The 56,225-nt window shown below is 66.9% G+C and carries 52 protein-coding genes (1 of these 52 running past the window's edge); 28 read left to right on the forward strand and 24 right to left on the reverse strand.

What is annotated here, in order from left to right:
* Positions 1–59: 59 nt before the first annotated feature.
* The gene (locus PMI02_RS21695; protein ID WP_238539137.1) at positions 60–470 is read right to left on the reverse strand and encodes a nuclear transport factor 2 family protein; all 411 of its coding nucleotides are present in this window, start codon (positions 468–470) and stop codon (positions 60–62) included.
* 145 nt (positions 471–615) lie between these two features.
* Between PMI02_RS21695 and PMI02_RS21700 the strand changes: the two genes are divergently transcribed.
* Positions 616–966 carry a Rieske (2Fe-2S) protein gene (locus tag PMI02_RS21700; protein WP_007686999.1) on the forward strand — a complete coding sequence of 117 codons (351 nt, stop codon included), beginning with the start codon at positions 616–618 and terminating at the stop codon, positions 964–966.
* Between the two features lie 75 nt (positions 967–1,041).
* A complete protein-coding gene (locus tag PMI02_RS21705) occupies positions 1,042–1,470 on the forward strand; it encodes a nuclear transport factor 2 family protein (protein ID WP_007687000.1) in 429 nt (142 codons plus the stop codon).
* Between the two features lie 46 nt (positions 1,471–1,516).
* Here PMI02_RS21705 and PMI02_RS21710 read toward each other — a convergent pair whose 3' ends face one another.
* Complete coding sequence (locus tag PMI02_RS21710) at positions 1,517–3,568, reverse strand: M13 family metallopeptidase (RefSeq protein ID WP_007687002.1); 2,052 nt, start codon at positions 3,566–3,568, stop codon at positions 1,517–1,519.
* 179 nt (positions 3,569–3,747) lie between these two features.
* The gene (locus PMI02_RS21715) at positions 3,748–6,222 is read right to left on the reverse strand and encodes a TonB-dependent receptor (RefSeq protein ID WP_007687004.1); all 2,475 of its coding nucleotides are present in this window, start codon (positions 6,220–6,222) and stop codon (positions 3,748–3,750) included.
* 146 nt (positions 6,223–6,368) lie between these two features.
* Between PMI02_RS21715 and PMI02_RS21720 the strand changes: the two genes are divergently transcribed.
* Positions 6,369–7,376: an NADP-dependent oxidoreductase gene (locus PMI02_RS21720; RefSeq protein ID WP_007687006.1), complete on the forward strand. Its 1,008-nt coding sequence runs from the start codon at positions 6,369–6,371 to the stop codon at positions 7,374–7,376.
* Between the two features lie 3 nt (positions 7,377–7,379).
* Here PMI02_RS21720 and PMI02_RS21725 read toward each other — a convergent pair whose 3' ends face one another.
* The 4 genes from PMI02_RS21725 to PMI02_RS21740 form a co-directional block, all read right to left on the reverse strand.
* Positions 7,380–7,721, reverse strand: coding sequence for a hypothetical protein (locus tag PMI02_RS21725; RefSeq protein WP_007687008.1), 342 nt, complete (start codon positions 7,719–7,721; stop codon positions 7,380–7,382).
* Between the two features lie 50 nt (positions 7,722–7,771).
* Positions 7,772–8,125: an EthD domain-containing protein gene (locus PMI02_RS21730; RefSeq protein WP_007687011.1), complete on the reverse strand. Its 354-nt coding sequence runs from the start codon at positions 8,123–8,125 to the stop codon at positions 7,772–7,774.
* Positions 8,122–8,916 carry a sugar phosphate isomerase/epimerase gene (locus PMI02_RS21735; RefSeq protein ID WP_007687013.1) on the reverse strand — a complete coding sequence of 265 codons (795 nt, stop codon included), beginning with the start codon at positions 8,914–8,916 and terminating at the stop codon, positions 8,122–8,124. The genes PMI02_RS21730 and PMI02_RS21735 overlap by 4 nt, the downstream gene beginning before the upstream one ends.
* A gap of 160 nt (positions 8,917–9,076) precedes the next feature.
* The gene (locus PMI02_RS21740; protein WP_007687016.1) at positions 9,077–10,255 is read right to left on the reverse strand and encodes an aromatic ring-hydroxylating dioxygenase subunit alpha; all 1,179 of its coding nucleotides are present in this window, start codon (positions 10,253–10,255) and stop codon (positions 9,077–9,079) included.
* 154 nt (positions 10,256–10,409) lie between these two features.
* Between PMI02_RS21740 and PMI02_RS21745 the strand changes: the two genes are divergently transcribed.
* Complete coding sequence (locus tag PMI02_RS21745) at positions 10,410–12,047, forward strand: AMP-binding protein (RefSeq protein WP_007687018.1); 1,638 nt, start codon at positions 10,410–10,412, stop codon at positions 12,045–12,047.
* Positions 12,048–12,273: 226 nt separating this feature from the next.
* Here the strand turns inward: PMI02_RS21745 and PMI02_RS21750 are convergent, their stop codons facing one another.
* Positions 12,274–13,080, reverse strand: a complete 807-nt coding sequence (locus PMI02_RS21750; RefSeq protein WP_007687020.1) for an SDR family NAD(P)-dependent oxidoreductase — start codon at positions 13,078–13,080, stop codon at positions 12,274–12,276.
* 146 nt (positions 13,081–13,226) lie between these two features.
* Between PMI02_RS21750 and PMI02_RS21755 the strand changes: the two genes are divergently transcribed.
* On the forward strand, positions 13,227–13,988 hold the full coding sequence (locus PMI02_RS21755) for an SDR family NAD(P)-dependent oxidoreductase (protein WP_007687022.1): 762 nt from the start codon (positions 13,227–13,229) through the stop codon (positions 13,986–13,988).
* Between the two features lie 66 nt (positions 13,989–14,054).
* On the opposite strand, the gene PMI02_RS21760 is transcribed toward PMI02_RS21755, so the two are convergent.
* Positions 14,055–15,068 (reverse strand): NADP-dependent oxidoreductase, encoded by a 1,014-nt coding sequence (locus PMI02_RS21760; protein WP_007687023.1) that lies wholly within the window; start codon positions 15,066–15,068, stop codon positions 14,055–14,057.
* A 150-nt stretch (positions 15,069–15,218) separates the two neighbouring features.
* Here PMI02_RS21760 and PMI02_RS21765 point away from each other — a divergent pair, with 150 nt between their 5' ends.
* The 4 genes from PMI02_RS21765 to PMI02_RS21780 all read left to right on the forward strand — a co-directional run bounded on the left by PMI02_RS21765 (position 15,219) and on the right by PMI02_RS21780 (position 20,456).
* A complete protein-coding gene (locus PMI02_RS21765) occupies positions 15,219–17,510 on the forward strand; it encodes a TonB-dependent receptor (RefSeq protein WP_007687025.1) in 2,292 nt (763 codons plus the stop codon).
* Positions 17,511–17,601: 91 nt separating this feature from the next.
* Positions 17,602–18,366 carry an SDR family NAD(P)-dependent oxidoreductase gene (locus PMI02_RS21770; protein WP_007687026.1) on the forward strand — a complete coding sequence of 255 codons (765 nt, stop codon included), beginning with the start codon at positions 17,602–17,604 and terminating at the stop codon, positions 18,364–18,366.
* A gap of 548 nt (positions 18,367–18,914) precedes the next feature.
* The gene (locus PMI02_RS21775) at positions 18,915–19,820 is read left to right on the forward strand and encodes a PAS domain-containing protein (protein ID WP_007687028.1); all 906 of its coding nucleotides are present in this window, start codon (positions 18,915–18,917) and stop codon (positions 19,818–19,820) included.
* A gap of 252 nt (positions 19,821–20,072) precedes the next feature.
* Positions 20,073–20,456: a response regulator gene (locus tag PMI02_RS21780; RefSeq protein WP_007687029.1), complete on the forward strand. Its 384-nt coding sequence runs from the start codon at positions 20,073–20,075 to the stop codon at positions 20,454–20,456.
* A gap of 498 nt (positions 20,457–20,954) precedes the next feature.
* On the opposite strand, the gene PMI02_RS21785 is transcribed toward PMI02_RS21780, so the two are convergent.
* Genes PMI02_RS21785 through PMI02_RS21805 form a run of 5 tightly spaced genes read right to left on the reverse strand, consistent with a single transcriptional unit; the run spans position 20,955 to position 25,600 of the window.
* Positions 20,955–21,458, reverse strand: coding sequence for a VOC family protein (locus PMI02_RS21785; protein WP_007687030.1), 504 nt, complete (start codon positions 21,456–21,458; stop codon positions 20,955–20,957).
* Between the two features lie 23 nt (positions 21,459–21,481).
* Positions 21,482–23,149 (reverse strand): FAD-dependent oxidoreductase, encoded by a 1,668-nt coding sequence (locus PMI02_RS21790; RefSeq protein WP_007687031.1) that lies wholly within the window; start codon positions 23,147–23,149, stop codon positions 21,482–21,484.
* 36 nt (positions 23,150–23,185) lie between these two features.
* Positions 23,186–23,965, reverse strand: a complete 780-nt coding sequence (locus PMI02_RS21795) for an SDR family NAD(P)-dependent oxidoreductase (protein WP_007687032.1) — start codon at positions 23,963–23,965, stop codon at positions 23,186–23,188.
* A 43-nt stretch (positions 23,966–24,008) separates the two neighbouring features.
* Complete coding sequence (locus tag PMI02_RS21800) at positions 24,009–24,824, reverse strand: SDR family oxidoreductase (RefSeq protein ID WP_007687036.1); 816 nt, start codon at positions 24,822–24,824, stop codon at positions 24,009–24,011.
* Positions 24,821–25,600: an SDR family NAD(P)-dependent oxidoreductase gene (locus PMI02_RS21805; protein WP_007687037.1), complete on the reverse strand. Its 780-nt coding sequence runs from the start codon at positions 25,598–25,600 to the stop codon at positions 24,821–24,823. Before PMI02_RS21805 ends, PMI02_RS21800 begins: the two co-directional genes overlap by 4 nt.
* Positions 25,601–25,742: 142 nt before the next feature.
* Between PMI02_RS21805 and PMI02_RS21810 the strand changes: the two genes are divergently transcribed.
* Together PMI02_RS21810 and PMI02_RS21815 are read left to right on the forward strand one after the other, a co-directional pair.
* On the forward strand, positions 25,743–27,191 hold the full coding sequence (locus tag PMI02_RS21810) for an SRPBCC family protein (protein WP_007687039.1): 1,449 nt from the start codon (positions 25,743–25,745) through the stop codon (positions 27,189–27,191).
* A gap of 4 nt (positions 27,192–27,195) precedes the next feature.
* Positions 27,196–27,978, forward strand: a complete 783-nt coding sequence (locus PMI02_RS21815) for a ThuA domain-containing protein (RefSeq protein ID WP_007687041.1) — start codon at positions 27,196–27,198, stop codon at positions 27,976–27,978.
* A 70-nt stretch (positions 27,979–28,048) separates the two neighbouring features.
* Here the strand turns inward: PMI02_RS21815 and PMI02_RS21820 are convergent, their stop codons facing one another.
* A complete protein-coding gene (locus tag PMI02_RS21820) occupies positions 28,049–29,170 on the reverse strand; it encodes an acyl-CoA dehydrogenase family protein (protein WP_007687043.1) in 1,122 nt (373 codons plus the stop codon).
* Positions 29,171–29,336: 166 nt separating this feature from the next.
* Here PMI02_RS21820 and PMI02_RS21825 point away from each other — a divergent pair, with 166 nt between their 5' ends.
* Positions 29,337–30,110, forward strand: coding sequence for a helix-turn-helix transcriptional regulator (locus PMI02_RS21825; RefSeq protein ID WP_007687046.1), 774 nt, complete (start codon positions 29,337–29,339; stop codon positions 30,108–30,110).
* Between the two features lie 313 nt (positions 30,111–30,423).
* Positions 30,424–30,876, forward strand: a complete 453-nt coding sequence (locus PMI02_RS21830) for a GNAT family N-acetyltransferase (RefSeq protein ID WP_007687048.1) — start codon at positions 30,424–30,426, stop codon at positions 30,874–30,876.
* A 31-nt stretch (positions 30,877–30,907) separates the two neighbouring features.
* Here the strand turns inward: PMI02_RS21830 and PMI02_RS27420 are convergent, their stop codons facing one another.
* Positions 30,908–31,096, reverse strand: coding sequence for a hypothetical protein (locus PMI02_RS27420; protein WP_157222646.1), 189 nt, complete (start codon positions 31,094–31,096; stop codon positions 30,908–30,910).
* Between the two features lie 17 nt (positions 31,097–31,113).
* Between PMI02_RS27420 and PMI02_RS21835 the strand changes: the two genes are divergently transcribed.
* On the forward strand, positions 31,114–31,452 hold the full coding sequence (locus PMI02_RS21835) for a hypothetical protein (protein WP_007687050.1): 339 nt from the start codon (positions 31,114–31,116) through the stop codon (positions 31,450–31,452).
* 37 nt (positions 31,453–31,489) lie between these two features.
* Here the strand turns inward: PMI02_RS21835 and PMI02_RS21840 are convergent, their stop codons facing one another.
* Entirely contained in the window at positions 31,490–31,975 is a 486-nt protein-coding gene (locus PMI02_RS21840) for a hypothetical protein (protein ID WP_007687051.1), read from the reverse strand.
* Positions 31,976–32,202: 227 nt separating this feature from the next.
* Positions 32,203–33,834, reverse strand: a complete 1,632-nt coding sequence (locus PMI02_RS21845; protein ID WP_007687052.1) for a GMC family oxidoreductase — start codon at positions 33,832–33,834, stop codon at positions 32,203–32,205.
* A gap of 135 nt (positions 33,835–33,969) precedes the next feature.
* Here PMI02_RS21845 and PMI02_RS21850 point away from each other — a divergent pair, with 135 nt between their 5' ends.
* The 12 genes from PMI02_RS21850 (at position 33,970) to PMI02_RS21905 (ending at position 45,555) form a co-directional block, all read left to right on the forward strand.
* The gene (locus PMI02_RS21850) at positions 33,970–34,365 is read left to right on the forward strand and encodes a Zn-ribbon domain-containing OB-fold protein (RefSeq protein ID WP_007687053.1); all 396 of its coding nucleotides are present in this window, start codon (positions 33,970–33,972) and stop codon (positions 34,363–34,365) included.
* On the forward strand, positions 34,362–35,525 hold the full coding sequence (locus PMI02_RS21855; RefSeq protein WP_007687054.1) for a thiolase family protein: 1,164 nt from the start codon (positions 34,362–34,364) through the stop codon (positions 35,523–35,525). The genes PMI02_RS21850 and PMI02_RS21855 overlap by 4 nt, the downstream gene beginning before the upstream one ends.
* 5 nt (positions 35,526–35,530) lie before the next feature.
* Entirely contained in the window at positions 35,531–36,739 is a 1,209-nt protein-coding gene (locus PMI02_RS21860) for an acyl-CoA dehydrogenase family protein (protein WP_007687055.1), read from the forward strand.
* A gap of 34 nt (positions 36,740–36,773) precedes the next feature.
* Positions 36,774–37,763 carry a thiamine pyrophosphate-dependent dehydrogenase E1 component subunit alpha gene (locus tag PMI02_RS21865; protein WP_007687061.1) on the forward strand — a complete coding sequence of 330 codons (990 nt, stop codon included), beginning with the start codon at positions 36,774–36,776 and terminating at the stop codon, positions 37,761–37,763.
* Between the two features lie 17 nt (positions 37,764–37,780).
* Positions 37,781–38,794, forward strand: coding sequence for an alpha-ketoacid dehydrogenase subunit beta (locus tag PMI02_RS21870; RefSeq protein WP_007687064.1), 1,014 nt, complete (start codon positions 37,781–37,783; stop codon positions 38,792–38,794).
* A 13-nt stretch (positions 38,795–38,807) separates the two neighbouring features.
* Positions 38,808–40,250: a 2-oxo acid dehydrogenase subunit E2 gene (locus PMI02_RS21875; RefSeq protein WP_007687066.1), complete on the forward strand. Its 1,443-nt coding sequence runs from the start codon at positions 38,808–38,810 to the stop codon at positions 40,248–40,250.
* Between the two features lie 14 nt (positions 40,251–40,264).
* Positions 40,265–40,828, forward strand: a complete 564-nt coding sequence (locus PMI02_RS21880; RefSeq protein ID WP_007687068.1) for a VOC family protein — start codon at positions 40,265–40,267, stop codon at positions 40,826–40,828.
* Positions 40,828–42,045: an acyl-CoA dehydrogenase family protein gene (locus PMI02_RS21885; protein WP_086000133.1), complete on the forward strand. Its 1,218-nt coding sequence runs from the start codon at positions 40,828–40,830 to the stop codon at positions 42,043–42,045. The genes PMI02_RS21880 and PMI02_RS21885 overlap by 1 nt, the downstream gene beginning before the upstream one ends.
* Entirely contained in the window at positions 42,042–43,115 is a 1,074-nt protein-coding gene (locus PMI02_RS21890; protein WP_007687074.1) for a phosphotransferase, read from the forward strand. Before PMI02_RS21885 ends, PMI02_RS21890 begins: the two co-directional genes overlap by 4 nt.
* A 93-nt stretch (positions 43,116–43,208) precedes the next feature.
* Positions 43,209–43,553 (forward strand): DNA-directed RNA polymerase subunit omega, encoded by a 345-nt coding sequence (rpoZ, locus tag PMI02_RS21895; RefSeq protein WP_007687077.1) that lies wholly within the window; start codon positions 43,209–43,211, stop codon positions 43,551–43,553.
* 134 nt (positions 43,554–43,687) lie between these two features.
* Positions 43,688–44,446, forward strand: a complete 759-nt coding sequence (locus tag PMI02_RS21900) for a ParA family protein (protein WP_007687079.1) — start codon at positions 43,688–43,690, stop codon at positions 44,444–44,446.
* 62 nt (positions 44,447–44,508) lie between these two features.
* Positions 44,509–45,555 carry a DUF3667 domain-containing protein gene (locus PMI02_RS21905; protein ID WP_007687081.1) on the forward strand — a complete coding sequence of 349 codons (1,047 nt, stop codon included), beginning with the start codon at positions 44,509–44,511 and terminating at the stop codon, positions 45,553–45,555.
* Positions 45,556–45,644: 89 nt separating this feature from the next.
* On the opposite strand, the gene ftsH is transcribed toward PMI02_RS21905, so the two are convergent.
* From ftsH to PMI02_RS21925, 4 genes are all read right to left on the reverse strand, one after another.
* Positions 45,645–47,576, reverse strand: a complete 1,932-nt coding sequence (gene ftsH / locus PMI02_RS21910; protein ID WP_007687082.1) for an ATP-dependent zinc metalloprotease FtsH — start codon at positions 47,574–47,576, stop codon at positions 45,645–45,647.
* Between the two features lie 134 nt (positions 47,577–47,710).
* Complete coding sequence (locus tag PMI02_RS21915; RefSeq protein WP_007687085.1) at positions 47,711–48,760, reverse strand: sensor histidine kinase; 1,050 nt, start codon at positions 48,758–48,760, stop codon at positions 47,711–47,713.
* 121 nt (positions 48,761–48,881) lie between these two features.
* Positions 48,882–50,957, reverse strand: a complete 2,076-nt coding sequence (locus PMI02_RS21920; RefSeq protein ID WP_007687087.1) for a hydantoinase/oxoprolinase family protein — start codon at positions 50,955–50,957, stop codon at positions 48,882–48,884.
* A gap of 156 nt (positions 50,958–51,113) precedes the next feature.
* Entirely contained in the window at positions 51,114–52,934 is a 1,821-nt protein-coding gene (locus tag PMI02_RS21925; protein WP_007687089.1) for a hydantoinase B/oxoprolinase family protein, read from the reverse strand.
* A gap of 143 nt (positions 52,935–53,077) precedes the next feature.
* Here PMI02_RS21925 and PMI02_RS21930 point away from each other — a divergent pair, with 143 nt between their 5' ends.
* Both PMI02_RS21930 and PMI02_RS21935 read left to right on the forward strand, forming a co-directional pair.
* Positions 53,078–54,250, forward strand: coding sequence for an aminotransferase (locus PMI02_RS21930; protein ID WP_007687091.1), 1,173 nt, complete (start codon positions 53,078–53,080; stop codon positions 54,248–54,250).
* A complete protein-coding gene (locus PMI02_RS21935; RefSeq protein ID WP_007687093.1) occupies positions 54,247–54,777 on the forward strand; it encodes a GNAT family N-acetyltransferase in 531 nt (176 codons plus the stop codon). The genes PMI02_RS21930 and PMI02_RS21935 overlap by 4 nt, the downstream gene beginning before the upstream one ends.
* Here the strand turns inward: PMI02_RS21935 and PMI02_RS21940 are convergent.
* Together PMI02_RS21940 and PMI02_RS21945 are read right to left on the reverse strand one after the other, a co-directional pair.
* Complete coding sequence (locus tag PMI02_RS21940) at positions 54,774–55,790, reverse strand: type II secretion system F family protein (RefSeq protein WP_007687100.1); 1,017 nt, start codon at positions 55,788–55,790, stop codon at positions 54,774–54,776. The genes PMI02_RS21935 and PMI02_RS21940 overlap by 4 nt on opposite strands.
* Positions 55,791–55,809: 19 nt before the next feature.
* Positions 55,810–56,225, reverse strand: partial view of a type II secretion system F family protein gene (locus PMI02_RS21945; RefSeq protein WP_007687103.1) — the end only. Its footprint extends 556 nt past the window's final position; only the last 416 of its 972 coding nucleotides appear in the window; its start codon lies beyond the right edge, outside the window; the stop codon is at positions 55,810–55,812.

The following is a 56,225-nucleotide window of genomic DNA, read 5'->3' on the forward strand; positions in this document are numbered from 1 at the left end:
GGGTAAAACGCGTTCAGGCTGCCCGTGAAGGTGGCCCCAGAAGGACGCAGCGGTCGCCGTCAGGCCATCGCCGCCTTTGCCGCCGCAGCCGCGTGGAATACAGAGGGCTCGTAGTAGTACGGCTTGATCTCGCAGCACAGGCCGTCGCGGAAGGTGAACATCTCGCACAGTTCCGCCGGGGCCAGATCCGGATCGGCGAAGCGCATGGTCAGCACGGCGATCGCGCGGTCCTGGCCGAGCGCGAGGTCGGTGCGGTCCAGGGCGGCGACGTCGACCATGCCCATCGCGACCGAGAACAGCGCCTTCAGGCCGCCCTTGCCGCGGTACTCGCCTGCCATGGGCATGGCGTTGGATTCGTAGGCGACGAAGTCGTCGGTGAGCATGCTTTCCGCCGTTTCCCAATCGCCCACGCCGCAGGCGCCGTACAGGCGGTCGACGAAATCGGTCATCTCTTCGGGGGTCATGCTCATCGATCCTGCTCCGTCTGTTTGGGCGGTAGTCTGGCGACAGCGCCGCCCCAAGCAAACCTAGCGTTTAGACCAGCCTCCCGGCCCGCCGCATGCGGTTAAGAGGCAGGCATCGGGACGCGGGTGCATATCTGAGATGAGTACGACGATGAGTGAGACCTATCATGCGCTGGTCGCCGAGAGCGCGTTTCCCGAGGAGGGCAAGATCGCCGCGCGCCTCGCAGGATGGAGCGTGCTCGTGGTCAGGACTGACGAGGGCTTCCGCGCGGTCAACGACCGCTGCACGCACCAGGCTGCATTGCTGTCGCCGGGACGGGTGAGGCGCGGGGCGATCATGTGCCCGCTCCACGGTGCGCGGTTCGAGGCGGCGACGGGGCGGTGCATCGGCGGCGCCTATGCCGATCTTCGGGTGTTTCCGCTGCGGATCGAGAACGGGATGATCGAGGTCGCCGTGCCCGACGTGACGCCGGGGCCGGACGAGCGGCCGGTGGGCGTCTGACGCCTGCCACAAGGCATAGGTTCCAGTGGTCCGCGCAGGCTCTAGCATCGCGCCGATAACAACTGGGAGAATGCCATGCCTTTCACCGGCCCGTTCGAGGACCGCCTTGCCATTCGCGAACTGCTCGAGACTTACGCCGACGCGGTGACGCGCCGCGATGCGCAGGATTGGGGCGCGACCTGGGCGCAGGACGCCGAATGGTCGATGCCCGACTATCCCGAGATCGGCACCACCAAGGGCCGCGAGGCGATCGTCGCGATGTGGATCGAGGCGATGAAGGCCTATCCCGGCATCATGTTCGAGGCCTGGCCCGGGGCGATCGAGGTCGACGGCGACCGCGCTGTGATGCGCAGCTATACCTCGGAGGTCTACGACCACGACGGCGTGACGATGCGCGATCGCGGGGTTTACGAGGATACCTGCGTCAAGGTCGAGGGGCGGTGGTATTTCGCCAGCCGCTCGTTCCGCAACATCCACCGGCAACACGCACCGCGAGGCGTGTGAGATATCGTCGTCCCCGGTCTGGCCGGGGACGACGGATAAACCCCGATCACCAGAGGCGAACGCGCTTTTCGGGGGGCAGGTAGAGCGCGTCGCCCGGCTTGATGCCGAACGCCTTGTACCAGGCATCGACGTTGCGCACCGTCAAAGCGCGGTACTGGCCGGGGGCGTGGGCATTGCCGATGACCTGTCGGCGCAGGGCGCCGTCGCGCTGCTTGCTGGCCCAGCTCTGCGCGTAGGCGATGAAGAAGCGCTGGTCGCCGGTCAGGCCGTCGATCACCGGAAGCTCCTTGCCGCCGAGCGCTTCGCGGTAGGCATCGTAGGCGGCGGCGAGGCCCGCGACGTCGGCGCCGTTCTCGCCCAGTTCCAGTTCACCGTTGAGGTGCAGGTCGGGGAAGGGGGTGTAGGCGTCGTACTGCGCGACGAGGGCCTGGCTCTGGGTATCGAAGTGAGCGAGGTCCTCGGCGGTCCACCAGTTGCGCAAGGTGCCCTGGCCGTCGACGGCGGCGCCGCTGGAATCGAAGCTGTGGCTGATCTCGTGGCCGATCACCGCGCCGATCGCGCCGTAGTTGCTGGCGAGGTCCGCGGCGGGATCGAAGAAGGGCTTCTGCAGGATCGCGGCGGGGAAGTTCAGGGCGTTCTGCACCGGCAGGTTCACCGCGTTGACGAGCTGCGGGTTCATCCACCATTCGCCGCGGTCCTGCGGCTTGCCCAGCTTGGCGAGCTGCTGGAGCGTCTTGCCCCGGATCGCGGCCATGCGGTTGGCGTAGGCCTGGCCCGGCCGGATCGTGACCATCGAATAGTCGAGCCACTGGTCGGGATAGCCTACGCTCACCACCATGCCGTCGAGCTTGGCGCGCGCTTCCTTGCGCGTGGCGGGGGACATCCAGTCGAGCGCATCGACGCGGGCGGCGAAGGCGTGCTTGATGTGGGTGGCCATCTCCTCGACCTGCGCCTTGGCGGCGGGCGGGAAGTAGGTTTCGACGTAGAGCTTGCCGAAAGCGCCGCCGAGATCGGTATTGATCGAGGCGAGCGCGCGCTTCTCGCGGGTCCGCTGCTGCGGGGTGCCGGAAAGCGTCGTGTCGAAGAAGGCGAAGTTCAGCGCGTCGAACTTGGTCGGCAGCACGTCGGTGTTCGCGTTGATGCGGTGGAAGGCGAGCCAGTCCTTCCAGGCGTCCAGCGGCTCAGAGGCGACGAGCGCGGCAAGACCGGTGATGGCGGATGGGCTGTAGGCATCGAAGGTCTGCTGGCCCGGCATGCGCGCGGCGGCGAAGTAGGCGTCCCAGTTCATGCCGGGTGCGTTTCTGGCGAAGTCGGCGCGGGTCCAGAGCGTGGCGCCCTTGGCGAAGTCGGCGACTTCGGCCTTGCTGGGATGGGCCTGCGCGATCTTCGTCTCGAGGTGGAGGATGCGCGCCGCGCGGACTTCGGGCTGGTCGATCCCGGCGAGGCGCAGCAGGTCGGCGATGTACGTCTTGTACTGGCCGCGCACGGTGACCATCCGCGCCTCGGTGGAGACGTAGTATTCCCGGTCCGGCAGGGCGATGCCGCCTTGGTAGATGTAGGGCACGACCTCGTCGCTCTTGAGCGCCTTGGTGATGAAAAGCCCGAAGAGGTTCTCGGTGGCCATGTCGTTGTTGTTGTTGAATAGGTCGAGGTCGCTCTCGGTCTGCTCGCCCAGGACGCGCACGAGGGCGGCCTTGTTCTTGATCGCCTTGTACTTCGCGAGGTCGCCCTTGAGCGGGGCGATGCCGGCCCTGTCGATCGCGGCGGTGTCCATGTAGGCACGCCAGTAGTCGCGCAGGCGGGCTGCGTCGCTGCCGGCGGCGGGCGTAGAGGCGAGGATCTTCTCGACGAGGGCCATCTGCTGGCGCTCGGTCTCGTCGGCGGCGACCGTGTGAGAGCCGATGCGGCTGCGGTCGGCGGGGATCTCGGCCTTCGCCAGCCAGGCTCCGTTGGCGTAGAGATAGAACTCGTCGCCGGGCTTCACCTTGGTGTCCATCGCGGTTTCGTCGATGCCGGTGGCGGCGGGCTCGGCGGCGAAGGCGGGAAGCGGGACGGCTGCGGTGAGCAGCAGGGCGGTCAGCAGGCGCGTGGCTTTCATGGGCAATCCTTTTGCAGCGGGTAGGCAACGCTCGGGAGCCCCCGCCGGGTTCATGGCCCACGGCCTAGCCGCTGGCGCTCGCCGGGCCAACCGGGCGCGGCGATTAAATTGCGTACCGGCGCAACAAAAGAGGCGGAGCCTCGCGGCCCCGCCTCTGGAATTTCCGACCTGGGGACGGCTCAGAACTTCTTGGTGACTTCCACCATGACGGTGCGGGGCAGGGTGCCGAAGCCGAGCTGGTCGGCCTTGACGCCCGCGGGAGTGCCGGTGCCGCTGCCGGTCGAGGGACCGTCGACCACGCCGGTGACGTAGAACTGGTTGGTCAGGTTCTTGCCGATAAGCGCGACCTGCCAGTTGTCGTCCTCGGCGCCGAAGCGCACGCCCGCGTCGAGGGTCACGTATTTCCCTTGGCGCGAAAGCGGGTTGCCGAAGCCCGAGGCGAGGTAGCTGCCCGAATACTTGCTGTCGACGTTCAGCCCCAGCTTGTTGGCCGAGCCGATCGCGACCTCGTAGTTGATGCCGAGATTGCCCGTCCACTCCGGCGCAACCGAAAGCTCGGTGCCGCCAAGGTCCTGGCGCGAATTGCCGGAGAGGTTGCAGCCCTCTGCCGGGGTCTGCCCGGCGTAGCACGGCGCCAGCGGGAAGTCGGTGTAGCGCGCCTTGTCGAAGTTGATCGAACCATGGATATCGAGTCCGGGCACGCCGTTCGGCGCGAACTGCCACTCCACCTCGACGCCCTTGGTGCGCGCGTCCGCCGTCAGGGTCTGGAAGGCGAAGATCGGCGAGTTGAAGAAGTCGACCTGCAGGTTGCTGTACTTGTAGTTGAACGCGGTCACGTTGAAACGCAGCTGGTTCGACAGCAGGGTGGACTTGAAGCCGATCTCGAAGCCTTCGGCCTTCTCGGGATCGAAGGTGAGGTCGGCGCTGGGGTCGTTCGACAGCTTGGAGTTGATGCCGCCGTTGGAGAACCCGCCCGACTTGTAGGCCGTCTTGTAGGCACCGTAGACCATGAGGTCGCTGGTCGGCTTCCAGGTCAGCGTCGCTTCGGGCGACCAGTTGCGGAAGTGCTGGCGGGCAGTCACTTCGCCGAGGCCGTCGGGATCGTTCTGGTCGCGGAAGACGCCGGTGAGCAGCGGGTTGTTGTAGGGCTGGGTGAAGAAGCTGTTCTTCGTCTCGTCCGAGTAGCGCACGCCCCCCGCCAGTTCCAGTTCGGGCAGGATCTTGTAGGTGAGCTGCCCGAACACGGCCATCGTCTCGCCCTTGGTGAAGCTGTTCTTGGCCGAGGTCACGTATTCGTAGCCCTCCGGCGCGGCGGAGTTGGAGACGCCGCCGGTCAGCACGAACTGGTCGAAGTCACGCTGCGTCTTCTGGTAGAGCATGCCCAGCATCATGTTGAATGGCCCGTCGAACTGGGTCAGCGCGCGCAGTTCCTGGCTGAACGCCTCCCACGACGAGTTCTCGGTCGCCCAGGTGCTGCCGGGGCCAGTGCCGCTGTTGCTCGATTGGAAGTCGCAGGCGCAGGCCCAGCGGTTTTTGTTCCACTGGTAGTTGGTGACCGACGAGACCTGCAGCAGGTCGGCATCGTAGGTCACGTTGAGCGTGCCGCCGGCCGAACGGTACTTGTTGTACAGCGATCCGTCGCTCTTGGCGTAGGGGTAGTTCGCCGCGATGTCGGCGGGCATGTTGTTCTGGTGGCTGACGAAGTCCTTCTCGCAAGGGTAACCGTTGAGCTGCGAGGTGGAGCCGTTGCCGCAGCGGAAGGCGACGTAGTTCCACGAGGAGTTGTTGACCGTGCTGATGTCCATGGTGCCCTTGAGGCTCACGGTCAGGCGGTCGGTCGGCTCCCACTTGAGCGTGGCGCGGGCGAGGAACTCTTCTTCGCCCGGCGCCTTGCGGTCGGCCGGGGTGGCGGTATGCGAGGTCGGGTTGCCGGTGCCGCCCGCCAGGATGCTGGCGGAATCGATCTCGGTGTAGGTCACGGGGTCGGCGATGTTGCGGTAGTAGCCGCCGTCCATCTTGGTGTAGCGCGCGGCGAGGCGGATGCCGAGGGTGTCGGTCAGCGGCATCGAGGCGTAGCCTTCGGCGCGGTACTGCTGGCTCTTGAACTCGTAGCCGCCCTTGATCATGAACTCGGGCGTCGAGGTCGGGTCGGCGGTGGTGATCGAGATCACGCCGGCCGTCGCGTTCTTGCCGAAGAACAGCGCCTGCGGGCCCTTCAGGACCTCGACGCGGGCGAGGTCGAAGAAGCCTTCCTGGATGACGCGGCCCTGGCCGTAATACGCGCCGTCGACGACGACGGCGACCGACTGCTCGATGCCGATCGAGGTCGAGGACGAGCCGATCCCGCGCAGGGTGAGCTGCGCGCCCGAGCCGTTCGAGGCGCGGCCGACGCTGAACTGCGGGGCGATCGCGGTGATCTTCTCGACGCTGGTGATGTCGCGGGTGGCGATCTGCTCGGCGGAGATGGCGGTGACGGCGACCGGCACGTCCTGCACGGTTTCCTGCCGTTTGCGCGCGGTCACGATGATGTCGTTGAGGCCGCCGGCCTGGACCGTCTCCTGCGGGGCGGCGTCCTGCGCTTCCTGCGCCAGCGCCGGTGTCGCACTTGCGGCGAGCACCGTGGAGGCAAGCAGGACGGACTTGTGGATTCGCATTTCAGAAACCTCCCATGTAATCGTTCTTTTGTTCTGCTTAGCCGGGGGACGGGCCCAGGGAGCCCTGTGCAAACGGATAGCCCTATCCGTTTGGACAGGTTGCGAAGGCACCGGGCCGAGCAAGGGTCCCCGCGAGGAGACCTGAATTGAGCCTTTGTCGTTTCTGGCGTCTTGACCGCCACCCCGAGGGAAATACCGACTTCGCCCAGTCGCTGAGCCTGCACGAGGAGCAGTGCGCGGCGCTTTCGGAGGGCGAGGTGCGCATCGCGGTCGAGTGGCTGTCGATGGACGCGGGCACGCGCATGTGGATGAGCCCGCGCACCGACGGCTACCAGCCGCCGCTGCCGCTCGGCTCCAAGATGGTGGGCCTCGTGCTCGGCCGCGTGATCGCCAGCGCCGATCCCGCCTATCCCGAGGGCGCGCTGGTGCGCGGTTTCGGCCAGTGGGCGGACGCGGCGACGGTGGTGCCCGCGCTCACCGGGCTGGAGGTTGTGGACGAAACGGTCGCCGACCCCCGCCAGCATTTCGGCGCGCTCGGCATGAATGCGTGGACGGCCTACGTCGGCGTCAAGGAAGTGGCGGCGGTGAAGGCGGGGGAATGGCTGGTGGTCTCGGCCGCCGCCGGAGCGACCGGGAGCCTCGCCTGCCAGGTCGGCAAGAACCTCGGCGCGAAGGTCGTCGGCATTGCCGGGGGCGCGGAGAAGTGTCGTTTCCTGGTCGACGAACTCGGCGTCGACATGGCCATCGACTACCGCGGCGAGGACGTCGCGGGGCGGCTATCGGAAGTGCCGGGAGGAGTGAACGCCTTCTTCGACAACGTCGGCGGGCCCATCCTCGACGCGGTGCTGGGCAACATGGCACACTACGGCCGCGTCGCGGTCTGCGGCATGGTCGCGGGCTACGACAGCGACGCGCCCATGCCCGGCCCCGCGCAGTTCGACCAGGTGCTGATGCGGCGCCTGCGGATCGAGGGGTTCTTCATCCCCGACTTCCTCGAACGCGGCGCGGAGTTCATGCCGCAGCTGCGCGAGTGGCTGGATGCCGGAAAACTATCGGTCCGCTTCGACGAAACGCAGGGGCTGGAAAACGTGCTGACCGCCTACGAGCGGATGCTCACCGGCAAGAACATTGGCAAGGTGGTGGTCAGGCTCTGAGAGTCAGGCCGCTCTGGTCAGCCGGTCGAGCCAGGCCTGTGCCTGCTTGGGCTCGCCCACCGACTGCGAGTCCACCGGCCCGCGCGAGGCGAGGAATTCGCGGTGGAGTTCGAACGGCTCCAGGAACAGCGTCTCGCGCATCGTGTCGATGGCTTCGCCGAGTTCCACGAGGTTCTCGATCACGGGTGCGGCGGCGGCGCGGGATACCTTGTCGGCATTGTGGCCGAACAGGCCCCACTTGCCGGCGGCGGTTACGCGCAGCGCCGCGACCAGCGCCTCGGCATACTCGGCTTCGAGGTCGGCGCGGCGCGCATCGAGGCGTTCAAGACGATCGGCTTTGGCCATGCGGCGAGCCGTAGACCTGCAAGGGGTGGTAAGCAAGCGCGGGTACGGGCTTACCGCGCCATGACCGATGCGCTCTCCGTCACGGTGAAGGTCCTGATCCGGCTGCGGTCGAACAGCTTTTCCTCATCCTCGACGATCATGGCGAGCGTCTGCGGATCGCCGAGTGCGGCGAAGCAGGCGTCGCGGGTGGGCTCGTCGGGGAAGTCGATCTCCATCACGACGTCGAAGTCGAAGGGCTCGTCGATGCCGTCCATCGGCGTCAGGTAGCGGCGGACGTAGCGCGTGGCGTAGCCGGACAGGACCGCTTCGCCTATCTTTCGGTGGTTGCCTTCGTAGTAGGCGCGAAAGTCCTGCGGGCTCATGCCCTGGCGGCGCTTGAGCAGGGTGATGACGGTGACCGTCACGCCAGCTGCTCCATCCACAGGCGCGTCGCATCGAGCACCGCCTTGGCCCGCAGCGCCGGATGCGCGAACGCCTCGCGCAATGCCGCCGAGCGCAGTTCGATCGACAGCGGGATATCGGCCGGCAGCGCCTGCAGCATCGCGGCGAGCGGCAGCACGCCTTCGCCCGCCTGCTCGCGCAGGTCGATGGCGTCGGTGATGACCGCGTCGAAGTCCGCCGGGTCGGGCCTCACGCCCCGTGCGTCGCAGAACTGGGCGTAGGGGAGCAGGGCCGGGTCGATCGCGGCGATCTCCGCGACGGTGGTGCCGGAGCGGTCGACATGGATCGGATCGACCAGCACGGCGCGCAACGGGTGGCCCACGCGGTCGAGAACGCCGAGCGCCTGCGCCAGGTTCTTCACTTTGGTGAAGATGCCGAACTCCAGCGCCACGCGCATCCCCGAACCCTCGGCATGGCGGCACAGTGCGGCGAGCTGCGCCACCGTCTCACCCTCGTCGGGGTGGGAGGAGACGCAGAGCACGTTGGCCGCGCCCAGCTCCGCGCCCACGTCGAGCACCTTGCGGTGATCGTCGAGGCGCGTGTCCGGCCTGATCCACACCACCTCGACATCGAGCACCGGCAGGCCGCACGCCGCCAATGCTGCGCGTGCGTCGCGCGTATGCTGCGCGGTCCATTCGAGCGGATCGACCCAGAGCCCGACCGCGTCGTAACCGGCGGCGCCGCCCGCCTCGATGACGTCGACGGCGCCGAACTCCGGCAGGACGCCGGAGGCAAGGGACAACTTGTGTTTCATGGCCTCTCCCAGCCGTTCGCAGCAGCCCCTTGTCCCAGCGAAGGCTGGGACCGCCGGGTACTCTTGAGGCAATGCCGGTCCGACAGCCCGCGCGGACGCGGCGAGCGGTCCCAGCCTTCGCTGGGACGACGGACTTATCGCATTACTTCATCGCCGCCGCCTACATCACCGGCTGCGGCAGCGAGGCGTCGTCGCCCAGATACCAGTTCAGCCATTCGTGGAAGTACTGGTTGCCGCGCTCGTTCTTGCCGAAGGTCAGCTCGTCGTGCGCGCCGGATTCGAGGCCGCGCTGGATCTCGAGACCGATGACGTAATCCTCCTCGTAAGTAACATCGCGGAAGAAGTTCATCGCCGCTTCCGCCGCCTCGCGGTCGGCCTCGTCCTTCACGGGATTGCGGCGCAGGTAGTTGAGCACGGTGCGGTTGCGGTCGGGCGTGGGCCCGGGGAACAGCTGGGCGACCTGCGTGATCTCGGGCGCGATGAAGATCGAGACGTTGGGGAAGAAGATGCGCACGAAGTCGTAGCCGTAGTTCTCGCGGTTGCCCCACTCCTCGCGGGGCACGTCCTTGAGCTGCTCGGCGATGGTGTGCTGCGGGAAGCCGATGCGGATGTTCGGCCCGAAGCCTTCGTAGTGCGTGCAGTTCGACGGCGTGCGCGGGAAGATCGTCTCGGGGTGGAGCGACTTGAAGTGATAGCCTTCGAGGTAGCCGTCAAAGGCGATCTTCCAGTTCGCGCCCTCGATCGTCCGGTTGCCGAGGTAGGTCCAGTTGGCGAAGTCGAGCGCTTCGAAATCTTCCAGGAAACCGTCGAAATAGGTGTCGAGGTTGATCGGTGCGTCGGGCGTCAGGCATGCGAAGATCATGCCGCCGCGCTCCTCGCAGGGCAGTTCGCGCAGGCCCATGCGGCTCTTGTCGACATCGCCGAAGGTGCCGGGCTCGGAGATGCCGATCAGCTTGCCGTCGGCGCCGTAGGTCCACGAATGGTACTTGCACGTGAAGCGCGAGCAGTTGCCGGTGCCATCGGGCGCGACCGGCGCGCCGCGGTGCGAGCACACGTTGAGGAAGGCGCGGACCTTGCCGGCCTTGTCGCGGTTGATGAGCACCGGCGAGCCGACCGCGTCCATCGCCTTGTAGTCGCCGGGGTTCGGCAGCTCGGCGGTGAAGGCGAGCATCAGCGGCACGCGCTTGAACACCAGCTCCATCTCGGCCTTGAACTGGTCCTTGTCGGTGTAACTGCTGGTGGGGACCTTGAGCGGCTTGTCGGTCTGGTAGGTCTTCTTGTTCTCCACGTAGTCGAGCATGATCTCGGCCACGTCGCCAATGCGCTTCACGCGTTCCACACGCCATCTCCCGGCAAATTATTGTGCGGCGATCCTGATCCAGTGCAGGCGTGGCGGCAACCTGCGCAAGGTGATAGGCGAAACCGTCTCGTTTCGGCCCGATTGGCATTTTGACCAGTTGGCGAAGCCCCCCCGCAGGAGCACTCATGGGCGCATGACGGAGAGGAAAAGCCCCAAGTGGGCATGGCTTGAACACGAACCGGCACACCTGCCGCCGCATCTGGCTGCCTATGCGGGCACCGGCCTGTGGGACGAGCGCACGATCGCCGAGCAGGCCACCGCGCTGGCCGAGGCCGCCCCCGGCTTCGTCGTGCTCATCGAGGGCGACACCGAGGTCACGCGGGGCGAGGTCGTCGCCGATGCCGAGGCGCTGAGCGCGGCACTTCACGCGCGCGGCCTGCGCCCCGGCGACGTGATCGCGTTCCAGGTGCCCAACTGGCGCGAGGCGATGGTCATCAACCTGGCCGCCGCGATGTCGGGTTTCGTCGTCAATCCGATCGTGCCGATCTACCGCGACCACGAGGTCTCGCTGATGCTGGCCGACTGCGGGGCGAGGGCGGTCTTCGTGCCCTCCGCCTTCCGCAAGTTCGATTATGCGGCGATGGCCGCGCGGCTGGCGGGATCGCTGCCGGACCTCGATTTCGTGTTCACCGTTCGCGGCGAGGGCCCGGACGATTTCGCCGCGCTGGTCGAGGAAGGGCGCGGGCTCTCCTTCGCGCGGCCCAGGGTCGATCCGCTGGGCGTCAAGATGGTGCTCTACACCTCCGGCACCACGGGCAAGCCCAAGGGCGTGCTGCACAGCCACGTCTCGATCGCCCGCATCCTGCGCGAAAGCGGCGCCTACTGGGGCCTGACGCCGGGCGAGGCGACGCTGATGCCCTCGCCCGTCACGCATGTCTCGGGTTATGCCAACGGGCTGGAGGCACCGTTCCTCTGCGGCACCCGTACGGTGCTGATGGAAAGCTGGAACGCGGCCGAGGCGCTGGCGCTGATCGACCGGCACCAGGCGGTCGGCACGGTGGCGGCGACGCCGTTCCTCGTCGAGCTGGCCGCTGCCGCACGCGAAAGCGGTAACCGTCTCCCGAGTTTCCGCTTCTTCGCCTGCGGCGGCGCGGCGGTCCCGGCGGACCTCATCCCCGCCGCCAATGCTGCGTTCGACCATTGCCGCGCCTTCCGCGTCTTCGGCGCTTCGGAAGTGCCGCTGGTGACGTTCGGCTGGCCCAATGTCGAGCGGCTGGCGGCGACCACCGACGGCGCCATCGTCGACTACGACATCCGCGTCGTCGATCACGAGGACCACGACCTGCCGAACGGGCTCGAAGGCGAGATCCTCGCACGCGGGCCGGGCATGATGCTGGGCTACGCCGACGAGGCGCAGACGCGCGAGGCGATCACCACGGACGGCTATTTCCGCACCGGCGACCTCGGCGTGCGCACCAACGATGGCGCGCTGACCATCACCGGCCGCAAGAAGGACCTCATCATCCGCGGCGGCGAGAACATATCCGCCAAGGAGATCGAGGACGTGCTGCACCTCCACCCGCAGGTGCGCGAGGCGGCCGTCGTCGCCATGCCGCACGAGCGGCTGGGCGAGGGGGTCTGCGCTTACGTCATCGCCGAGGGGGAAGCGCCCAGCGCGATCGACCTAGCCGCGCATGTCGCGGGGAGCGGCCTGGCGAAGCAGAAGATCCCCGAACGCTTCGAATTTCGCGAGGACTTGCCCCGGACCGCCTCGGGCAAGGTTCGCAAGGATATGTTGAGGGCGGATGTGAAGGGGCTGGTGGGGGTTTAATGTCGACAGCCCGTCGTCCCAGCGGAAGCTGGGACCGCTGGGAACTCTTCAGGCAACAGCTCTCCGACAGCCAACCGCCAGCGGGCGCCCAGGCTAAAGGTCGTGCGACCCTGCCAGCGGTCCCCGCCTTCGCGGGGACGACGAATGATATTCCTGGCCGAAACGGAATCGGCGGCGGCGCCCTCAGGCAGCCGCCGCCGGCCCTTCCTCCCCAGGAAGCTGAACTCTAGGCCCCGCCCATAGCAGCCGCGACGGCGGCGTCGATCTCGGACTTCATGGGATTGCGCCGCAGGGTCAAGCCGCCGTTCACCTGCAGGTTCTCGCCGGTCATGAAGCATTCGTCGCTGCCCAGCCAGACGACGGCGGCGGCGATGTCGTCCGAAGTGCCGATGCGGCCTAGCGGATAGCCCGACAGGAACGCGTCGAACAGGCCGGGGACCTGCTTGGCGTCGGAGGTCATCGGCGTGTCGGTGAGGCCGGGCGAGATCGAGTTGGCGCGGATGCCCTCGGCCCCGAACTCGTGCGCGACGCAGCGGATGACGTGGTCGGCGCCGGCCTTGGTGCCCATGTAGGCGGCGTGGTCGTTGAGCATGATCGTCGCCGTCGCGGAGCTGATCTGGATGATCGAGCCGCCGCGCCCGCCAAGGCCGCGGGACATCTTGCGCACCATCGCCTGGTAGAAGTGGAAGGGCCCGACGTACTGCAGCATGGTCATCGCCATGAGTTCTTCGGCAGTGGTCTCGAGGAAGCCTTTGAGCAGCCCCCAGCCGGTGGCGTTGACGGCGATGTCGATGCCGCCGAGCGCGTCCGCCGCCGCGTCGGCGAAGCGGTCCACACTGCCCTTGTCGGTGAGGTCGCAGGGTGCCCAGGCGCAGTCATGCTGCGCAGCAAAATCGGCGAGCACGCTTTCCTTGCGGCCCGAGACGAGCACCTGGGCACCCTCGGCCATGAGGCGGCGGGCGATGGTCTGGCCCATGTTGTCGGGGCTGCTGGCGCCCAGGATCACCGCGCGTTTTCCGTCAAGCCGTCCCATGGCACCATCTCCTCTCGGTTGTTGGTGCGCTGGCTAGCACGCCGGGGGCGCGACCATTCCTGACCAAACTAATAGTGGCCACGACGCGCCCAAGCGTGGACACCCCGTCATCAAGAAACAGGCGCGTGGCAGAGGAGCGCATAGACATGGATCTCGGACTGAAAGGCCTCAAGGCCATCCTCGTGGGCGCGAACGGCGGCATCGGCCGCGTCGTCGCGCACGTGCTGTCGCAGGAAGGCTGCGACATCGCCATCTGCGGCCGCTCGCAGGACAAGGTCGACAACGTGCTGTCCGAAATCGCCGGCGCGGGCGTCAAGACCTACGGCGCGGCGCTCGACGTGACCGAGGTGGATGCGGTCCCGGCGTTCGTGGACAAGGCGGCCGAAGCGCTCGGCGGCGCCGACATCTTCATCAGCTTCACCTCGACCAACCTCGGCGAGGATACCGACGCGGCGTGGGACGCGGTCATGCAGGCGGACATCCTGCCGATGCGCCGCGGCATCGCTGCCGTGCGGCCTTATCTCGCCAAGTCGGACAATGGCTCGATCGTGTGCATCAGTTCGTCCGGCGCGGTCGAGGAATTCATGGGCGTCCAGCCCTACAACGCGCTCAAGGCAGCGGTGATGAACTATGCCTCGGCGCTGTCGCAGGCGCTCGCCGTGGACGGCATCCGCGTCAACTGCTTCACCCCCGGCCCCGTACTGACCGAGGACGGCCCCTGGGCCACGCTCGAAACCGTTGCGCCCGACTTCTACAAGGCGACGCTGGCGAACATGCCCTCGGGCCGTTTCACCACGGGTGAGGAACTGGCCAAGGCCATCGCTTTCGTCGTCTCGCCCACCTGCAAGGCCATGACCGGCGCGAACATCGTGGTCGACAACGGGTACACCAAGCGCACCCAGTTCTGAGTTTCCCTCCCCTCCGGAAGGATCATTGCGGCGGGCCTTTTCCAAAGCCCGCCGCTTTTTTATGGCTCACGCGATCTTCAGGACCAGCTTGCCGGTGTTCGCGCCCGAGAACAGGCGCATGAAGGCGGGGTAGGCGTTTTCGAGGCCGTGCTGCACGTCCTCGTCGGCGCGCAGCCTGCCCTCGGCCAGCCACTGCGCCATCTGCGCGCCGCCCTCGGCGAAGCGGTCCGCGTAGTCGGCGATGAGGAAGCCGTGGATCGTCGCGCGGCGCGCCAGGATCTGCCAGAGGTTCCTGAGACCCAGCTTTTCCGGGCTGTTGTATTCGGCGATGAGCCCGCACAGGACGATGCGGGCATGACGCGCCAGGGTGAAGACCTCCGCCTCCAGCACCGGGCCGCCGACATTCTCGAACACGACATCGACGCCGTCCGGCGCGGCCTCGGCGATGGCGGCGACGAGGGCGTCGTGGTCCTTGTCCTTGTAGTCGATCGCGGCGTCGAAGTGGTAGTCCTCGATCAGGCGGCGGCACTTGTCCGCGCCGCCCGCGATGCCGACGACGCGGCAGCCCATGATCTTGCCGATCTGGCCCACGGCGGAGCCGACCGCGCCCGCCGCGCCCGACACCAGCAGCGTCTCGCCCGGCTGGGGTTTCGCCACTTCGGTCAGCCCGAAGTAGGCGGTGAGCCCCACTGCGCCCAGCGCCGAGAGGTAGCTGGAGGGCGAGGCGACGGCATCGATGTCGATCGGCATGGTGAAGCCGCCGGGCATGGCGACGGAATAGTCCTCCAGCGCATTGAGGCCCATGATCCATTGTCCCGGCGCGAAGTCCGGGTTGTCCGAGGCGTGGACCACGCCGACCGTCGTCGCGCGCACCGGATCGCCGAGCGGGATCGGCGGCATGTAGCTTTCCGCGTCGTCCATCCACCCGCGCTGGGCCGGGTCGAGCGAGGCGTAATGGTTGCGCACCACGATGCCGCCGGGGGGAACGGCCGGGATGGCTTCCGTCTCGAGAACAAAATCGTCCGGAACGGGTGAACCTTCCGGCCTGCGCACGAGCAGGAATCGCCGGTTTTCGGCCATGGCATCGTCTCCTTGTTGTGCCGGACTGGTCCAACTTCAGCCCTGCCCATGCACCTGTGCAATTCGACAGGTAGGCCTCGCGCCAAACCGATGCATAGTGAACGCGAAGTGACGGCCGGGAAAGCAACGGCCGCATGGGAGGATAGACTGATGGCATCCGCATATGTTCGCGGCGCGTGGCCCCGCACGCTCGTAAAGCTCGCGCTCGCTACGAGTTCGCTGACCTGTATTTCTACGGCGGCACTTGCGCAGGAGGCCGCACCCGCGCCCGCGCCGACTGAAACTGCCAGCATCGATCCGAACGAGATCATCGTTTCGGCCCGCCGCCGCTCGGAAACACTGCAGGAAACGCCGGTCGCGATCACCGCGGTCAACGCCGCGATGATCGAGGACAAGAACGCGCTGAACATCGGCGACCTCATGGGCACCGCGCCCAACCTCATCATCACCAACCAGTCCTCGGGCGCGGCGGCGGCCAACCTCTCGATCCGCGGCCTGACGTACGCCGACGTCGAGAAGTCCGCCGAGCCGACCGTGGGCGTGGTCGTCGACGGCGTGTTCATCGGCACCAGCACCGGGCAGTTCTTCGACTTCTTCGACATCGAGCAGATCGAGGTCCTTCGCGGACCGCAGGGCACGCTGTTCGGCCGCAACACGATCGGCGGCGTCATCAACATCCGCCGCACCCGCCCGACCGGCAAGTGGGGCGTCAAGGCCGAGGTCTCCTACGGCCGCTTCGACACGCTCGCCACGCGCGCCGTCGTCAACGTGCCGCTGGGCGACAGCCTCGCGCTCAAGGGCTTTTACTTCCACAACGAATCCGACGGCTGGTACCGGCAGGCGCAGGACGGACGCCGGCGTGGCGGGTCGAACAACGAGAACTTCGGCGCCAGCCTGCTCGCGACGCCCACCGATACCTTCGAGGCGCTGCTGACGGTCGAGAAGCAGGTGCAGGACTTCGATCCGGTGCTCGGCGTGCTGACCAATTCCGGCGACGCGTTCTGCGGCCTGGCGCCGCCCGAACAGTGCAACCGCAACACCACCGACGACCTCTACACCGTGTTCGGCCAGCCCAATTCCGGCCACTACAGCGCCCCCTCGGTGACGTTGGAGATGAACCTCGACGTGGGCGAGGTGAAGCTGACCTCGGTCACCGGCTACCGCGAGTCCAAGGAAGGCCAGACCCAGGACTTCGACGCCAGTTCCTCCGATCTCTACTACGTCTATCGCGGCCAGAATTACGACCAGTTCAGCCAGGAGCTGCGCGCCGCCGGCAACTTCGGGTCCAGCTTCGACTACGTGGTGGGCGGATATTACTTCCGCTCGAACTACGACCTCGACCAGTGGACGCGCGTCTTCGCGTTCAGCCCCGACATCGACCCGCGCGACTATGACCAGAACCCCCAGCACGTGGAAGGCAAGACCCGCTCGGTCGCGCTCTTCGGCGACTTCAACTGGGCCTTCGCGGACAAGTTCCGCCTCTCGTTCGGCGGCCGTTTCACGCGCGACAAGAAGTCGCTCAGCAACGCTTTCGGCGGCGTCCTGATCGGCCAGGGTTCGGACACCTTCAAGAAGTTCACGCCCAAGGTCGGCGTCGACTACCGGCCCAACGACGACGTCATGGTCTACGCCTCGTGGTCGCGCGGCTACCGTTCGGGCGGCTTCTCCCCGCGCGCCGGATCGCCCGCCAGCGCCAGCCAGGCCTACGGTCCCGAGACGGTCGACAGCTACGAAGTGGGCGGCAAGTTCGACATGATGGGCGGGATGCTCCAGCTCAACCTCGCCGGGTTCATCTCGAAGTACAAGGACCTGCAGCAGAACACGAACCTGTTCTGCTCGGTCTGCGCCACGCAGAACGAGACGGTGACCACCAACGTCGGCTCGGCGACGATCAAGGGCATCGAAGCCGACTTCACTCTGCGCCCCACCAAGGGCCTGACGATCAACGGCGCGCTCGGCCTGCTGGACTCCAAGTTCAAGGGCTTCGTGGTCGGCGGCATCTCGCCGGTGACGGGCGCGGTGATCCCGTTCGACTTCTCGGGCAACGACCTGATCTACAACCCGGACATGACCGCCTCGCTCAGCGCCAACTACACGCTGCCGACCAGCTTCGGCGAGATGGTGGGCAACGTGGGCTACCGCTACATCGGGCGCTATGACCAGCAGATCTCGATCGCCGGGCTGACCGGCGACACCACCAACGGTCCCGCCATCGTCACCGGCAACGACCCGCGCGTGCGCACCGACGAGCAGAACCTCCTCGATGCCAGCCTCACCACCCGCTTCGACCTCGCGGGGACCGAGGCGCACGTCACCCTGTTCGGCCGCAACCTGCTCGACGACCGCGGGCCGACCCACGGATTCACCGTCGGCGGCCTGTTCGCCTTCGGCACCGGCCGCGAGCCGCGCACCTACGGCGTGACGCTGGGGGTGAAGTACTGAGAATACGGCCGGGACCCTTCCGGCCTTCTACGGGGATGCGCAGGGGTTTTCCCTCCCGCGCATCCCTTTTTCATGACCAAGGAGTCAAATTATGGGCCGTCTCGAAGGCAAGATCACCCTGGTAACCGGCGCCGGCAACCCCCGCGGCCTGGGCGCCGCCACCGCGCAGCGCTACGCCGAGGAAGGCGCCTTCGTCTACGTGACCGACCTCGATGAAGGCGGCGCGCAAGGGGTGGCCGACGCCATCCGCGCGGCCGGCGGGCAGGCTGAGGAGCTGGCGCAGGACGTCACCAGCGAAGCCTCTTGGGACGAAGTCTTCGCCGCGATCGAGAGTGGCCACGGCCGGCTCGACGTGCTGGTGAACAACGCCGGCATCGCCATCCTCAAGCCGCTGGAACAGCTCACCGCCGCCGACTGGGAGAAGCAGAACAAGGTCAACCTCGACAGCGTGTTCTACGGCACCCAGCGCGCCGTCGCGCTGATGCGCAAGGTCGGCGAGGGTGGTTCGATCGTGAACCTGTCCTCGATCGCGGGCCTCGTGGGCGTGACCATGTGCGGCGCCTATGCCGCGGCCAAGGGCGGCGTGCGCCTGTTCTCCAAGGTGGTGGCGATGGAATGCGCGGCGGAGCAGATCCGCTGCAACTCGGTCCACCCCGGCATGATCGAGACCGCGATGCAGGACGTCGCGCGCTCGGACAATCCCGAGGGCTTCAAGCAGATCGTCGGCGGCATCCCGATGAAGCGCATGGGCAGCCCGCTCGACATCGCCAACATGAACCTGTTCCTCGCCAGCGACGAGGCGAACTACATCACCGGCTGCGAATTCATCGTCGACGGCGGCGTCACCGCGATGTGACGAGTGAGGGGGCGAGGCAGCTCTCGCCCCCGACTTCCGGCGCGCCCGAGAGGGGGGGATGACGCGACCTGTCAGCCATCGCCCTCGATCAGCCGGGCTGCCTGCATGCAGAGCGCGCTGGGGATCGAAAGCAGGACGGCCATCGTCAGGAATGGCAGGGCCAAGACAAAGCGGATTGTCGCGGTCATTGCTGCGCCTCTGAGTAGTTCTACCTGACCAACGAGGCGGCCGAAGCTCCGTTCCCTCAGCGCGCTGCTCAACTGCTCCGATCAAGCGAACGAGGCCTGTAACCGCGCTTGGTGACCGTCCGCTTTCGGGATGCCTCAGCGGGCGGCTGGATGGCCGAAGACGGGGGTGGAACCTGCCGCAGGCTCGTGGCCAGCAACCGCGAAAAGCCCGAAGCGTTTAGCTAACGAAGTCGCGGGAATCTAGCCTTCTGCAATGCGCGCGGCGGTGACAGGAACCGGCCGGATATCGAGCGGTATATTGTTGTTTTTTATTTCTTACCTTGCCAATGGCCGCCCGCGTCAAAAACGGAGATTGAGGCAATGGGACCAGGATTCGCAGCCCAGCTTCGGCATTCAATAACCGGGCGGGAGATTTTCGAGGCCGACTGGGACAGCACGTCCCTAGGCGAAATTTCCACTTGGCCCAGCTCATTCAGGGCACTCGTATCCGCCGTCCTCGCCTGCCCGACGGCCATGTTTCTGGCCTGGGGACCCGACCTGCGAACTTTCTTCAATGACGCTTATCGTCCGATTCTCGGGCAGCGAGCTTCGAACATTATGGGGATACCCCTCGCCGAGCTATGGCATGACAACTGGTCTGAAATCAGCCCGCTTGTTGCCCGAGCGCTTTCCGGTGAAGGCGTCGAAATGGTTGATATGCGGCTCGACCTCCATCGGGCAGGCGTTCCCGAAGAAAGCTGGTGGACGTTCTCGTATTCACCGGTCCGAGACGACGACGGTGACGTATCCGGACTGCTCTGCGTTACCCGCGAGACAACCGAAAGGGTGCTTGCACTAAAGGCCCGTAGCAGCGCGACCGAACGCCTCCGGGCAGCCCTGTCGGCCGGAGACACCATTGGCTCATGGGACTGGGACGTCGTCAACGATCGCATTACAGCCGATGAGCGGTTCGCCTTGATCTATAACGTCGATCCCGACCTAGCTGCCGTGGGTACGTCGTTGTCTGAATTCACGGCATGTATTCATCCGGACGACCTCCCTCTTGTGCGAGCTCAGATCGATGCCACTCTACGATTTGGCGACGCCTACCTCGCCGAGTATCGTATCCTGGGAGCGCACGGAGTGATCCACTGGGTTTCGGCACAAGGTAGCGCCGTCTTCGACGAGACGGGCAACTGCGTCCGGTTTCCGGGCATTAGCTTCGACATCACGGTCAACAAACAAATCGAACTGGCAGCCGCTACATTGAAAAATACATTAGAATAAAACCGGGCAACAGATGTATTCCGAAGCTCTCGCGCGTTGGGAAGATCCGCGAGGTGGGGTGACATGAACATCGCTGATCGGCGATCTTGGTGGCAAGTGGCCGCATGGTCATTCACGAAGAGCTTGAAAACCAAGCCATGTGCCGGGATCGAAACTTGATTTAGAGAGTTGAGAATTATCAGGTGGAAATCTGACGCGCTTGAGCAGGGCACCTGACCTTCCTCCCGAACTTCGATCAGGTGAGGAAAACACATGGTCCAGTTCGCAAACTCGACAACCGCGGTCGTGCTAGTGGTCGAGGATGAGCCACTAATCATGCTCGGATCGGTCCAGATTGTCGAAGACCTCGGTTACATCGCCCTGCAAGCGACAAACGCTGATGAAGCCATCGTTCTTCTTGAAGCACATCCAGAAATTGTGATCGTGTTCACCGACATCCAAATGGCGGGTTCAATGGATGGCCTTGCTCTCAGTAATTGGGCTGCCAATCGATGGCCGCCGCTGCGATTTATCATTGTTTCCGGAGGCATGCGTCCCAGGCTCGTGGATATGCCCACCGATGCCGTATTCCTGGCAAAGCCGTTCAAATCATCGGCCATTGGCCGAGCAATCGAAGGCTTTCGTGCCGCGTCCTAGTGTTCGATTTGAGCGCGCTTCCGGACAGTCCGGGTTTAATGGCGTTTGAGGTGGGTTCAGGCATTCAGCGACATGGTGAGCCCAAGCGTCGCGGGCCGGGAGCGGTGACACCGCAAGCCGCGTCATCTGTCACTGATACTGCCGCGAAGATGGCCTGCTCGCCCGTGTCACCCGGGACTTTCTTCGGCGGCTGGCCTGGCGCCATCCGGGGCGAGAACGACAGGCTTCAGGTTCGCCGCCGCATGCGGAGCGGCGCTTTCCTACATGTATGGCGGCGCGGTATGTTCAACGCATGATCCGGCAAAGCCCGTCTTCGATTACTGCCAAGGTGACACCTGTCACCCGCAAGGCGACACATCGCCCGCACAAGGCGACACTTTTCGTGCACAAGGCGACACTTTTTCGGCGCAAGGCGACACATTCCAGCCCGAGAGCGGCACTTTCACCCCTGGACCGTGTCAACCGTGTAAACCTGTGCCGCCTTGCGGGCGCGGCGGCTCAGATCGGCAGGATCTCGGGCGTCTCGTGGATTTCCAGGATCTCGAACACGTTGCCGAAGAAATCGCGGCAATAGGTGCCCGCATAGCCGTGCTTCACGCCCTGCGCATCGACGGTGATGGCCTCCAGCACGGGCGGGGTGTGGACCGGCAGGCCGGCGGCGACGATGCGCTCGTGGACGGCGGCAACGTCCTCCACCTGCAGCGCCATGTGGGTATAGCCGTATTCGTTGACCCCCCGGCGCGGGTCCTGCGGGGCCTGCCGAGGGGCGTCGTACTGGAAGACCTCGATCTGGAGATTGCCGAGGCGGCAGAAGAACTGGTTCGCCGCGCTCCCTTCGAGGCCGACGACCTTGTCGATGAACGGATTGTCCGCCCAGCTCAGCGGCGCGACTTCCTCCACCGCCCCCAGGACGTCGAGGTAGAATTCGCGGGCCCTGGACAGGTCGGGCACGGAGACGCCGATGTGGTGGACGCCGATGACGCCCGGGAGGCGGTGGGACATGTCGTTCTCCCTGGTCCGGGACGTCAGGCCGAAGCCTCGGCGGGCGCTTCCGCGCCGACGTTGCGCTGGGCGGCATGCTTGCCGGCGAGGTATCCGAACACCATGCCTGGGCCGAGTGTCCCGCCGCCGCCGCCGTAAGTCATGCCCATCATCGAGCCCATGGCATTGCCCGCCGCGTAGAGCCCGCCGATGGTCCGGCCGTCGACGTCGAGGACGCGGCCCAGCGTGTCGGTCTTGGGTCCGCCCTTGGTGCCGAGGGCGCCGGACTTGACCTCGGCGGCGTACCAGGGGCCGCCCTCGAGCTTGCCCATGGTGGCTTCCTTGCGGCCCTTGTGCGCAGGGTCGCCCCAGTAGAGATCGTAGTAGCTGTCGCCCCGGCCGAAGTCCTCGTCCTTGCCGTTCTCGACCATCGCGTTCCAGCGCTCGACGGTGGCTTCCAGCGCGCCATCGGGTATGCCGAGCTTGGCGGAGAGTTCGTCCAGCGTATCGCCGCGCGCGATCCAGTCGGCGGGCTCCTTCTTGTGCTCCGCATCGCCGACGCCGATCAGCTGCGTGTCGAGGAAGCCCCACTTGTCGTAGAAGCTCTGGTTGAATATGCACCACGCCGGCAGGTTGGCCCAGGTGCAGGTGTTGAGGTCCTGCACGTGGAACGCTGCTCCGAAGGCGTTGTAGTTCGCTGCCTCGTTGGTGAAGCGCTTGCCGGTCCGGTTGACCATGATGGTGCCGGGCAGGGTCCGCTCGCCGGTGAAAAGCATGCGGCCCATCGGGTTGAGCGGGGCCTCGACCACGGGCATCCACCACGCCTCGCGCATCGAGGACAGCATCGCGCCGGCCTTCATCGCCATGCGCAGTCCGTCGCCGGTGTTGGTGCGGATCGAGACGGGCGAGGTGAGGGGGCCGCGCAGGAAGGCGGCCTTGAAGGCGTCGTTGTGCTCGAACCCGCCGGTTGCCAGCACGAGGTTGGGGGTGTCGAGCGTGGTGCCGTCATCCAGGGTGACGCCGCTGATCGCGCCGTTCTCGATGACCAGGTCCTTGCCGCCGGTGCCGGGCAGGAACTCGACGCCGCGATCGAGGCACCCGCGCAGCAGGCGGCCGACGAGGGCATGGCCAAGACCGCGTTCATCGTTGTCGGCGCGGCGCTGCGCTTCCTCCGGCGGCAGCGGATCGGGCACGGCCTGCGCCAGCGAGGTCTCGCCAACGGTGAAATAGACGTGCGGCCAGTAGTAGGGCGAGACTTCCACCCTGTCACGCCACTCGCCCAGCTCGCCGTAGGGGTAGACCGCGCATTCGAGGGTGCGGCCACCGCGGCTGGCGGCGCCGGGCTGTTCGGGGTGGTAATCGGGGAAGTGGGGGACGACCATGAACTGTACCGGGGTCCTGTCCTCTAGGAAGGCGACCATCTCGACGCCGCCGTCGATGTAGGCCTCGGCCATTGCGGGTTCGATCAGCCCGTTCGACATGGACTCGAGGTACGTCAGCGCCTTCTCGCGGCTGTCCTCCTTGCCGTATTCCTTCTGGTGCGGGTTGCACGGAATCCAGATCTGCCCGCCGGACCAGGCCGACGTGCCGCCCAGCTTCTCGCCCTTCTCGACGACGAGCACTTTGGCGCCGTGTTCGGCTGCGGTCAGCGCCGCCGTCAGGCCCGCGGCGCCCGATCCGAGCACGACGAGGTCATATGCCTTGTTGGTCATTGTCTCTCTCCCGAGGGCTCGTTGGCCCGCTTGTTGTCAGACCTGGCTAAAGCCTCCGTCCATCACGAGTTCGTCGCAGGTCATGAAGCTGGACGCGCTGGAGGCGAGGAACACTACGCCGCCGGCCATCTCCTCCGGCCGGCCGAGGCGGCCGATCGGGTGGTTGACGTTGACCCCGGCCTCGGCCGCCTCGCGCGAAGGCGCGGCGCCGAGTTCGACGTAGCGGTCCATGATCGAGGACAGCATCGGCGTCTCGATCCCGCCCGGATGCACGGAGTTGACGCGGATATTGTACTTCAGTGCGGCGAACTCGGCGCCGAGGCACTTCGACAGCATCATGATCGCCGCCTTGCTCACGCAATAGGCCGAGTTGAACGCCGCGCCGCGAAGGCCGCCGATGCTCGAGAAGTTGATGACCGAGGCGCCGGACGGCCTCGCCTTGCCGCCCTCCCGGAGCAGGTCCAGCAGCACCTGCGTGCCGATGATCGCCGAATCCACGTTGACCGCGTTGACCTTGTGGAACTCGCTGAGCGGCGTCTCCTCGAACTTGGTGACGATCGAGAAGCCGGCGTTGTTCACCAGCGCGTCGAGGCGGCCGTATTTCTCGCGCACCAGGGCTTCCACCGCGCGCCAGTCGGCCTCGCTGGTGACGTCGTGCCTGAGGTAGTGGTCGGCGCCTTCGATCTCGGCGGTATCGCGCAGGTCAGTGGCGATCACGGTCGCGCCGGCGGCCTTCATGGCCTTGACGACCTCGCGGCCAATGCCGCCTGCGGCGCCGGTGACGACAGCGATGACGTCGGGAAGGGCGATGGTCATGCTAGAGGTTCTCCATGTCGGGTTAGGTGCTGTTCGGGGCGCGTCACTGCGCGGTCCAGCCACCGTCGATCACCAGCTCCGCGCCGGTCATGTACGAGCTGTCGCTGCCGGCGAGGAAGTACACCGCGCTGGCCAGTTCGGACGGATCGGCGAGCCGGCCGATAGGCGTCTTGCTCGACATCAGGTCGACGAGGTCCTGCGCCTTTTCGGCCACGCCCTTGTCGACCCAGCGCTGGAAGCCTTCCTGGAGCAGCGGCGTGATGACGAAGCCGGGGTGCAGCGAATTGGCGCGGATCGGCATCTTCTTCTCGGCGAATTCCAGCGCAATCGACTTGGTGAACAGCCGCACCGCGCCCTTGCTGGCGTTGTAGCCCGAAACCTCGCTCATGCCGACGAGGCCCATGATCGAGCTGACGTTGATGATCGAGGCACCGCCCTTCACCGCAGCGCCGCTCTGTTCCAGCAGCGGCACGAAAGTGCGCACGCCTAGGAACACGCCGTCGACGTTGATGCTCATGATCTTGCGCCAACCCTCGAGCGAGGTCGTGGCGACGGGACCGGTGAGGTCGATGCCGGCGTTGTTGACGAGGATGTGGAGCTTGCCGTGCCGCTCGGTGACGGCGGCGAGCACCGTCGCCCAGTCGTCTTCGCTGGTGACGTTGGCCTGCACGTAGCTAGCTGCCTGTCCGAGCCGAGCGAGCGTTTCGGCGGCGTCTTCGGGCGAGGAAAGGTCGGTCAGCACCACTTCGGCGCCCTCGGCCAGGAACCGCTCGACGCAGGCCAGGCCGATGCCGCGCAGTCCGCCGGATACCAGCGCGACGCGGCCCTTGAGCCGCTGTGAACCCAGGTCTTCGATCATACGCCGTTCATTCCTGCGGTGGACGCGCCGTCCATGGTGAATTCGCCGCCCGAGCAGAACCGTGCCTCGTCGCTGGCGAGCCAGGCGACCATGCCGGCCACCTCGTCGACCGACGCCATGCGGCCCATCGGCGAAAGCCCCTCGTAGGCACCGCGCGTGGCGGCGGGGTCGGCGGACTTGTCGATCAGGCCGACAATCATGGCGGTTTCGACGACGCCCGGCAGCACCGCGTTGACGCGGATCTGGTACTTGCGATTGCCGGCATGGACCGCGGCGGATTTGACCAGCGCGACGACGGCAGACTTCGACACAGAATAGGCCACGAAATTGCCCATCGCCCGGTGCGCGTTCATCGAGGAGTTGACCACGATCGAGCCGGTCGGCCCGTCCGGGTTCTTCGCCATCGCCCGCATTGCATGCTGGACGGTGAGCATCACGCCGGTGAGGTTGACCCCGATGACGTTGTTCCAGCCCTCGATAGCGATGTCCTCGATGCTGCCGTCGCCGCTTTCGGTGCCGGCATTGGCGAAGGCGATGTCGAGGCGGCCATGCCTGTCCAGGATATCCGCCATCAGCCCGTCCCAGGCGGCGGCATCGGTGACGTCATGCGCCACGAACTGCGCTCCGGTGGCGGCGCAGACCTTGTCGGCCGCCGCGCGGTTGGAGCCGGTGAAAATCACGGTCGCACCCTCGGCGCACAGGCGCTCGACCGTGCCGGCGCCGATACCGGACGTTCCTCCGGTGACGAGCGCCACCTTGCCTTCAAGCCGCTTCACGGCATTCTCCCATTAGCTTTGGGTGGAACATGACCGATCCGCGAGGCGGGACAACCTATGACTTGAGCAAGGTGACTCTTGCTTCGCCACGGTTCAGACATGTCCCCAAACAGGGAAACTGTGCTTGGGAGACTGATTACCGATGGCTGACCGTGACCCCGAAATCGCCACGAAAACCGATGCCGACCGGCTGGGCGAAGACCGTAGCGAGGGCATCAGCTGGGCGGAACTCATGGCGCTGGATTCGCGCACGCCGCCTGCGATCCTGACCGAGGAGAGCTACACCTTCCGCGGGTCCGAGCCGATCCCTGCCGAGCGCTATACCTCCGAGGCGTTCGCGAAGCTCGAGCGCGAGCGGATGTGGCCCTACGTCTGGCAGTTCGTCGCCCGGGAGGAGGATCTTCCCGAACCGGGCGATTACATCGTCTACGAGAACGCGGGCCGCTCCTACCTCGTCAGCCGGCAGGACGACGGCTCGATCCGCGCCATGCACAACGTTTGCCTTCACCGCGGGCGCAAATTGCGGCTGGAGGAAGGGACCGCCGACAAGTTCGTCTGCCCGTTCCACGGCTTCGCCTGGAAGAAGGACGGCAGCTTCGATTCGATGCCGTGCCAATGGGACTTCCCACACCTCTCCGAGCAGAAGCTCGACCTACCCGACGCTGAAATCGACCGCTGGGGTGGCTACGTCTTCCTGCGCGAGGAGAAGGGTGGCCCGAGCCTGGAGGAATTCCTTGCGCCCCTGCCCGAGCACTTCAAGCGCTGGCGGCATGAGGAATGCGCGAGCGTCATGCGTGTCGCCAAGGAAGTTCCGGCCAACTGGAAGGTTGTGATGGAGGCCTTCATGGAGGCCTGGCACACCATCGTCACTCACCCGCAGCTGTTGCCGTTCACGGGTGATTCCAACGCCGCATACTGGACCTGGGGCGACAATGTGAACGTCAATCTCGTGCCGTTTGGCATCATGAGCCCGCACGTTGCCGAAGGGCAGGGCGAGCAGTGGATCGTCGACGAGTTCATCAAGTTCAACGGCCGTTCGGGCGACAACTACGAGGGCGAGGCCCACGCCAACCCGATGGCGATCCAAGTGCCGGAGGGCATGACCGCGCGCGCAGCCCTCGGCGCCGCGATGCGGCAGGCCTATACCGAGAGCACCGGCTACGATCACGGCGATGCGACCGATGCCGAACTGCTCGACGGCCTGGTCTACAACGTGTTCCCGAACTTCGCGCCCTGGGGCGGCTACATGCCGAACATCGTCTACAACTGGCTGCCCGGAAAGACGCCCGACACCTGCATCATGGAAGTGCGCATCCTCGCGCGCATTCCCAAGGGCCAGCCGATCCCGCGCGGCGCGCCGCTCAAGATGCTGCGGCTCGACCAAAAGTGGACCGACGCGCCCGAACTCGGCGTGCTGGGCGACGTGTTCGAGCAGGACATGGACAACCTGCCTTACGTCCAGCAGGGCCTTCACGTCTCGAAGAACGGCAAGGTGAACCTGGGCAACTACCAGGAGATCCGCATCCGCCAGTTCCAGGACACGATGATGAAGTACATCGAGGGCGATCTCGGCGGATCGAGCCAGGCCTGAACCGATGAGCGAGACAGGTAACGAAGCGGCGAAGCCGCCGCGCATCAACTGCGTCCTCGTTTGCGGAGGCGTGTGGCACGACATGGACTTCGCGCGGCTCGAGCTACTCAAGCTGCTGGGCGAGGACCCTGCTGTCCGCACCCGCGTGTTCGAGAACTACGAGACACTGGACGCCCTGCGCGATGCGGACATCCTCATCACCTACACGTGCGACGTCACGCCTTCGCTGGCGGCGCAGGAGGTCTTGCGCGACTGGCTGGCGGCGGGCGGGCGCTGGTACGCGCTCCACGGCACCAACTCGGTGCTGCGCCTGCTGGCCGAGGGGCCGGACGCGGGGCTCTGGGATGCGCCGCGCTGGGCGCCGCTGTTCATGGACATGCTGGGCTCGCAGTTCATCTCGCACCCCCCGATCGCGCCCTACACGGTGACCGTTGCCGACCCCGACCACCCGCTCGTCGAGGGCATCGAGCCGTTCGAGACCACAGACGAACTCTACCACCTCGAAACCCACGGCGACCTACACGTTCTTCTCGAAACCGACTGCACCGAGGAGGGCACCGGCTTCGTCGAGGCGAAGGACGCGCCCGGCAAGCAGCCGGTGATGTACCTCAAGGACCATGGCAAGGGCGCGGTGCTCTACAATACGCTGGGCCACTGCCGCGGGCATTACGACCTTCAGCCCATGCTCGACTGGTGGCCGACGGTGGACCGCTGCGCCTGGGACCTGCCGGTGTTCTACGATCTGCTGAGGCGGGGCATCGGCTGGCTCAAGCAGCGCGAGAGCTGAGGCTGACGGCCGAAAAAGAAGGGGGCGGTCCGGAAACGGCCCGCCCCCTCGTCAGGTGTGGTCCTTCAATTCAGTTGAGCAGTCCGGCATAGCGGTCGAGCGCCGCCACCGGCCCCTCCGGCCAGCGCGAGAGCACCAGCAGCCGCTTGTGGCCGCCGCCGATGGCGAGTTCGTCGGTGACACCCATGCCGCCGTGGAACTGGATCATCTCGTGGCCCAGCTCCACCGAGGCGTCGGCGATGAACGCCCGCGAGCCGTTGACGGCGGCGGTGAAGTCGTCGCTCCCCCATGACACCAGCGCAAGGTTCAGCAGGGCGCGGCTCTGTTCGATCACCGCGTACTGGGCGACCATGCGGTGCTGCACTGCCTGGAACGATCCGAGCGCGGCGCCGAACTGGTCGCGGGTGCGCAGGTAGTCGATGGTGTCGGCCAGCAGCCGTTCCATGATCCCGAGCGCCTCGGCGCTGCGGGCGAGGGCGGCAAGGTCGGACGCGGCGGCGATGGCGGCAAGCCCGTCCTCGCCCAGCCGGTAGCCGGCGGGGACCACTGCGCCTTCGAGTTCCAGCGAGGTCGCCACGCTGCCGTCCGCCATCGTCCAGTCGCGGGTCGAGACGGCGGGCGTGCCAGCTGGCACCAGGAACAGCGCCACGCCGTCCGCGCCGCCGGGCTCGCCGGAAATGCGGGCCGAGACGATGTAACCATCGGCGCCGCCGCCAGCGGCGCAGTAGGGCTTCGTCCCGGTGAGCCGCCAGCCGTCGCCGTCCGCCACCGCCGAGGTTTCCACCCAGACCAGCCCGTCGCGTGCCCGCGCCTCGGCATGGGCGAGGGCGAGGCGTTTCTCGCCGGTCAGCAGCGCCTCGAGCCATTCGCCCTGCAAGGCTTCCGGCGCGCTCATGGCGAAGAGGCGCCCGGCCATCACCACGGCTTCGGCCAGCGGTTCCACCACGAGGCCGCGGCCCAGCGCTTCGAACACTGTGGCGATGCCCGTGGCATCTAAGCCGAGACCGCCCAGTTCCTCGGGGAAAGGCGCGGCGATCAGGCCGAGTTCGCCCAGCAGCTGCCAGTTGGCGCCGGAGAAGCCGCCCGGTCCGGACAGGAAGGCGCGGCGGCTGTCGTGGTCGTAATGGTCGCTGACGAACCGCTCGGTCAGGGCCTTGAGCATTTCCTCGTCTTCGCTGAGGTCGAAATTCACATCTGACTCCCGCTGGCCTTTTTCCGGCTGTGACGGGCCTTCTACCATCGGCGGCAGGGGCGTTACCGCTGGGCAAAAGACTAGTCATGAAAAGGCGCTATCCCGGCCCTTCAAGCGATTGTACCGCCTGCAGGGGCGGGCTAAGAGGTCGGGGGAGAGGATACCAATGCAACTGCTGTCACAGGAAAACATCGACGCCGTGCGGGTGATATCGCCCCAGGGCATTCGTCCGGCGGCCGAAGCGCTGAACCGGATCGCGCTCGCGCACGGCATGCGCGCGGCCCCGGCTCACGACATTGCCGACAAGCGAACGCCCGTCGATGCCGACGGCAAGATGCTGGCTACCGAGGTGTTCGGCTGGGGCGACGACGACCGGGTGTGGTGGCGCAATTCGCGCATCGCGCTCGATTCGCCGCTGACCACCGCCTGCCGGTTCGAGAGCCTGCCGTTCTGGGCCAACGCCGAGGGCTTCCGCACCCGCGAGCCCAACGCCTACCTCGCCTCGATCGACATCGGCAACTTCGAGACCCGCGCGATGACCCGCGCCGCGATCGGCGTGCCGGTCCATCTGCCGTTCGGCCAGATCGGCGCCGTCAGCTTCAACCCGCTCGACAAGAACAAGACCGACCTGACCGAGGAGTTCGCCCTGCTGTCGGACGCGCTCGGCCTTTATGCGCGCACCTTCATCGCGACCTATGTGCAGGTCATGGGCCGTACCCAGGCGCTGCCGCCGGAATCGCGCCTGTCGAAGCGTGAGGTCGAGTGCCTGCGCTGGGCCGCGATCGGCAAGACCGACCTGGAAATCAGCATGATCATGTCGCGCAGCCGCGCCACCGTGCGCTTCCACATCCACAACGCGGCGACCAAGCTCAACGCCGTGAACCGCAGCCAGACCGTCTTCAAGGCGGCGCAGTTGGGCTATATCTCGCTCCAGAACTGAGGCGGGTTTACACGGTTTACACGGTCCAGAGGAAAAAGGTGTCGCCTTGGGCGCCGCCGGGGCCGAAAGTGTCAACTTGCGCGCCCGATGTGTCGCCTTGCGTGTCGCCTTGCGGGTTACAGGTGTCGCCTTGTTGGTGACAGGCGTAACCCTGATGGTGACAGGTGTAACCTGCAGGGTGACAGGTGTAACCTTGCGGAGGCGGTGAAGCGTGGGCCGGGTCATGGCGCGAGAATACCGCCGCGCGGCGCCTGTAGGAAAATGCTTTCCGCCGCGTCTTGCGCTCTGGCCGTTCGCCGCTCAAGGGCGGGCCATGCAGATCAGAACCGACGATCCGGCCGCGCCTCATGTGGCGGCGCTGTTGGCCCACCATCTCGAGGAACTGGCCAGCGTCATGGGCGAACACGCCTTCGCGCTCGATGCCGGCGGCCTGTCTTCGCCCGAGGTGACGTTCTGGACCGCCTGGCGTGGCGAGGTCCTTGCCGGGTTCGCAGCGCTCAAGGCGCTGGGCGCCAACGACGGGGAAGTGAAGTCGATGCGCGCCGCTCCCTCCGCGCGGCGGACGGGCGCGGGACGCGCCCTGCTGGACCACATCGTCGCCGAGGCCCGGGCGCGCGGCTACGGCGCTCTTTATCTGGAGACAGGGACGGCGGACCTGCATGGGCCCGCCATCGCGCTCTACCATAGTGCGGGGTTCGTCTCGTGCGGGCCCTTCGCGGGCTACGAGCCGAGCCCGCACAACCAGTTCATGATGCTGGCGCTCTGAGTTGGGTGACGGGGGGGCAGGCCCCGCGGGGTCAGCGGAAAATGAACCACAGGATCAGGATGACCGGGATCGGAACGCCGATCAGCCATAGTAGAATACCCTTACCCATGATCATTTCTCCTTTGTGTCGGATGGAAACGAGCATCGCGGTTCGAGGTTCCGGGAAGCCGGTGTGGTATTGCCCGCCGCACCCGCTATAGGCGGGGCGACGCAAGCTCACGCAAATCAGGCAGACGCATGGCCCGCAAGCATTCCAAGCATGGTCCCTACGAGGACCTGCATGACGACGACGAGGCCCCGCCGCCGGTCGTCCCCTGCTGGCTCTGCGGCCGGCCGACCGGCAAGAACGTCGTCCTGCACCATCCCGTCCCGAAGAGCCGGGGCGGGCGCGACGTGGTGCCGATGCACCCGATCTGCCAGCAGACGCTGATCGCCAACTTCACCAATTCCGAACTTCAGCGCCACGGCACGGACGTGGAAGGCTTGCTCGCCAACCCCACCGTGCGCAAGTTCGTCGACTGGGTGGCCAACAAGGACCCCGACTTCACCGCGACGACGGCCAAGAAGAAGCGCTGAGGCCCCTCGTCCCGCGTGCGCGGCGGTATCGCCCGGCCTACTGGATCACGCACTGGTTCTTGTAATTGAGTATCCCGGTGCGAAGCGGGTAGCTAGGCGCATCGCTTTGGGTGAGGGCGATGACTTCGTCCACGTGGAAGCGCTCTTCTTCGGCCGCCAGCGCATTTCCAGCTTCGGCCGTATCTTCCATCCGAGCGGTGAGCTTGCAGCGGCGCGTCGTCGGGTTCTGATTGACCATCATGACGCCGCAATTGCCTTCTTCCTTGACGAAACTCGGCAACCCCTTGCTGCGGGTCATTTCAGACAGTCGCCGCAACGTCATCTGCCGGGCGAACTCCGGGCTGTAGCTGAGGGGCAGCCAGGTATCGACCTCGATCCGGTTCTTCTTCTTGAACTTGCAATAGCTGCCCGTCGTCGGCCCCAGGGCCTGACCCAGCTGGGCGTGCGACGGCAGGGAAGCGAGCGTCCCTCCGGCGAGTGCCAATATCGCCGCGATGCGTGCCTTGCCGATACCTCGAGCCAACCCAGTTTCTCCTCGTGTGCCGGCCTTCGCGATTGCAACGACAGGAAGGCCGGCTGTTTGCCCCCATCCGGGGAAGGCGAACGAGGATTGCCTAGTCAAGAGATGTCGACTTGTCGAACGCAACGCGCGCGTCCGCCCGGTCCGTCCGATCGAGCCAGGTGGCTTGCGTCAGGAGCCGGCGCGGTGCGACCTTGGCGAAGCGGGCAGAACCGGGGTTCGCGGTCTTTTCATCCCCGATCCTCCAGCATCAGCTGCGCGCCGCGGAGGCCCACTGCCATCGCGGGCGCATTGGTGTTGCCGGTGACGTGCCAGGGCATGACCGAGCAGTCCGCCACGCGCACCCCTTGCACGCCGTTCACCCTGAGGCGCGGGTCGACCACTGCCTCCGCGTCGCCGCCCATGCGGCACGAGCGGATGGCGTGGAGGCCGCAGCTCGACAGGCGGCGGAACATGGCAAGCACGTCCTCGTCACTTTCCACCTCGGCGCCCGGCACCAGTTCCTCGCCGACCATGGTGCGGAGCGGGCCCGCGCGCACGTAGGCGCGCATCGAGCGCACGAGGGCGATGGCCGAGCGCCTGTCGTGCTCGGTCGAGAGGAAGTTGTGCAGGATCTCGGGCGCGTACCTTGCCGATGGCCCGGTCGCGCGCACGCTGCTCTCGCTGGTGAGGCGCAGGAGCTGGCCGTAGATGGTGACGCCGGGCAGCGGATCGATCTTGTCGAGCGGGACCGGGTCCTTGTCGTCGCCCACCTTGAAGGTGTAGCCGCCGAGGTAGAACTGCGCGTCGGTGCGTCCGTCCGGGTGGGCGACGTTGCTAAAGGCGCCGACCTCGAACGGCCCGGTCGCCAGCACGCCGTCGCCGCGCAGGAGGTAGCGCAGCATGGCGAAGGCGGCGCCGATGCCGAAGAAGCTCCTGTTGGTCCCCTTGCCCCGGTCGAGCCGGAACGGGATCGACAGCGAGAGGTGCTCGATCATCCGCTCGCCCACGTCGGGGGAATGCGCGACGAGCGGGATGCCCGCCGCCTCCAGCCGTTCGCGGTCGCCGATGCCGGAGCGGTGGAGCAGCAGCGGGCTCTCCATCGCGCCCGCGCTGACGACGATTTCTCCGGCGCAGTCGAGTCTCTGCGGGCGGCCATCCACGGTCACGTCGATGCCGACCGCGCGCGTCCCGTCGAAGACGATGCGCTCCGCCATAACACCGGTCATCACCGTGACGTTGGGCCGCTTCCTCGCGGCGGCGAGGTAGGTGCGGGCGGACGAATCGCGCTTACCCTTGCGGATGTTGTGGCTGTAATAACCCACGCGCGGGCCTGCGGTGGCGTTGAGGTCGTCGACGCGGCGAAGGCCCTGCGCCTCCCCGGCCTCGATCATGCGTTCGGCGAGCGGGTACTTGAAGCAGGCGGGGTCGACGCGCACGAGCCCGCCGCCGCCGCGCATGGGCGAGGGGCCGGCCTTGTGGTCCTCCAGTTCAAGGAAGGCGGCGGTCATGCTCGCGCCGTTCCAGCCGGTGGCGCAGGCCTCGCGCTCCCAGGCGTCGTAGTCGGCGGGCTCGCCCCGGCTCCAGATCATGCCGTTGATCGAGGACGAACCGCCAAGGCCCTTGCCGCGGATCCAGACTTCGCCGTCGCCCGGCTCGTTCGCGCCGGGATCGCGCGGCTGGGCGACGTGGTAGGCCCACATGTGCTCGGGCTTCTTGACGAGCTTTGCGACGCCCTTGGGGAGCGTGACCCAGAAGCTGTCGTTCTCGCCGCCGGCTTCGAGCACCAGCACCTGAGACCGACCGTCCGCGCTCAGCCGCTCGGCCATGACGCAGCCGGCCGAGCCGGCGCCGACGATGATGTAGTCCCACTGTTTCGACATTGTTCGTCTCTCCCTCCCGAGAGGTCGCACGAACTAGCGCAATGACTACCCTAGCGTTTTGATGAGTCACAATGCGGGGGCAGGCGGGCCTAAACCCTCTTCATGACCGGACTCCAATACCGGGATCGGAGAGAGATGAGAGCGATCGCAGAAGGCCTGTTCACCGACGAGACGCCCCCGCGTCTGATCGGCGGCAAGGACCGGGAAACCGGCCGGATCGTATTCCCGTGCCCGTCCGCGAAGACACACGAGCCCGTGCCGCTGGCGAGCGAGGGGACCTTGTGGTCCTACACCGTGCAGCGATACCGCCCCAAGACGCCGCCCTACGCCGGGCCGGATGCGTTCTCGCCCTGGGTCGTCGCTTATGTCGAGCTGCCGGGCCAGGTCATCGTCGAGGCGCCGCTATACGGCGTCGCCTTCGAGAAGGTGACGATCGGCATGCCGGTGCGCTTTTCGCCCGCGCCGCTCAACCCGCAGGACGCGGATGGCGTCTTCATTCCCGCCTTCGTCGCCATGGGAGATACCGAATGAGCGGTGACGTCTGCATCGTCGGCATCGGCATCCACCCGTTCGGGCGCACCGACGGCCTCTCCGGCCTCGACCAGGGCGTCTTCGCGGTGCGCCAGGCGCTCGCGGACGCGGGTGTGGAGTGGCCGCAGGTCCAGTTCGCCTACGGCGCCTCGGACGCGGCGGGGAACCCGGACACCATGGTCGACCGGCTCGGCCTCACCGGCGTCCAGTTCATCAACGTGCGCAACGGCTGCGCGGCGGGCGGCTCGGCGCTGTTCTCGGGCCAGATGGCGATCAAGTCGGGCGAGTTCGAGCTCGGCATCGCTGTCGGCTTCGACAAGCACCCGCGCGGCGCCTTCAATGCGCTGCCGGCCGAATACAACCTGCCCGACTGGTACGGCGAGGTGGGCCAGATGGTCACCACGCAGTTCTTCGCGGCCAAGATCATGCGCTACATGCAGATGTTCGGCATCTCGCAGGAGACGCTGGGCCGGGTGGCGGAGAAGGCCTTCCGCAACGCCGTCCACGCCCCCCATGCCTGGCGCCGCGAGCCGGTCGCGCTCGAGGACATCCTCGCCGCGCCCTTGGTGAGCGATCCCTATACAAAGTACATGTTCTGCTCGCCCGCCGAGGGCGGCGTCGCGCTCGTCCTCGCCAGCGAGAAGAAGGCGCGCGAGCTGGGCAAGCCCCTGATCCGGCTCAAGGCCGCGACCATGCGCACCCGTCCGCCGCACAGCTTCGAGGTCTTCGCGCCGTCGGTCGACGTGGTGGAGGACGACACCAAACCTCGCGGCACCGCTTCGCGCATCGCCTCCGCCGACGCCTTCCGCCTCTCCGGCATCGGGCCGGGCGATATCGACCTCGCCCAGCTCCAGGACACCGAGGCCGGCGCCGAGATCATGCACATGGCCGAGAACGGCTTCTGCGCGGACGGCGAGCAGGAGAAATGGCTCGCCGAGGGGCATACCGAGATCAATGGCGCGCTGCCCGTCAACACCGACGGCGGCTGTCTTGCCTGCGGCGAGCCGATCGGCGCATCGGGCCTGCGCCAGGTCTACGAAAACGTCGTGCAACTGCGCGGAGACGGCGGTGGCCGTCAGGTCCCGGGCGATCCCAAGACCGCCTACAGCCACGTCTACGGCGCCCCGGGCGTCTCCGCCGTCACCATTCTGGAACGCTGAAGCGAATGGACATCGAACTTTCCCCCCACGACGCTGCATTCCGCGAAGAGGTCCGCACCTTCCTGCGCGAGCACCTGCCCGCCGACGTGAAGGCGGGGGCGGCGGCGACGCCGTCGGTCTTCGTCGAGCCCGAGATCGGGCAGGTCTGGAACGCCGTGCTCAACGACAAGGGCTGGCTGGGCTACCAGTGGCCCGCCGAGCATGGCGGCACCGGCTGGACTCCGCTCCAGCGCTACCTGTTCGAGAAGGAATGCGCCGCCGCCGGAGCGCCCAATCTCACGGTTCTCGGCCTCAAGCTGCTCGCGCCCGTGATCTGGACCTTCGGGACCGAGGCGCAGAAGGCTGAGGTCCTGCCGCGCATCCTGACCGGCGAGGACTACTGGTGCCAGGGCTTTTCCGAGCCGGGCGCCGGGTCCGACCTTGCAAGCCTCAAGACGCGGGCGGTGCTTCAGGGCGACCATTACGTCGTCACCGGCACCAAGATCTGGACCACCCACGCGCACCACGCCAACCGCATGTTCACGCTGGTGCGCACCAACACCGAGGTGAAGAAGCAGGCGGGCATCTCGTTCCTGCTGATCGACCTGAACACCCCCGGCGTCTCGGTGCGCCCGATCCTGACCAATGCGGGCGACCACGAGGTCAACCAGGTGTTCCTCGACAACGTGATCGTGCCTGCCGAAAACCTCGTCGGCGGCGAGGGCGAGGGCTGGACGATCGCCAAGTTCCTGCTCGAGAACGAGCGCGGCGGATCGTGCCACGCACCCAAGCTCGCCTACGATCTCGACCAGGTGGAGGCCGCCGCCAGGGACCAGAGCGACGGGAAGGGCGGGCAGCTGTCCGACCAGGTGGACTGGCGCCGCCGCGTTGCCAGGGCCCGGCTCTCGGTCAACGCGCTCGAGATGATCGAGCTCAGGATCATTTCCGAGATCGCCAAGGGCCGCAAGCCCGGCCCTCAGACTTCGCTGACCAAGCTGCTCGCCTCCAACCTGCGGCAGGAGATCGACTTGCTTGCGGTGGACCTCTACGGGCCCGCCGGATTGCAGCTGGAGACCGCGCGACCGCTTTACGGTGACAATGCTCCGGAAGGGCTCCATTCCAAGGGAGCGCAGGTCGCCTCGGCGCGCTATCTCAACAGCCGCGCCTGGACGATCTTCGGGGGCACCAACGAAGTCCAGAGCACGATCATCGCCAAATCCGTGCTGGGCCTGTGATGGCCCGGCGCCTGAAAAACGAGAGGAATCCTGCATGCAGCTGAACCGCGAGGCGCTGACCCGTGCCTACCGGCAGATGAAGCTGATCCGCGAATTCGAGGAACGGCTCCATGAGGAGATCCAGACCGGCGAGATCGCGGGCTTCACCCACCTCTACTGCGGTCAGGAAGCCGTCGCCGTCGGCGTGTGCGAGCACCTGACTGAGCGCGACAAGATCGTCTCCACCCACCGCGGCCATGGCCACTGTCTCGCCAAGGGCTGCGACGTGGACGGGATGATGAAGGAGATCTGGGGCAGCCAGGAGGGCCTTTGCAACGGCAAGGGCGGCTCGATGCACATCGCCGACATCGACAAGGGCATGCTCGGCGCCAACGGCATCGTCGGCGCGGGCGCCCCGATCGCGGTGGGAGCGGCCATCTCCAACAAGATCGACGGTCCGGACGAGAACGGCGACCTCGCCGTCGCGATCGCCTTCTCGGGCGACGGCGCCTGCAACCAGGGCACCACGTTCGAGGCGATGAACCTCGCGGTGGTCACCAAGGCGCCGTGCATCTTCGTCTTCGAGAACAACCACTATTCCGAGCACACCGGCGTCGACTATGCGGTCGGCACGGTAAGGGACATCGCCAGCCGCGCCGAGGCGTTCGGCATGAAGGTGTGGCGCGGCGATGGGACGGACTTCTTCTCGGTCTACGACACCTTCCGCGAAGTGCTCGAATACGTGCGCGTCCCCGGCAACGGCCCGGCGGCGGTGGAATTCGATACCGAGCGCTTCTTCGGCCACTTCGAGGGCGACCCCCAGCGCTACCGCGGCGACGGCGAACTGGATCGCCTGCGCGCCGAGCGGGACTGCCTCAAGATCTTCCGCAAGAGCGTGACGGGCGCCGCGCTGCTCGACCATGCCGACCTCGACAAGGTCGACACCGACGCGCTCCAGGCGATCGAGAACGCGGTCAAGGCATCGCGCGCTGCGGCTCGTCCAAGCCCCGAGAACGTCCTCGACAACGTCTACATCAGCTACTGACGGCAGGAGCGAGAACCATGGCAAAAATGATGTATCGCGACGCCATCCGCAACACGATCTTCCAGGAGATGCAGCGCGACAGCCGCGTCGTCGTCCTGGGCGAGGACGTGGTGGGCGGCATGGGCACTGCCGGCGGGCCTGAGGCCATCGGCGGCATCTGGTCGACATCGACCGGCCTCTACGACGCCTTCGGGCCCGACCGCGTGATCGACACCCCGATCAGCGAAAGCGCCATCATGGGCGCGGCGGGCGGCCTTGCGCTGGCCGGCAAGCGGCCGGTGGCGGAGATCATGTTCGCGGACTTCATCGGCGTCTGCATGGACCAGCTGTGGAACCAGATCGCCAAGTTCCGCTACATGTTCGGCGGCAAGTCGGTCTGCCCGGCGGTGATCCGCATGCCCTGCGGCGCGGGCTACAACGCCGCCGCGCAGCACAGCCAGATGATCTCCCAGTTCGTCACGGGCATGCCTGGCCTCAAGGTGGTCATGCCCGCCACGCCGGAGGACGCCTGCGGCCTCCTGCGCCAGGCGATCCGCGACGACGATCCGGTGGTCTTCCTCGAACACAAGTTCCTCTACGCGATGAGCGGCGAGGTGAACGACGATCCGGACTTCTGCATCCCCTTCGGCCACGCCCGCCTTGCCCGCGCCGGGCAGGATGCCACCATCATCGCCAGCGGCATGATGGTCAGCTATGCCGAGACCGCCGCCGACGACCTCGCGCAGGACGGCATCGGCTGCGACGTCATCGACCTTCGCACCACCTCGCCGCTCGACGAGGAAGCGATCCTCGACTCGGTCGAAGTGACGGGCCGCGCCGTGATCGTCGACGAGGCGCCGCCGCGCTGCTCGCTGGCGACGGACATCTCCTCGCTGATCGCGCAGAAGGCCTTTGCCAGCCTGAAGGCGCCGATCGAGATGGTGACGCCGCCTCACACGCCGGTGCCGTTCGCCCGCGAACTCGAGAGCGCCTACCTGCCGGGCCCCGCGAAGATCGCGGCCGCCGTGCGCAAGACGCTCGAATACCGTTGAAGGGGCTGCTGACATGAGCCGCATCCGCGCATTCACGATGCCCAAGTGGGGCATCGAAATGACCGAGGGCACGGTCGCCGACTGGACGGTGAAGGAGGGTGACACCTTCAAGCGCGGCCAGACGTTGTGCCTGATCGAAACCGCCAAGATCACCAACGAGGTCGAGGCCGAATACGACGCCACCGTGCGCCGCATTCTGGTCGGCGGCGGCAGCGAGTCCGAGCCTGTCGGCGCGCTGCTGGCCGTGTTCGACGAAGGCTCGCACTCCGACCAGGAGATCGAGGCTTTCGTCGCCAGCTTCAAGCCGGCCGAGGGCGGCATCGCCAAAGGCGCGGAAAAGGCCAAGGTAGCTGCTCAGGCCGACGCCGAAAGCGCGCCCGTTGCCGCGCCGGACAAGCCCCGCGTCAAGATCGACACCAACCGCCCGATCAGCCCCGAGGCCTTGCGCCTCGCGGAGGAGGAAGGCGTCGATATCGCGGGTATCGAGGGATCGGGCCGGGGCGGGCGCATCACCCATCAGGACGTCGTCAAGGCCCTGCGCGGGCCTTCCCAGACGGCACCTAAGGGTACATTGACCGTACCTGAGGACGACATGACCGTCCTCGCCTCGCCGCTCGCGCGCCGGATCGCCGCGCTGCACGGGCTCTCGCTCTCGGGCCTCACCGGGACGGGGCCGCGCGGCCGCATTTCCAAGGCCGACGTGCTGGCCCTTGTGCCCGCACCGAAGGCCGCGGCGGGAGCGATCGGCACGCCCGAATTCGTCGCCGGCGAAAACCGCGCCGAGGTCGTGCCCTTCGACCGCATCCGCAAGGTCGTCGCCCAGCGGCTGACCCAGGCCAAACAGGAGCTTCCGCACTTCTACCTGCGCATGTCGGCCAGCGCCGATGCGCTGCTGGAGATGCGCAAGACCGCCAACGTAGTGCTGGGTGCCAAAGCCTCGGTCAACGACTGGATCGTCAAGGCGAGCGCGATGGCGCTGGTCCGTCATCCCGACGTCAACGTGCAGGTTCATGGGACAGAGATCCACCGTTTCCCCCACGCCGACGTCTCGATCGCGGTCGCCGGGCCGAAGGGCCTCGTCACCCCGGTCGTGCGCCAGGCCAATCTCATGCGCATCGACCAGATCGCGGCCGAAACCCGCCGCCTGATCGACAAGGTTCAGGGCAAGGGCCTCTCGATGGAGGACATGGAGGGCGGCACCTTCTCGGTCTCCAACCTCGGCATGTTCGGGATCGAGAACTTCGACGCCATCATCAACCCGCCGCAGGGCGCGATCCTCGCCGTGGGGGCCGCGCTGCGCCAGCCGGTCGAGACTGCCGCCGGAGACATTGCCTTCGAGACGCGCATTTCCTTCACCCTGTCGGTCGACCACCGCGCCATCGACGGGGCGGCGGGCGCGCAGTTTCTGCAGACGCTCAAATCCCTGATCGAGGCGCCGCAGGGCCTCTTCGCCTGAAAGGAACCTAAAAAATGACCGGAGAGGCTACGACTGCAACCATCGCCAAGCCCGGCCCGCTCAAGCGGCTCGGCGACGTGATCCAGCTCGCCTATTTCCCGACCGATTTCGACGCGACCATGAAATACTGGATCGAGACCGTCGGCGTCGGCCCGTTCTTCGTGCTGAACGACGTGCGGCTCGACGACATGAAGTACAAGGGCGAGCCCACCGACGCGACCTTCACCATGGCGATCGGTTACTGGGGCGACATTCAGATCGAACTCATCAAGACCGACAGTGACGCGCCTTCGCTCTATTCCGGCGAATACGCCGTGCGCGACCGGCTGCACCACGTCTGCGTCTTCGTCGAATCGATCGCCGAGGCCCGCGCCGCCTGCGCGGCGGTGGGCGCGACAGTCATCGTCGAGGGCAAGGTCGGCGCCGATGGCGAGGTGATCTACGTCGATCCCGGCCAGGGCCCGGGCCACGTCATCGAATACCTCCAGCCGCTGTCGGGCACCGAGGGCCTGTTCCAGATGATGAAGGATGCCGCCCGCGACTGGGACGGCTCCGATCCGATCCGGGTGCTGCAATGATGACCGAGATTTCCCAATACGCCCTCGACATGGCGGATAAGGTCGAAGCCTTCGTGCGCGAGGCGATCGTCCCCTACGAGAAGGACCCGCGCCGCGACCACCACGGCGCGCCGACCGACGAACTGGTGATGGAAATGCGCAGCCTCGCCCGCGAGGCCGGGGTGCTCACCCCGCACATCCGTCCCGACGGATCGCACCTGACCCAGCGCGAAACCGCCGTCGTGCTCATCAAGTCGGGCCTCTCGCCGCTCGGCCCGCTGGCCTGCAACACCATGGCGCCCGACGAGGGCAACATGTACCTCATCGGCCACGTCGGCTCGCCCGAGCTGAAGGAACGGTTCCTGAAACCCCTGGTCGAGGGCAGGGGCCGCTCCGCCTTCTTCATGACCGAGCCTGCCGACTGGGGCGGCGCCGGGTCCGACCCATCGATGATGAAGACCACTTGCCGCAAGGACGGCAACCAGTGGGTCATCAACGGCCGCAAGACCTTCATCACCGGCGCGCAGGGGGCAATGGTCGGCATCGTCATGGCGGCCTCCGAAGAGGAGGACACCAAGGGCGGCGCCTGCATGTTCCTCGTCGACCTGCCGGATGACGCCATCCGCATCGACGAGGTCCCCAACACCATCGACACCTCGATGCCCGGCGGCCACGCCACGCTGACGATCGACAACCTGCGCGTCCCCGCCGACCAGATGCTCGGCGCCCCGGGCGAGGGGTTCAAGTATGCGCAGGTCCGCCTGTCGCCCGCTCGCCTCTCGCACTGCATGCGCTGGCTGGGATGCTGCATCCGCGCGCAGGAGATCGCCAGCGACTACGCCTGCCGCCGCATGGCCTTCGGCAAGCAGCTGATCGAGCACGAGGGCGTGGGCTTCATGCTCGCCGAGAACGCGATCCTCATCAAGCAGTGCGAACTGATGATCGACTGGTGCGCGGGCGTGCTCGATTCGGGTTCGCTGGGCACGGTCGAAAGCTCGATGGCGAAGGTTTCCGTATCGGAAGCGCTGATGAAGATCGCCGACAACTGCGTGCAGGTGCTGGGCGGCATCGGTGTCACCGAGCGCACCATCGTCGAGCAGGTGTTCCGCGAGATCCGCGCCTTCCGCATCTACGACGGCCCCACCGAAGTCCACAAGTGGAGCCTCGCCAAGAAGATCCGCCGCGACTGGCGCAAGGCGCAGGAAGCGCTGGCGGCGAAGGAAGCCGAGCCGGCATGACGGACGTAGCGCCCGATCTGTCAGACGCCAACTCCGGCACCACCGCCGTTCGCGAGGGCTATGCCTTCGACGAGGCGGCGCTGGTCGCCTGGATGGAGGCGAACGTCGAGGACTTCGCCGGCCCGCTCAGCGTCGAGCAGTTCAAGGGCGGCCAGTCGAACCCGACCTACAAGCTGGTGACGCCCGCGCGCAGCTACGTCCTGCGCCGCAAGCCGCCGGGGCAGCTGCTCAAGGGCGCCCACGCCGTCGAGCGCGAGGCCAAGGTGCTTTCCGCGCTCCACGGTGCGGGCTTCCCGGCCGCGCGGGTCTATGGCCTGTGCACCGACGAGGCGGTGCTGGGGACGTGGTTCTACGTCATGGAGATGGTCGAGGGCCGCATCTTCTGGGACGCCGCCGTCCCCGGCGTTTCCAACGAGGAACGCGCCGCGATCTTCGATGCCATGAACGCGACGATCGCGCAGCTTCACGGCTTCGACCCCGAGGCGATCGGACTTGGCGACTACGGCAAGCCCGGCAATTACTTCGCCCGGCAGGTCGGCCGCTGGTCGAAGCAGTACTTCGACGACGAGGCGGCCGGCCGCAACGAAGACATGGACGCCGTGATCGCCTGGCTCGAGGCGAACATGCCGGAGGACGACGGCGCCTCCAGCGTCATCCACGGCGACTTCCGCATCGACAACATGATCTTCCACCCCACCGAGCCGCGCGTGCTGGCGGTGCTCGACTGGGAACTCTCGACGCTGGGCCATCCGCTCGCGGACTTCGCATACCACGCGATGATGTACCACATGCCCCCGCACATCGTGGCCGGGCTGGGCGGGGCTGACATCGCCGCGCTCGGCATCCCCACCGAGGCGGACTACGTCGCCGCCTACTGCCGCCGCACGGGACGCGAGGGTCTGCCCGACTATCGCTACTATATGGCGTTCAACTTCTTCCGCCTCGCCGCGATCTTCCACGGCATCAAGGGCCGCGTCATCCGCGGCACCGCCGCCAACGCCCAGGCGCGAGAGCGGGCGGAGGCGTTCCCGGAACTGGCGCGGCTGGCCTGGGGCTTCGCGAAAGGGTAGCGATCGGGCCTCCGCCCATTTCCTTGACTTCCGCACGCCTGCGCCCTATCTGCCGGCCTTTCCGAACCTTCAGATTCTTTCCGGGAGTGCCCAATGGCGCGCGTAACTGTCGAAGACTGCGTCGACAAGATCCCCAACCGCTTCGACCTCGTCCTGCTTGCCGCCCAGCGCGCGCGCGAGATTTCGGGCGGCGCGGAGCTTACCGTCGATCGCGACCGCGACAAGAACCCGGTCGTCGCCCTGCGCGAGATCGCCGACCAGACCGTGACTCCGTCGATCCTCAAGGAAACGCTGATCACCTCGATGCAGCGCGTCCTGCCCGACGACGACGACGAGATGGACGACGTCGGCTCGCTCAGCCAGTCGGCCGAGGCCCTGCGCATCACCGCGTCGGCCCCGACCCGCAACACCTCGATCGGCGGCGATTACGACGGCTGACGGGTTTTCGTTGACTGCCGCCGCGCGGCGGTCAACGATCAGGCGTGGCCGCCAAATCTAAATTGCCTCGTATTATCGGATTTTCCGGGGGACCGCCCGAAAGGGCCGGTCCCCTTGGCGCGTCTGCGAAAGACGTGACCGCCGGTAACGGCAATGGCGCGACAATCGCCGTCTACAGCGTCAAGGGCGGGGTAGGGAAGACCACCTTCGCCGCCAATCTCGCGTGGTGCTCGGCCGTGCAGGGCGGGCGCGGAACCCTGCTGTGGGACCTCGACGCGGCGGGCGGATCGGCCTTCCTCTACGGCCTCGAACCGCAGAAAGCCCAGCTTGCCGAGGAAGTCTTCGCCCGCGAACAGCCCGCCACGCGGCTGATCCAGAAGACTGCGTATCCTGGGCTCGACGTGCTGCCGGCCGACGAATCGATCCGCGCGCTCGACGCGCAGCTGGCGCGGATCGGCAAGCGCAAGCGGCTGGCGAAGCTGACCGAGGAACTCTCGGCCGACTATCCGCGCATCATCCTGGACTGTCCGCCGGTGATGAACGAGTTGTCCGCCCAGATCGTGCGCGCCGCCGACCTCGTGATCGTGCCGCTGCCGCCGTCGCCGCTCTCGGCCCGCGCCTTCGACCTCGTGGTGCGCGAGATATCGGGCAACACCAAGCGCCACCCGCCGATCCTGCCGGTGCTCTCGATGCTCGACCTGCGCCGGGCCCTGCACAAGCAGGCGCAGGAGGCGAACCCCAACTGGCCGTCGATCCCCTACGCCAGCGTGGTCGAGCAGAGCGCCGTCCACCGCCAGCCCGTCGGCGCGCTGGCCCCGCAAAGCCCGGCGGCGCAGGCCTTCGGCCGTCTCTGGGCCGCGATCGAGAAGAAGTTGGACCAGCGTGGCGGTTGACGTCGGTCTATCCAGAACGCGTCCCTCAGGTTAGAACCCGCGCCGATGCAACGGGGGCGAGCATGAGCGGGATCATTGAAGGACTGGCGGAACTGGGGCAGGGTTCGGCCGCTGCGATGGCGGCGGAGCCTGCCGCCGGGGGCGGAGGCCATACCCACGAGACCGCCTGCCTCAACTGCCGTACCCCCCTGATCGGATCGCACTGCCACGCCTGCGGACAGGCGGCGCACGTCCACCGCACGCTCGGCGCGTTCTTCCATGACCTGCTGCACGGCGTCTTCCACTTCGAGGGCAAGGTCTGGCGCACGCTGCCGATGCTTGCCTGGCATCCCGGCCGGCTGACGCGCGAATACATCGACGGGCGGCGCGCCAGCTACGTCTCGCCGATCGCGCTGTTCCTGTTCTGCGTCTTCCTGATGTTCGCCGTGTTCCACGCGACCGAGGGCAAGGAAGGCGCCGAGCATGCCATGAACGTACAGGGTCTCCAGCAGAACCAGGCCCGCCTGCAGGGCGAGATCGCCGGGCTCCAGGGCAAGCGCAAGGCGGCGCTCGGCAAGGGCCAGGACACCGCGCCGTTCGACGCCCAGATCGAGGACCGGCAGGACGCGCTCGACACCCTGCGCGACGTCCAGGCCGGGCTGGGCGGCGGCATGGCCCACACCAAGGCGGACCAGGTCATCAGCGACGTGCCCCAGATCGACCACGCGATGCGCAAGTTCAACGCCAACCCCGACCTCGGGACCTACAAGCTCCAGACTTATGCCTACAAGTACAGCTGGGCGCTGATCCCGATCTCGGTGCCGTTCCTGTGGCTGCTGTTTCCATTCAGCCGGCGCTTCCACCTCTACGACCACACCGTCTTCGTGACGTATTCGCTGTGCTTCATGACACTGCTGCTGATCGTGGCGATGATCGGGGGGGCGCTCGGTGCGGGCGGACTGCTGGCATGGCTGTTCCTCGTACCGCCGATCCACATGTACCGGCAACTGCGCGGGGCCTACGGACTGCGCAAGAGGTCCGCGCTCGTCCGCACGGCGCTGCTTTTGCTGTTCGCCGGCACCGCGCTGCTCATGTTCTTCCTGATGATCATGGCGCAGACGAGCTTCTGAATCCTGCTCCGACGGGCAGGCACGAAAAAAGGGGCGCCAGGTTTCCCCGGCGCCCCTCCTGCACTCTCCCTGGGGAGAACCGTTTTTCGTCAGGCGCCCTGCGGCGCCGTGCCGCCCGAGTAGCGTTTGCCCGACTTGGGGATCGCCGATCCCGTCAGCGGGCGCGAGGTCGAGGGGCCGCGCGGGGTGTTGGGACGGTCGAGCGTGCCGCCGGCAAGCAGCACCTTGATGTCCTCGCCCGAGAGCGTCTCGTGTTCCAGCATCGCCTGCGCCAGCGTTTCCAGCGCGTCCGCCTGATCCTTGAGGATCTGCGTGGCGCGGGCGTGGGCATTGTCGACCAGCGCGCGGATCTCGCTGTCGATCAGCTTGTTGGTGTCGGCCGAAGCCATGGTGCGCTGGGTGCCGCCCATGCCGAGGTAGCCTTCCTGCGTATCCTCGTACTGGATCGGGCCGAGCTTGTCCGACATGCCCCACTTGGTGACCATCGAGCGCGCGAGGCTGGTCGCGTACTGGATATCCGAGGAGGCACCCGACGAGACCTTGTCGTGGCCGAAGATCAGTTCTTCCGCCACGCGGCCGCCCATCGCGACCGAGAGGTTTGCGAGCATCTTGTCGCGGTGGTACGAGTAGCTGTCACGCTCGGGCAGGCGCATGACCATGCCCAGGGCGCGGCCGCGCGGGATGATGGTTGCCTTGTGGATCGGGTCCGACGCGGCCTCGTTCACCGAGACGATCGCGTGGCCGGCCTCGTGATAGGCGGTCATCTTCTTCTCGTCCTCGGTCATGACCATGGAGCGGCGTTCCGCGCCCATCATGACCTTGTCCTTGGCGTCCTCGAATTCCTGCATGGCGACGAGGCGCTTGTTGCGGCGCGCCGCGAGCAGGGCCGCCTCATTGACGAGGTTGGCAAGGTCCGCGCCCGAGAAGCCCGGAGTGCCGCGAGCGATCACGCGCGGGTTCACGTCGGGGGCGAGGGGCACCTTCTTCATGTGGACGGCGAGGATCTTCTCGCGGCCGTCGATGTCGGGCACCGGCACCACGACCTGGCGGTCGAAGCGGCCGGGACGCAGTAGCGCTGGGTCGAGCACGTCGGGGCGGTTGGTCGCCGCGATGATGATGATGCCCTCGTTGGCCTCGAAACCGTCCATTTCGACCAGCAGCTGGTTCAGCGTCTGCTCGCGCTCGTCGTTCGAGTTGCCGAGACCGTGGCCGCGGTGACGGCCCACGGCGTCGATTTCGTCGATGAAGACGATGCATGGCGCGTTCTTCTTGGCCTGCTCGAACATGTCGCGCACGCGGCTGGCGCCGACGCCCACGAACATCTCGACGAAGTCGGAGCCCGAGATGGTGAAGAACGGAACCCCCGCCTCACCCGCGATGGCGCGGGCGAGCAGGGTCTTGCCGGTGCCGGGCGAGCCGACCAGCAGCGCGCCCTTGGGGATCTGGCCGCCGAGCTTGGAGAAGCGGGTGGGATCGCGCAGGAACTCGACGATTTCCTCCAGTTCCTCGCGCGCTTCGTCGATGCCGGCGACGTCGTCGAATGTGACGCGGCCCGAGCGTTCGGTCAGCAGCTTGGCCTTGGACTTGCCGAAGCCCATCGCGCCCGAGCCGCCGCCCTTCTGGACCTGGCGCAGCGCGAAGAATGCGACGCCGACGATCAGCAGGAAGGGCAGGGTCTGCGCGAGGATGTAGAACAGCAGGCTGCCCTGCTCGGCTTCCTTGCCCGAATACTTGACGTCGTTGTCCTGGAGCAGCTGCGCCAGCGAAACGTCGTTCGGGACGGGGACCGTGCTGAAGGCCTCGCCGTTCTTGAGCTTGCCGTCGATGCGGTCTTCGGCGATTTCCACCGATGCCACGCTGCCTTCGGCCACCTTGCCGCGGAATTCGGAGTACGGGATCGCAGGGCCTGTCGTGGCGCGGGTGCTGAACATCGACACCACCATCAGGAGCGCGAGGAAGATGCCGCCCCACACGAGCAGGCTCTTGACCCAGGGATTGCCGTTAGGCTGGTCGTCGTTCATTTGGAGGAAACCGTCCTTTCAGACCGCCAATGTAGGCGTCTGCCGATGAATCTCAAGTTACGTCGCGTGTCCGGCGCAATCGTTTTGACGCAGGATTGCTCCGGATCGGCGGAACGCCCTGTCAAAAGCGCCGGTCAGGCGTCTTCGGGAGTGATTTCCGCCAGCCTCGAAAGAGGGAGGTGGAGCGTCATGCAGGCCCCGGATTCGCGGTTTTCCAGTGCCATTTCCGCACCGAGCTGCTGGCTGAGCACGCGGGAGATGCGCAGGCCGATCGACTCGGTGACGGCGGGGTCGAAACCGGAAGGAAGGCCGCGGCCGTCGTCCTCGACGGTGAGCGAGATCGTGTGGTCGTAGCGGGCCACGCGCAGCAGGATCGCGCCGGAAGGGCGGTCTGCGAATCCATGCTCGAGCGCATTGGCGATCGCCTCGCTGACGATCAGGGCCACCGGCACGGCGCTGTCGGGGCGCAGGATGATGTTCTCCTCCGCCTCCACGGAACAGGTGATGCCCGGCTTCGCGCTGGAGGCCATCATCTTGCTGGCCACTTCGGTCAGGAAACCGTCGAGCGGGACGAGTTGCCCGTCCTGCCGGTAGAGCTGGCGCTGGATGTTGCCGATCACCTGCAGCCGCGCGGCGGCGTCGGAAAGGGCGCGCTTGGCGGTGGGCTCCGTCAGATTCCGCATCTGCAGCGAGAGCACAGCGCCCACCATCTGCAGATTGTTGCCGACGCGGTGCTGCATCTCCTGGAATAGCAGCTCCGAGCGCTCGACCAGCTGGCCGCGCTCCTCGGCGAGCAGGCGCACTTCCTCGCGCGCGGCGCGCAGGCGGTGGTTGGCGGCCTGCATCAGGTGGACCAGCCAGATGTCGACCGCGACGACGCCGGTGTAGAACAGCATCGCGGTGATCGTGCCGCCGTCGATCGCGAAGGACATGCGCGGCGGGATGAAGACGTACCACGCGAACAGGCCGCAGATCAGGGCGGCCAGCACTCCGGGACGCGGGCCGAACAGGAAAGAGGTGAGGATGACGGCGGGAAAGAACGAGACGAACGGATAGCCGGGCGGAAACGCACCGTCGAGCACCCAGCGCAGCCAAAGCGCAAAGAGGCAAAGCGCCGCCGTCGATCCGTATTGCACCAGCGGTTTGCCCGGCAGCAGCGGAAGTCGTTCGGTAAACCGGCTCAAGGTGTTCAAATCAGACCCCAATCGCGCGAGGCCCGGGACCCGGGTCGCAGCCGGCCTCGTCGTACTGCAAGGAGTAGACGTGCGAAAGTGGCCGGGGGTTCCCCCGTTGGGGATAGGGGGGCTAGCTCCGCAGCAGCTGGTAGTCCCCCGCGTCGTCGACCTGCGCCTTCCAGCGGGGGTAGACGACGATGGTGGTGAAGGTCTCCTCGATGATCGCGGGGCTGGCCACTTCCATGCCGGGCGTGAGGTCGCCGCCGAGGTAGACGGGTACCTCGCCGAAACCTTCTCCGAGATTGGCGCGGCGGTGGCGGTCGGCGGTCGGCACGGCACCCGAGGGCGTGAATCCGCCGGCGGCGCGCGGGCCGGGCGTCTCGACATGGGCGACGAGGCGCACACCCGAGATTTCGGGGATCTCGTGCTCGCGGATGTGGCCGTATTCGGCCATGTGTCGCTCGTTGAACAGGGCGATGGCGCGCGGGCCGAAGTCCTCGGCGATGAACGACAGGTCGCCCAGCGGCACACCCGCCTCGAACGGGAACGAGAGGGAGAAGTTCTGCCCCGGATAGCGCATGTTGAGCTGGTAGTTCACGCGGATCGCCTGCGCGTCGAACCCGGCGTCGGTGAAGTAGCGCCGGGCGCGCTCGGAAAGCTGGGTCCACAGCTCGCGGATGCGGCCCGCGTCGAGCGCGGCGGCGGAGGCGATGTAGGAGCGTTCCTCGTCAATGGTCGGGTCGGCCACCAGCGTGCCGAGCGCCGAGAACGTCGGCGAGGCCTTGGGCACCAGCACGCGGGAGATGCCAAGGTCCTCGGCCTGGATCGCGGCGAAGGCGGGGCCGTTGCCGCCGTAGGCCAGCATGACGAGGTCCTTGGGGTCGATGCCCTTGCCCGCGGTGGTGCGGCGCACGCCCTGGCTCATGTTGGCATTGACCACGCGCCAGGTGTCGAAGGCGGCTTGCTCGGCGTCGCCGTGGCCCATCTCGTCGGCGAGGCGCTGGAAGGCTTCGGCGACGCCTTGCCGCGAGAGCGTGAAGCTGCCGCCCGCGAAGCCCTCGTCGGTGGAAAGGATGCCCAGCATGACCAGTGCGTCGGTGACGGTCGGCTCCTTGCCGCCGCGCCCGTAGCAGATCGGGCCGGGCTCCGAGCCGGCCGAGCGCGGGCCGACTTCCAGCGCGCCGGCATTGACGTGGACGATCGAGCCGCCGCCCGCGCCCAGCGTCTCCACCTTCACCATCGGCACGCCGACGAGGTAGCGGTGGTGCATGTTCCAGCCCGCCTCAGCCGGGGCCTGCCCATCCACCACCAGCGACATGTCGTAGCTGGTGCCGCCCATGTCGACGCAGAGCAGGTTGGGGCAGCCCTTGGCCGCGCCGCAATGCGCCGAGCCGATCACCCCGCCCGCCGGGCCAGAGGCGAGCACGCGGATCGGCGCGCCGTCGATGTATTCCTTGGTCATCACCCCGCCCGAGGCCTGCATGACCATGAGCTGGTTGGCGTAACCGCCCTCGACCAGCCGCTGCACCAGCTTCTCGAGATACCCGGTGACGCGCGGGCCGACGTAGGCGTTGACGATGGTGGTGGAGGTGCGGTCGTATTCCGGCGCGCGGGGCAGGACTTCGTGGCTGGCGCAGACGTAGGCGTTCTGGATCTCCTGCCGCACGATCTCCTTGGCGCGGCGCTCGTGCTCCGGGTTCACGAACGAGAACAGGAAGCTGATCGCCACCGCCTCGACGTTCTGGAGCCGGAGCTTGCGGCAGGCCTCGCGCAGCGCGTCCTCGTCGAGTTCGACGTGGACGGTGCCGTCATGGAGCACCCGCTCGGGCACCGTCAACCGACGGCGGCGCGGGGTGATCTGCCGGGGCGGCGCGAGGCGGACGTCCCAGATATCCTCTTTGAAGCCGCGCCGGTACTCGATCTCGTCGCGGAATCCCTCGGTGGTGATGAGGCCGGTGAGCGCACCGTTCATCTCGATCAGCGTGTTGTCGGCGACGGTGGTGCCGTGGACGATGGCGTCGCATCGGTTGAGGAACTGGCCGAGGGGCAGGCCTTCCTTCTCGGCGAGCTTGCCCAGGCCCTCCATCACGCCGAGCGAGCGGTCCTCGGGCGTCGAGAGGTTCTTGTGCAGGATCACCTCGTCGCCCTTCAGGAGGGCGAAATCGGTGAAGGTGCCGCCGATATCGATGCCAACGCGATAGGTCATTTTCGTTTTGTCCCCTGGTGCGGCTGCGCGCACCTCTCCCCTCCCGTCACCCCGGCGCAGGCCGGGGCCAAGCTCAACAAATGACGTCGCCTCGCGGCATTATCTGTTCGCTGGGTCCCGGACTGCGCCGGGATGACGGTGATCCGTTTTTCGCGCTTATTCCGCCGCCTCAGCCAAGCCCGACATCTCCGCCCGCAGCGCCTCGGTCGCCGCATGGTCAACCCCGAGCGTGTAGTCGTCGAGGCTGCCGGTCAGCACCACGCCGTACTTCGCCCGCGCCGCCGCCACGCTGACGTATTCGTCGAGCACGTCCTCCTTCACCGCTTCGGGATCGCGCAGGAGCGGCAGGCCGAAGCCGCCGCCGCCGCCGTGCTGGTAGGCGATCACCGCGCCCTGTGGCAGCAGGTCCTGCGCCGTGTGGGCGATCTTGCGCTCGTTGTCGGAGCCGACCTCGAAGTGGTTGGTGTAGGGGATGGCGTCGTCGCCGCCGCACATGCCGCGCAAGGGGTGCTCGGCGGAGACCATCCACGCCATCGCCGAGGTAGGTTTCAGCACCTGCTTGACGTTGAGCGAGCCCGGCGCGCCGCGCCACTGGCCCGCGCCGCCGCCGTCGGTGGTCATCTCGCGGCTGATGTTGAGGATCGGGAAGCGGCTCTCCGCGTCCTCCGCCTCGGACAGGATCAGGCTGCCGAGCGCAGAGGGGCACGATCCCCAGCCGTCCAGCCCCTCGACCGCCGAGACGTCCATCGAGCGGCAGTCGACCCCCTGGTCCATCCACATCATGCCGTTGTCGTCGAAGCCGACCACCATGTTGGGCATGCCGATCTTGTAGAGCTGTGGCTGCGAGCGTTCGGGCGCGACGTTGGACAGGGCGATGCAGACCGCCTCGGTGATCTCGCAGGCCGGGTGGAACGATCCCAGCGCGGCGGGCTTGTTCGGCGGCGGCTGGGCGATGCAGCCTTCGGGCACCACGATCTCTATCGCGTTGAAATAGCCCTCGTTCTTGACGATCGTCGGGTCCATCGCCGCGACCACCTGGCACATCACGTAGCTGCGGGTGTTGGCGAAAGTGTTCCACACGCCGACCAGTTCGGGCCGGTCGTCGGTGCCGGTGAGGTCCACGGTCAGCTGGTCCCCGGCGATGGTGCAGGTGACGTGGACCTTGACGTCCTTGGTGCCGGCGGTGTCGTGGTCGATGAAGACGGTGGCTTCGTAGGACCCGTCCGGCCAGCGCGCCACTTCCTCGCGCACGCGCTTCTCGGTGTGCTCGATCGACTGGTTGATGGCGGCCTTGATGACGCCCGAGCCCCACCTGGCGATCAGTTCGTCGAGCATCCTGACGGCGTATTGCACGCCGCCGATCATGGCCGCGATGTCGCCCGCAAAGGTCGCGAAGCGGTTGTTGCGCACCACCGTGTCGAACACGTCGCGGCGCAGTTCCCCCCGGTGGACGAGCTTGAGGCAAGGGTAGATCACGCCTTCGGTGAACACGTCGGTCGCGTCGAGCGAGAAGCCGCCGGGGTCCTTGCCGCCGGTGTCGCCCTGGTGCGCCTGCAGCGTCTGGATGCAGATCAGCTCGCCCGCCTCGTCGTAGACCGGGCCGTAGACGCAGTAGTCGGGCAGGTGGCCGCCGCCGTGGTCGGGGTCGTTGGCGAGGAAGACGTCGCCGGGGCCCCAGTCGTAGCGATCCTGGTTCATCAGCCCCCAGCGCGTCTCCATCTGATTGACGAAGGTGAGGTGCGGCGTGCCGACCGCGCCCATGGCTAGGCGCCCGTGCGCGTCGACGATGGCGGCGTTGCGTTCGTTCGACTGGTTGATGATCGGCGAGCTTGCGGCGCGGCCGAGGTACGTCGCGCTCTCGAAGCAGACGGTCTCGAAGGCGCCGCGGATGATGTCGGCGGTGACCGGGTCGATGCTCGCCGTGGTCGGCAAGGGGCCGCGCGCGGCAGCCAGCTTGCGGTTCAACTCGTAGGACATCTTTCGCACTTCCTCTTGCCCGTTGTTTTCGGGATAGGTCGATGCGCATGCCCGTTCTCGACAGGCCGCGCGGGTCGGCGTGCAAATTGCGAAAGTCCGCGCTATCCCGCCATGCCCACGCGCGCCATCGGAGCAGCACCGCGATGAAGACAGACGGCCGTATCCACCCGGTCTATGCGCAGATGGAGCGCACCGTGTTCGACCGCATGTCTGCGCTCGCGCGCGAGCATGGCGCGATCAACCTAGGGCAGGGATTTCCCGACGGACCGGTGCCGGAGCCGCTGATCGAGGCGGCGGCGCGAGCCTTGCGCGAAAAGTCGAACCAGTACCCGCCCGGCGCAGGCCTCATCGAACTGCGCGAGGCGATCTGCGGCTACTATGCGCGGCGGCAGGGCTCGGCGCTGTCGGCGGAGCAGGTGACAGTGACGTCGGGCGCGACCGAGGCGATTGCGGCCGCCGTGCTCGCCTTCGTGAAGCCGGGCGACGAGGTGATCCTGTTCCAGCCCGCCTACGATGCCTATGCGCCGATGGTGCGGCGGGCGGGCGGCGTGCCGGTCTCGATCCCGTTGGCGCCGCCGGAATTTCGGTATGACGCCGAGGCGCTGGCGGCGGCGATCACGCCCCGCACGCGGGTTCTGATGCTCAACGATCCGCTCAATCCCGCGGGCACCGTCGCCAGCCACGGCGAACTCGAGATGATAGCCCGCGCCTGCACGGAGCACGACCTCATAGCCATCTGCGACGAGGTGTGGGAGGACGTGCGTTTCGACGGCATCCCCCACCGCTCGCTGATGAGTTTCCCGGGGATGGAGGAGCGGGCGGTGAAGATCGGCTCGGCGGGCAAGATCTTCGGGCTCACCGGCTGGAAGATCGGATGGATGATCGCAGCGGGGGAACTCGGCACTGCAATCGCGCGGGCGCACCAGTTCCTGACCTTCGCCAGCGCGGCGCCGCTGCAATGGGCGGTGGCCGAGGGACTGGAGTTACCCGAAGCGGTGCTCGCCGATCAACGCGAGGGCTGGGCGGCATCGCGCGAAAGGCTCAAGTCGGGGCTGGAGAGCGCGGGCTTCGTGGTCCTGCCCAACGCGGCGACGTGGTTCCTGTGCATCGACCTTGCCGCCTCGGGCGTGGCGCTCACCGATCGGGTGTTCTCCGAGCGTGCGGTGGCCGAAGCGGGCGTGGCGACGGTGCCGGTCAGCGCGCTCTACGAAGGCGAGAGTGCGCCCGTTCACATCGTGCGCCTGTGCTTCACCAAGCCGGACGCCGTGCTCGACGAGGCGGCGGCGCGGCTGTCGGCATGGAGGGCGGGGCTGTGAGCGGTTTCGCATGGCGGCCGATGCGGCCTGCGGACATCGACGGTGTCGTCGACGTCGCCCGCGTGGCTTTCCCCGATCACTTCGAGGCGCGCGAATGCTTCGAGGAGCGGCTCGCCTTGTTCCCGCAAGGGTGCTTCGTGCTTGCCTCGGACGAGGAGGTGAAAGGCTACTTGATCGCCTATCCCTGGGCGCTGGGATCGGTGCCGCCGCTCAACAGCCTGCTCGGCGGGCTGCCTGAGACGCGGGCGGAGTTCTACCTTCACGACCTCGCTTTCCACCCCCACGTGCGCGGGCAGGGCCATGCCCGCCCCATCGTCGAGCGGCTGGCAGCGGAACTGAGGGCGGCGGGTGCGGAAAGGATCGCGCTGGTCTCGGTAAACGATTCGCTCGCCTTCTGGCGCGGCATGGGGTTCGAGCCGGTCAGCGGCGACGAGGCGATGCGCCGCAAGCTGGAAAGCTATGGCGGCGATTCCACCTACATGATGCGCAAGCTCAGGGGCGCCGCGAACGGCGCCCCTGCGTCCTAGCCCTTCGGGGCGTGTGGGTCGCCGCCGGAGAAGGCGTCGGCGATCGAGCAGCCTGCGGGTCCGAGGATGACCACGAACAGCGTCGGCAGGATGAACAGGATCAACGGCACGGTCATGATCGCGGGCAGGCGCGCGGCCTTTTCCTCGGCGCGCATCATGCGCTCGTTGCGAAATTCGGCCGAGAGCACGCGCAGCGCCGAGGCGAGCGGAGTGCCGTATCGCTCGGTCTGGACCATCGTCGTGACCACGCCCTTCACCGCGTCGAGGTTGACGCGGTAGGCAAGGTTCTCGAACGCCTGGCGGCGCTCGTGGAGGAACGACAGCTCGATCGAGGTCATCGAGAACTCGTCGCCGAGTTCCGGATAGGCGCGGCCCAGTTCGCGCGACACGCGCTCGAACGCGGCGTCGACGGTGAGGCCGGCCTCGGCGCAGATCACCAGCAGGTCGAGCGCGTCGGGCAGGCCCTTGCGGATGGCGTCGGTGCGCTTGGTCACGAGGTTCTGGATGAAGACGTCCGGGCCCTTGTAGCCCGCCAGCACCATGGCCGCGAAAGCCATGAACTTCTTGAAGGTGCTCCAGTCGGGGAAGTAGTCGATCCAGTAGATCACGGTCGCACCTAGCGCGCCCAGCACGATCGGCGCGACGAGGCGCGCGAAGACGACGGCGACGGCCCATTCCTTGTTGCGGATGCCGGCCTGCGCCAGCTTCTGCTGGATGACCTTGATCTGGCTGTCCTGCAGCATCTTGGCGCCGCCTAGGAACGCGCCCATGCGGTCGGTCGTGTCGTTGCGGCGCACCAGGCTCTGGCGCTTGCGGGCGGTGGTGACGAGCCCCGCCTTGAGAGCGTCGCGGCGTTCGTTGAGCGCCTTCACGCGCTTGGCCATCGGATCGCGGATGGTGATCGCCGAATAGATCGCCAGGAGCACGGCGGCGGCCGCCACCATGGACAGCAGCGTGCCGATCAGCGTGACGTCGAAGCCCAGGATCGTCGGGCCGGCGGGTTGGTCGAGCATGTTCGTCGTAGTCCCTGGATCAGATCTCGAAGCTGACCATCTTGGCCATGATGAAGGCGCCGATGCCCATCCACACCGCGCCGCCGATGCCCGCGACCATCAGCCGCTCGTCGACGAGGAATTCGCCGATGTACTTGGGATTCACCCAGTAGATCATGACGGTGACGATGAACGGCAGCGAGCCGACGATGTAGGCCGAGGCCTTCGATTCCGAGCTCATCGCGCGGATCTTGAGCTTCATCTGCGCGCGCTTGCGCAGCACGTCGGACAGGTTCGCCAGCGTCTCGGCCAGGTTGCCGCCGGTCTCGCGCTGGATGGCAAGGGTGATGCAGAAGAAGTTGAACTCGGGGATGCCGAGGCGTTCTGCGGTTTCTTGGAGCGCGTCCTCCATAGTCTTGCCCACCTTCATGCGGTCGGTGACGAGCTTGAACTCCT

The organism is Novosphingobium sp. AP12, assembly GCF_000281975.1.
Classification (GTDB): Bacteria; Pseudomonadota; Alphaproteobacteria; order Sphingomonadales; family Sphingomonadaceae; genus Novosphingobium.

Coding starts and splice junctions, on each gene's coding strand:
- PMI02_RS21695 (WP_238539137.1), bottom strand. CDS start 470: ATGAGCATGACCCCCGAAGAGATGACCGATTTCGTCGACCGCCTGTAC.
- PMI02_RS21700 (WP_007686999.1), top strand. CDS start 616: ATGAGTGAGACCTATCATGCGCTGGTCGCCGAGAGCGCGTTTCCCGAG.
- PMI02_RS21705 (WP_007687000.1), top strand. CDS start 1,042: ATGCCTTTCACCGGCCCGTTCGAGGACCGCCTTGCCATTCGCGAACTG.
- PMI02_RS21710 (WP_007687002.1), bottom strand. CDS start 3,568: ATGAAAGCCACGCGCCTGCTGACCGCCCTGCTGCTCACCGCAGCCGTC.
- PMI02_RS21715 (WP_007687004.1), bottom strand. CDS start 6,222: ATGCGAATCCACAAGTCCGTCCTGCTTGCCTCCACGGTGCTCGCCGCA.
- PMI02_RS21725 (WP_007687008.1), bottom strand. CDS start 7,721: ATGGCCAAAGCCGATCGTCTTGAACGCCTCGATGCGCGCCGCGCCGAC.
- PMI02_RS21735 (WP_007687013.1), bottom strand. CDS start 8,916: ATGAAACACAAGTTGTCCCTTGCCTCCGGCGTCCTGCCGGAGTTCGGC.
- PMI02_RS21745 (WP_007687018.1), top strand. CDS start 10,410: ATGACGGAGAGGAAAAGCCCCAAGTGGGCATGGCTTGAACACGAACCG.
- PMI02_RS21750 (WP_007687020.1), bottom strand. CDS start 13,080: ATGGGACGGCTTGACGGAAAACGCGCGGTGATCCTGGGCGCCAGCAGC.
- PMI02_RS21755 (WP_007687022.1), top strand. CDS start 13,227: ATGGATCTCGGACTGAAAGGCCTCAAGGCCATCCTCGTGGGCGCGAAC.
- PMI02_RS21760 (WP_007687023.1), bottom strand. CDS start 15,068: ATGGCCGAAAACCGGCGATTCCTGCTCGTGCGCAGGCCGGAAGGTTCA.
- PMI02_RS21765 (WP_007687025.1), top strand. CDS start 15,219: ATGGCATCCGCATATGTTCGCGGCGCGTGGCCCCGCACGCTCGTAAAG.
- PMI02_RS21770 (WP_007687026.1), top strand. CDS start 17,602: ATGGGCCGTCTCGAAGGCAAGATCACCCTGGTAACCGGCGCCGGCAAC.
- PMI02_RS21775 (WP_007687028.1), top strand. CDS start 18,915: ATGGGACCAGGATTCGCAGCCCAGCTTCGGCATTCAATAACCGGGCGG.
- PMI02_RS21780 (WP_007687029.1), top strand. CDS start 20,073: ATGGTCCAGTTCGCAAACTCGACAACCGCGGTCGTGCTAGTGGTCGAG.
- PMI02_RS21785 (WP_007687030.1), bottom strand. CDS start 21,458: ATGTCCCACCGCCTCCCGGGCGTCATCGGCGTCCACCACATCGGCGTC.
- PMI02_RS21790 (WP_007687031.1), bottom strand. CDS start 23,149: ATGACCAACAAGGCATATGACCTCGTCGTGCTCGGATCGGGCGCCGCG.
- PMI02_RS21795 (WP_007687032.1), bottom strand. CDS start 23,965: ATGACCATCGCCCTTCCCGACGTCATCGCTGTCGTCACCGGCGCCGCA.
- PMI02_RS21800 (WP_007687036.1), bottom strand. CDS start 24,824: ATGATCGAAGACCTGGGTTCACAGCGGCTCAAGGGCCGCGTCGCGCTG.
- PMI02_RS21810 (WP_007687039.1), top strand. CDS start 25,743: ATGGCTGACCGTGACCCCGAAATCGCCACGAAAACCGATGCCGACCGG.
- PMI02_RS21815 (WP_007687041.1), top strand. CDS start 27,196: ATGAGCGAGACAGGTAACGAAGCGGCGAAGCCGCCGCGCATCAACTGC.
- PMI02_RS21825 (WP_007687046.1), top strand. CDS start 29,337: ATGCAACTGCTGTCACAGGAAAACATCGACGCCGTGCGGGTGATATCG.
- PMI02_RS21830 (WP_007687048.1), top strand. CDS start 30,424: ATGCAGATCAGAACCGACGATCCGGCCGCGCCTCATGTGGCGGCGCTG.
- PMI02_RS21835 (WP_007687050.1), top strand. CDS start 31,114: ATGGCCCGCAAGCATTCCAAGCATGGTCCCTACGAGGACCTGCATGAC.
- PMI02_RS21845 (WP_007687052.1), bottom strand. CDS start 33,834: ATGTCGAAACAGTGGGACTACATCATCGTCGGCGCCGGCTCGGCCGGC.
- PMI02_RS21850 (WP_007687053.1), top strand. CDS start 33,970: ATGAGAGCGATCGCAGAAGGCCTGTTCACCGACGAGACGCCCCCGCGT.
- PMI02_RS21855 (WP_007687054.1), top strand. CDS start 34,362: ATGAGCGGTGACGTCTGCATCGTCGGCATCGGCATCCACCCGTTCGGG.
- PMI02_RS21860 (WP_007687055.1), top strand. CDS start 35,531: ATGGACATCGAACTTTCCCCCCACGACGCTGCATTCCGCGAAGAGGTC.
- PMI02_RS21865 (WP_007687061.1), top strand. CDS start 36,774: ATGCAGCTGAACCGCGAGGCGCTGACCCGTGCCTACCGGCAGATGAAG.
- PMI02_RS21870 (WP_007687064.1), top strand. CDS start 37,781: ATGGCAAAAATGATGTATCGCGACGCCATCCGCAACACGATCTTCCAG.
- PMI02_RS21875 (WP_007687066.1), top strand. CDS start 38,808: ATGAGCCGCATCCGCGCATTCACGATGCCCAAGTGGGGCATCGAAATG.
- PMI02_RS21880 (WP_007687068.1), top strand. CDS start 40,265: ATGACCGGAGAGGCTACGACTGCAACCATCGCCAAGCCCGGCCCGCTC.
- PMI02_RS21885 (WP_086000133.1), top strand. CDS start 40,828: ATGACCGAGATTTCCCAATACGCCCTCGACATGGCGGATAAGGTCGAA.
- PMI02_RS21890 (WP_007687074.1), top strand. CDS start 42,042: ATGACGGACGTAGCGCCCGATCTGTCAGACGCCAACTCCGGCACCACC.
- rpoZ (WP_007687077.1), top strand. CDS start 43,209: ATGGCGCGCGTAACTGTCGAAGACTGCGTCGACAAGATCCCCAACCGC.
- PMI02_RS21905 (WP_007687081.1), top strand. CDS start 44,509: ATGAGCGGGATCATTGAAGGACTGGCGGAACTGGGGCAGGGTTCGGCC.
- ftsH (WP_007687082.1), bottom strand. CDS start 47,576: ATGAACGACGACCAGCCTAACGGCAATCCCTGGGTCAAGAGCCTGCTC.
- PMI02_RS21920 (WP_007687087.1), bottom strand. CDS start 50,957: ATGACCTATCGCGTTGGCATCGATATCGGCGGCACCTTCACCGATTTC.
- PMI02_RS21925 (WP_007687089.1), bottom strand. CDS start 52,934: ATGTCCTACGAGTTGAACCGCAAGCTGGCTGCCGCGCGCGGCCCCTTG.
- PMI02_RS21930 (WP_007687091.1), top strand. CDS start 53,078: ATGAAGACAGACGGCCGTATCCACCCGGTCTATGCGCAGATGGAGCGC.
- PMI02_RS21940 (WP_007687100.1), bottom strand. CDS start 55,790: ATGCTCGACCAACCCGCCGGCCCGACGATCCTGGGCTTCGACGTCACG.